The organism is Caldanaerovirga acetigignens (assembly GCF_900142995.1).
In the GTDB taxonomy this organism is placed as follows: Bacteria; Bacillota; Thermosediminibacteria; order Thermosediminibacterales; family Thermosediminibacteraceae; genus Fervidicola; species Fervidicola acetigignens.
Genome location: NZ_FRCR01000012.1, coordinates 1 through 57,159 on the forward strand (window position 1 = coordinate 1; position 57,159 = coordinate 57,159).

The following is a 57,159-nucleotide window of genomic DNA, read 5'->3' on the forward strand; positions in this document are numbered from 1 at the left end:
CACAGCATCCTGACTATAGTTTACCATATTCTCAAGCGAAAGCAACCTTATATTGAACTGGGCCCCAATTATTACGAAGAGAAAAGGCGCAACATGGTTATACGGCAGTCTTTGAAAAAGCTTGAATCTTTAGGTTTGAAGGTCACGGTCGAAACGGTAGCATCTTAGATTTTTAGGTTTTTGTCATTACGTCGATATAGATTTTTTTATCCCATATTTTTCCAGTTGGATATGGGCTTAGTTTTTTATTGCCTTTTTTCGGAACATTATTTTCAGGATAGGTAGGCTAAAAACTTTAACATCGTGGCCGGCTCTAACATGGCGATAGGGTTTCAATCCCTTATAGGTAGGCTAAAAACGGGTAGTCGGCTCGCTTCCAACGCATCGAAAAACATAGTTTCAATCCCTTATAGGTAGGCTAAAAACCCGTAATATGGCTAAAAAATAAAAGATTTAAAGAGAAAATAGATTGGTTTAATTTTCAATAAATAATTCGACAAAAATACATAAAATCCTTCTCCCCCACATAAATTCTATCACTATTAGCATTTTTGCCAAGTCGTCGATCCCTGGGGGTTTTTGCATTACTGGAGATCGACGACATTTTTAATATTGCCTGAACCTTATAAATTCTTTAATGTCACTTATATAATCTCTAACCTCGTCCATTTCGTGAGGTATATTAGACCACTCCTCCTGGAGTTCTTCCGGCAGTCTAATAAAACATCTCACCCCATATAATTCTTTCGCTTGCTTTTCCTGGATCTCATCAATTTCGTGGGAAATTAACAAAAACATTTTTCTGCCTTCCCGACATTCTTTGTTCCTCATAATTACTCATATTACTCCTTCACAAACTTTTGCTTTCTATTACCTCAAAACAGCCAAAACCCTGGGAATTCTTGCTTCCCAATCCAGTATCATACGCAACCTTTAATAACGGAAAATCTGCAAAAACTTTATAAATTCCCATCCAACCTTTAACAACCGTTCCTTTATATTTTATTATTTTGCAGTACTTTTGATCCATCTTAAATGCAGGTTCTATTTTAAAATTCAAACTATCCACATCACAAATATTCAGCAGTTTAGCTTTTTTAAGTAGATTTTCTCTGACCAGCACAGCAAATTCATTTTCTTTAGGATTGAAATAATATGTTTTCTTACTCTCCCTATCATCAATATACGTTTTATAGACAACTACAGGTGAAAGCATTTTAATAAATAATCCATCTTTACATTTTTCTTCATCTAACTCTGACAAAACGGAAATCCCATTTATTTCTATGCCCTGTCCTATCAAATCAAGACCATTACTTTTTAAAAGCGAACTTGCAAAATCTTTTATAAACCTATCAACTGGCGAAGAAACTATTAGCTCGAATGGAGAATATATTTTGATCTTGTTACCCTGCAAAACCTCAAATCGTCCAAGCAATCTCGAAAAAGTAAAGAGTTTAAAACTCCTGCCGCCCAATTTAAATCCCAGATTATGCAAAAACTCCGAAAAATCTCTGCTTAGGTTTTTATAAATAAATGCTTGGACTATGTAATTGTAATTAATTGGCAGTATCAAAGGTTCTCTTGAAGAAAAAGAAATCCTCACCCTCATTATTACTCCTTCTTTCTAAACTTTTATTATCATGTGAGCGATTCTTTAAAGGAACATCTCTTCTCCACCTTTTTTTACTCCCATAGTTTCCCTCTCAGAATATTTAGTCGTTCTCAATATATAAAATATAATCGAATCTTCATCTTCTTTTATTACCCTTTTTAGCTCCATTTTCAATCTATTATAAGCTGCTTCCGTTATCTCTCCCTCCAAAACAGAATTTTGTACCCAGGTAAGGTACTTGCGGCATATTTTTAGCACTTTTCCGACCCGCTTTTCTCCTACGTCATATACCAAAATGAGAAACATACTCAATAAAATCCTCCAAATTACCACTTTGCCACAAATGGAACGTATTTTTTCTCTCCCATAAGGTGCTTTTCTAACTTATAAAACTCTAATCTGATAAGCCTTCTATAAGAAATATTTTTCCCTAATTCTCTATGATTGAATGTAGCGGAAAGCTTTGCTTCTAATTCCTTTATAAATTCTTTTTTTGCCTTTTCCTTCAGTATAAGACCTTCAAAATCCTTTTCAAAATCATTCCTATTAATAATTTTTCTTCCAATAAGTGTAAAAATAACCCTATCAACTATAATGGGTTTGAAAATTTCGGCAATATCGAGATTTAAAGTAAAACGCCTGAAATTAGTTGAATGTAAAAAACCTATCCTTGGATCTAGGTGTGTCTTATAAATCTCGCTTAAAATTATAGTATAAACAAGGGAGTTACCGAAGCTAATAAGAGTATTCAAGTTGTTTTCCGGAGGTCTTTTGCTTCTTTTAAAAAACTCAAAATCAGGATCTTCTAGTATTCTATCAAACGAAGAGTAATAATTTTCTCTTATATTCCCTTCTATCGCCATAATTTCGTCAATTTGTGTTAAATCATCTATCTTTGTTTCTAATTCCTTTATTTTACTGATTATATCTTCTAAATCCTTGCCCCTATTTTTGTAATAATTAACAACCTGAAGTATATTTTTAATTGCCCCTTTTACAAATTCCTTCGGTTTCCATTTACCATGATTTCACCTCTAAACTTTTAAAAACACCAAGCAGATATTTCCTCTGGAAGCCATTTAAAACCCCATTCAATGTCGTAGAAAGACTCTCGATCGCGAATGGGAACCCATCTTATACTTCCTGATTCGTTAAGAGAAATAGGGAGATTATTCTCTGCCCTATTAAGCAAAGGCCTTATAGTAATATCATGAAATTTCTTTTTGTACTTTATTGCCGCAAGCCGCCTTTCCATAAAAGGCTTTTTTTCATTTAGGACTTCTTTTGTGTATACTTCTAAAAGCCATTCTTCATCTTCAGCAGTAAGGGGAACGCAAACAGGAATTTGGTTTAGACGTTCCAATAGGTCAAATTCACTCAAGGCTTCTTGTTCTAATGAGTCGTATATAAGTTTTGTATAAGCATTCCAGAATTTCCACGACTGCTCTTTGGAGCTACTTTTTTTAACTATATTAAAATATTTTTCAACAATTTCCATATAATCTTTTTCTTCTATTCTCCCTGAATATTTTTCTTGAATCTCCTTCAGAATATTTCTCGCGGCTGTAATGTGCACCCCTCCGTATACATGGCTAGCTCTTCCATTTTCCAAAAATCCAACATAAACAAGCCCCGCGTTTATTTTCCCTTCCCTGTTGCAACGGCCTGCAACCTGCACAATTGAATCAAAGGGACCTATTTCTCTTATTACCGATGGAAAGTCGATATCCACCCCTGCCTCTACCACCTGAGTCGATATTAAAATGGCACGTCCGCAATCGTCCCTAAGGTGGTTTTTCAAATCTTTTAGCCTTTTTCGCCTCTGATTCGGCGTAATGTTGGTCGAAAGATATACCAGCCATTCATCAGCTTGGGGAGCAGTAAATCCATAAGGTTCTATTCCTAAAATTTTAACTTTGTCCTTTATCTTTTTATATAAGTCTATACTTGATCTAATGGTATTTACAACTACCATCACTGAACCATATTTCTCGTAAAGTTCCAATACCCATTCCGTCCATTGATCCTGCGATTTTTCCTCTAAGTCTACACTGAGAACCGTCCTATTCTGGTACTTAAAAAATTTCTTGTAGTTGGCACATAGCTCGCTAATACAGTTCTTATTAAATATCATGGGTTGTGTTGCTGTAATTTGTAGTATAGTTATTCCTATTTCGCTGCATAAAATTTGGAAAACCTTATTCGTTATATCCCAATACTCCAGGGGTATACTTTGAACCTCATCAAGGATTAGCACAGATCCGATAAAATTATGAAGTTTTTTCAAAAATCTGTTTCTGTACCCCATTACTGTTTGAAATACTTGAACGAAGGTAGTTACAATAATTTCGCTTTCCCAAGATTCTGTCAATAGCAGTGCTTCTTCTACAGACTTTTTTTCATCGTCTACAGAATAAGATACTTCGGCAAGGTAGTGGTGCCTTAGAAGGTATCGCTCGGATGAAGATTCGTATTCTCTCCCAAGCTGTGACGATAAAACCTTATGGTATTCCTCGTAATTTTGCTCGATAATGTTTATAAACGGAAGCGCATATATTATACGTGGCGCATATTCCTTGCCCCATTTTTCTTCCAGCGCATTTCTTATCCTCAGCGCTGCATCCAATGACGCAAAAGTTTTTCCCATTCCCGTAGGGGCCGTTATGGAAAGCAAACGCCGTTCAATACCCTCACTTAATAATTGTCTTACCTTTTCCTTTACCTCTTTATGAAATTCACTTCGCAACTTATCTAGTTCATGGCGCGGTTTTGGAAAGTTTTGAGATAAGTATTTTTCTACTATATTTTCCTGTATATGGATTCTTGGAAACCTTTCCATGCCAGCCGCACTAAATTTGTCAGCATCAACCAAAGCAGAGAACAAAAGTTGTCCCCATAAACAAATTCGTGCAGCCATCCCCTCATCTTTTTTGGACAATTCCTCTAGTTTAAAATACATGTTTTCTAATTCAGTAAAAACTTCGACTACCGGTTGATTTTTTAAAAATTCTCCCACCTCAACGGCGATTCCCAATTCTTTTAGATCACAATAAATACAATCCCAATTAATGTAAAGGTCTTTGAGTTGATCCTTCATTACTTTAAAAGAACTATAAAATTCATTATCGAGTTTTTTTATGTCATCAGGCCATTTTTTGAGACTTTTTCTAGTGCGCGGCAAAAGCTCGCGCGGGTATTTTAAATTTCCATGATGTCTGTGAATAACAAGAAAACACAAAAGAGGGATAAACTCCTTCCCCAGAATGTCAGGAAAATCAGCAAACCTCTTAATCGTTATATAAGCACCCAAAGTAGCTGAAATAAAGGCATGGTTGCTCGTATTATTTCCTACCTTTTCTCCCATTAAGTGCTTTTGAAAATAAGTAGTAAATTTCCCTAGGTCATGCGAAAGCCCTGTAAAATGCGCTGCTTTACTCAAAAGGGATCTTGCGGGAAGAGCTGGATGATCAAGCATCCTCCCCGCTTCTTCCCCCACGTATTTAAGGTGCTCTTTTAACAAACGGCCAGGGTGAGAATAATACTCCTTAATCATTCCAGGAAAACCCCGCACTCCTCTGGTGTTTTAAAAATTTCCCCTCTCACTTTGAGTTTCAGCGGTTTCCCAACAGCTTCCCATATTACTGAATCAGCTCTTTTTAACTGCCTTTCAGATGTAAAATCTATAGGAATTCTATCCTTGTGAATTCTCAATCCCGATTCTATGTTCGAAAATTCCTCAATATAATTTATAGGTAATACAGTAAAAATTTTTGCCTCTTTTCCATTATTGTGTCTAATCTCAAAATCTTCTTTTTCGTAAAGATAAACTTTTTGAATCCATGCAGTAAATTCAGTCAAACCAAAGTATAAAGGAAACCTCGTGCGTTGTTCATTTGCCATTGAATAAATTTCTTTAATAATGCCATGATCCTCATGCATGAAAAAAATTCTATAAATCAAAACACTATCTAGATCCATTGGAAATATTATTTCTAGAGGTACTTGAGTGCGCATTCTGTTACCATCCAAAAATTTACTAATACCTTCTTTATCTGTATCGAGATAGTTTACCGTCTGCATTATCGTTCGCCCAGGCTTCATTATTCTAATCCCTATTTTTGCTTTTTCCAATGAGAATAGACTATAATATCCGTCCCTTTCTTTTCCTAAAATGGCAGCCAACATACCGGCAATTGTAGTCCTAGGCGGAAAAGGGTACGACAAAGAAGAAGAATTCGCATAGAATTTCCTAAAATGTGCCATCTTGCCTGCCAGGTCCACAGAAAGCAGACTTTTCATCTCTTTCACCTCATTTAACATACAGACAACTCCGAGACCAAGTCACCGCCGAGCTTGCTTCGAAAAACCTCCCCTTCCTTAAATTCAGAATTTACCCATATATAAACTTTATTTATTCTATCTTGACTTTTATTAATCAATTCATAGAGCGGGTCGAAAACTAGCTCTGCCTGCTTGATGTTTTCTATCCCTTCTGTATTTTTTATGCCGACCCAATTCCTCAAATCCCCCAATATAGTTGTATCGTCCTTGTATTCTATCCTCATTAAAAATTGTGGACTTTGGCCTATTTTGCTCCTGGTTGTAGAAAGTAACATAAGGGATTTTATAAGCGAATGGTCGAGTACCTTTTGGTCGAGTTCAGAAAACCCCGTCTTTCTAGCCCTCCACGCGCTTTCAATGCCGTAAAAGGCAATTAGCGAATATTTTACCCGCCAGTCTTTGCCAAAAGTGCCGTACTGCCCTTTCTCACCCACATCCCTGCCAGCAAAATGGGAACTAATTGTAGACGAAGGTAAAAGTTCAACTTTATTCAACGAATATCCCCACGAAAATTGTACAGCACCAGTAAAGGTAGCCGAGCTCCCAGCTCCTCCTTCCTCTCCTCCGATTGGCATAGTTGCTCCAAAACAGCGCACATCAATAAGTTTCTCTAGCAATTTTTCCCTAAATTCCTTGTTTTTAGAAGCTTCCTTAGCCTTATATCCCAAATCCTTTGCTAAATTTTCAATGCGCTCTTTTGCAGTAGTCACCCGTTCCTCGACTTCGTCCCCTATTTTCCTGACCCACACGTCTTGAGGCATTGCATATCCTAAATTGAGCCACCACTCATCAATTTGGTTTATCCAAAAATCCCGCACGTATCTTTTTAGCCTCACATCGCTTACGAGATTTCTTCCAGTCTCATAATCCATCCTGGGTTTATTTTCATCATCTGGATCCCCATTGGGGTTGCACATCCTAGCATCGTATAAATATAAAATTTCGCTGTTAACCTTTATCAAATCCATGGCTTACGCATCCTCCTCTTCCTCCAATTTTTCTTCATCTTTGCCCTTTAGGGCCTGAGCTGTAGAAAAAGCATAACCGGATAATATCCAAAAAACATTATCTTCCGGAGATGCAAATTTCCCCAAAGATTTATCTAGTAGTTCTTTCATAGCAGCATACATGCCTTCTTTATACTTCCATATCTTATACTGATAAAGTTTTTCTAAAACTTCAGAGGCTAGCACTTTTATTTTAGCTTCCGTCATGCCCTGGAAATTTATTTTATTTATTATCGGCTTGGTTCCACCTTCATCAAACTGTTTTTTCCCTATTTCGCCTACAAGATATCCCAGAAGAAATAAAGCCCTTTGGTGGTCTGCCAGTCCCACTTTTCCCCAGTAATCCTTTATCTCGGGCGAGACTAAATCTTCCCATATCAACTTCGAGCCACCTCCTTGCAATTCTTTGAGCATCCCTAATTTCTTGAGATAATAAACGAAAAACTGAGCGCTTATCAAAAATTTTCCCAGGTCGTCCGCCAATCTCTTATCGCTTGTTGACTTTCTTTGGACATAAGCCTCGTATTTATTGAAAACATGTACCCTTGCTGTCTCCATTAAAAGCTTTGTTAAGTACATAAGCTTTACGGAACTTCCTTTCAATAGCGCCCCGAGCATATCAAGGTAAATACCTATCTGAGGTTCATTCCTAACTTTCCTTATTGGAAGTAAATAATATATCTTGATGTAATCTATAGCAAGATAATTTAGCTTCCCTTCCCCGAAAAGATCCCTGACTTCTTTCAACGCTTCTGCTAATTCTGTTAACCTATGCGGCGGTACATCCTGGACAAATCTCTGAACCTTAACTTCTGCCGAACCACGCGGGTGCCTTGCAAAAAGAAAATTCAACAGGTAAGAGTCATCGCCAACCTGCCTGTACCGGTCATCAGCGATTTTCTCCTGAAATTCCTCCAATGCTTCTAACTTATTCAGCCTTTCCACCTTTTCTTTCAGTCGGTCAGCCCATTCCCACGGTGTAAGCTGTTGCGGGTTAATATTTTGATAAAATTGTGGAATCAAATACACATCCGCTTCCCCAAATTTCATTTTTAAATGTTTCTCTACGAACCTCTCCCCTACAAGTAAATATTTGTAGCATTCCTCGCACACTGCATAATTTTTAAAAAAGCCCGCTTCTATTAAATTGCTGGCAAAACCTATTTTATCGTTGATGTAGAATTTTAATAGCCTAAAACGAGTAAAATTTTTAGTTATATTCACTGCTGACCTTTGGCACAGATGGCATTGACCTTTAATCTTATCTTCGAAAACATCGTCGACCATCTGTTTTTCCAGATATTCATGGTATTCAGGGTCTTCCGCTATAAGATGCCCGTTTATTTTTAGCGTAAAAAGCACGTCATCCTTTGTTGAAATCCCCCAATATTTATCAAGCCAATTCCTTACGACTTCCGCTACCAAAGCCATGAGCTTTTTGACGTTTTCTTTTTGTCCCTCTTCCCCATCTTTTTTTGCGTACTCTTCGTAAAATGAAGGAGTGCAAAAACCGCAGAGCTCTATCAACGTATTTATTTCGTCTCGTTTTTTCTTCTGAATTAGAGCAGTATCATTCATATTCATCTTTTCTAAATTCCATAGGTAGGCATATCTTTTTTCGCCACCCCTTAAACCCGGGATTTCACAGTAATATTTTGCGATAATTTGCTGAAGGTTGCTTTTTAATGTGCTTTTAGCGGGCAGTTGTCTTGCAAGATTGGGAATGGACTGAATAAGATATTGAAGGTTATCGGTGGTAATTCTATCCTGTGGCTTATTGCCCTTTACATTGCCAAGCCACTTTATCCTGTCTAACTTCTCAGAATCGATACCCCACGTTTCTACTTTGGGCTGCGCTACTTTTGTTGTGTCAAAATCTAAAACTACAATATTTTTTGCCCTATTCGCCGCATCCACCATGCTGCTTAAAAAAGATTCGCCGCCTGTTGTCATCAATATACTTTCTCCCAGAGTCTTTATAGCTTCTATCACCTTTTCACCCCCTTATCTCTTTCTATGTTACAAAATAAAGTTTATTTCTTTACAAACCTGAACATCCCGAACCCCTGGCTGTTTCTTTCGCCAATCCCTGCCTCATACGCCAATTGAATTAAATTTTTATCACCTTCAATCACAAAACCGCCCTTCATAACCCTTCACGTTGGTCCCCTGAACGGTAAAAAGCCTTGAACGCCATTTTCCAACAGGCTCAATGTTAATATTAATCGTATGGTCGAAAGTAATCCCAAGGGCCTTCGCTTTCCTTAAAAGATTAACTTCGATAACCCGCCGGAAATCTTCATCATCGGGCGAGAGAAATCGCTTTACAAGCTTGCCTTCCTTTTTAGCACCCGTTGAAGCTACCACCGGTGAAATAGTTTCGCATAACATTTTTCCGGAAATATCGGGAATGCCTTCAATCTCCACCTTCTCCACATAAAGGCGGATATTCCCGAGGCAAACCTCGCCTTCCAAAACCAGGGTCTTAACAAGGGCTTCTATAGGTGCATCGAGCGGCGACGAAAACCACCAGGTGAGAGGAGGGGTTACTTTTAACCCACCGGGTAAAGCTTTTGACTCTTTGGAAAATATCTTAGAAAAAACTAATAATTTATACCTGTGATCAGCAGTAAATCCCTCTTCATGCAGGAAAGTTCCAAACTCGGGGTTGGCCCTGGCTATCGCCCCGTACAAATAACCGTGCAGGAGGTGCGGATAATTCCACGGCAAGACTACCGGTTCTTCTCCTTGAAAAACGGCGCGTACGCGCATAAATCATCCCTCAATCCAAAAATTGCTCCATCCGCATTCCCCTGCTATATAGCCACAATTTTCGATGACATATAGCAACATAATTCACTTTTATGCCGCTGGTATACAATTCCTCATAATTCTGTTCTTTCACATAAGACACCTTTTATCATTTATTAATAAAAAATTTGTTCGCACTTACTTATTTCTATAAATTTTCTAAAAATCCTTTTAATGACAATAAAAATATTTCGACAAAATTTGATTTTTTATTTCACCTTTGTAACTTCGTAACTGACCTTTCGCACCCTTAACCTTTAAAAAAAATTTTTTAAGTGCCAAAAACTAGCAGGTACTCTGGCCATCTCTGTCGTATATATGATAAAAAAGCTTAAATTGGACAGGGGTAGCTGCAGTGGACTTTTTCGAAATGAAAGAATTAGGTGCCGGACCAGTAATAAGTGCCATATTCCGTCAGATAGGGTGCCATAACACAATAAACCAAATGCTAACATGGAACGAAAAACAGTGCCTCCACTCTCCGGCAACACACATACTCGCCATAATAATAAATATCCTCTCGGGAAAGAGAGTTGCATTATACAAAGTCTTTTCCACCCTTGCACTTAAAGCTGTAATACATGAGAATATTGACACAAAAGTGCTTCACGGTGATACGGACTGCAAAACTTCTTTATGGATAATACGATGAATAACCTTTCACACCTTCCAAGCACATTTAACCTAGTATCAGAACTAATTAGAAAAAGCTTTTTCTTCAGAGGACTGGGAAGAGTATTCCTCATAATAAAGTTCCTTACAGACTGAAAGAATTTGAAGCTGAAATTTTTGACCGCCGGTATAGGTTGGTAGTAGTATTGTCCATTAATCCCCGACAAACCTTAGGGTATTATTTCCATTTTTGGGGATGTAAAAATATATCGGTTTTATAGGAAAGGGTGCGAAATGTAAGTTAAAAAAAACCACCATGAAAAATTCAGTTTCTCGTGATATAATAATCGCTAGAATATTTTGGGTATTTTTTCGTATCTAGAAGAAAGGAGTTCAAATAATTACATGGAAGACAACAAAAATCTATACTTTATTTTATTTGCTTTAAGTTTAGGGTGGACCGTGCTTTACGCCGACAGGACTTCGCTGTATCCGCTTCTCTCGGTAATAGGAAGGGATTTTAATTTAAATAATACCCAGCTCGGCACGATAACCAGCAGTTATTTTCTGGTTTACGTAGCCATGCAAATTCCTGGGGGAATCGTCGCGGATAAAGTGGGAAAAAAACGTCTTATAGTACTGGGGATTTTAACTGCAGGAGTCTCGCTTTTTTGTTTCGGACTTTTCGGAAAAAGCTACGGCCTTCTGGTTTTGTTCGCAGCTCTTCATGGTCTTGGAGCCGGAACCTATTACCCTTGCGCCTACGGAATAATGCTCGAGTTGGTAGATTCAAAACACTGGGGGACATCGGCCGCCATAATAAATCTCGGAATGTCGTTTGGGTTAATCCTCGGCCTTGCGATAAGCGGACCATTGTATATGCATTTTAAGAGTTACTCTGCAATATTCATAGGACTTGCCCTTTTTACCATGGCGCTTTCCCTTCTTTTTATAAAAATTCTGCCGGAGGCTGAAAGCAGGTGCAACGCAAAAGCAAACTTTTTTGCCGTAAAAGAAGTGTTAAAAAACAAAAACCTCCTGCTACTTTATATCGCCCAATTTTGCGCTCTTTACGGATACTGGACCGCAGTCACGTGGGGAGCCACGTTTTTTAAGGAAGAGCGCGGCATCGGCATGGAACTTGCCGGGCTATTCGTAGCCATCGCGGGCATGAGCTCCATAATTCCCAGCCTCGTTATGGGAAGGATATCGGACATATTCGGCCGCAAGAAAATAGCCTTAATACTTTTTCCCTTAGGAGCCCTTACATTATATTTGATGGCCCACGTCCGAACCGCATCTGCCATAATCCTATCGCTTATTGCATACGGAATTATCGGAAAATCGTCCTGGGACCCCATAGCGGTAGCCTGGAGCGGCAGCCACGCATCGACCTTGGGAAATGAAGCCGCGAGCACCGCCATGGGAGTGTTCAACTTTTTCGGCATGATGTCCGCTGTAGTAGCTCCGGTCATCACCGGATTTATAAGGGATATCACGGGCTCTTTAGTTGCGGCTTATTATGTTGCCGCAGTTCTATCATTGTTGGGCGGAAGTTTGGTTATATTAGTTGACGAGAAACTTCCGCAACCGGATAATAAGCTTGGATAATATAAATTCAATCGGGAGGAATGATGTATTGAACGTGGTTAAAATTATAAAGTAACGAAAGGATAATATACAAAGTCGACTGCAACCTTATATGTAAACTCAAGCGGGTCCGCATCCGGCTGTTCGATTAATCTCATTAGGCCCCGGGATTGCCGGTAGTGGTTTCCCGGGGCCTTAATGCTTAGCGCAAGAACATTCATATCAATTCACAGCCAAGGGTGTTTTTCATCTCCTGAAGGGCAAATTCGTGAACGCTTTTGTCAAAAGAAGCCACGCCATCCCTGTATATTTTTACCGAGTATCCCCTTTCCCTGGCATCCTTGGCGGTATAGAGCACGCATATATTGGTGCACACGCCCACCAGATAAAGCTCGTTTATCCCCCGCTCTCTCAGGTAAAGGTCGAGATCAGTTCCGTAAAAAGCGCTGTACCTGCGCTTTTTTATTACTTTATCTTCTTTTGCAGGTTCCAGCTCCTTTATGACCATACTACCCCAGGTCCCAGAAATACAGTGGGGCGGAAACATCTCAAATTCCCTGTCATCCTTTTCATGGCTGTCGCAGATGAATATCACGGGACATTTTTCTTTTTTGAATTCCTCAATCTTTTGTTTTATAAAAGGGATTATGTTTCTTGACGCTTCCCCAACGTACAGGCTTCCCCCTTCTTCCACAAAATCATTGAGCATATCAATAACCAATAGTGCTCTGCCCATTTATATTTCCCCCTTTTAATATTTCGCCAATTTAATTTCTTTTGGGTATTATATACTATATTTTTTGCTCTTATCCTTCAGAAAAATTAATTAAAATTCCCTCTTGGAATATATCTTTGCCGACACGGAATACGAAAGGGCATAGATAAAAAAGGCTATAATTAGGACAAAATAACCGGAAAACAAGCTGCCTTTATTGAAAAAATTTGCAATAAACTTTCCCGCTGATTCCAAAAATAAAAATGCGTTGAAGATTCCTATGAATAAAATGACATTTACAATCCTCGCTTTTGAATAACCGAAGGTATAAAATACCGGAAGTCCTATGCTGTTCATTAAAAGAGCAGCAGCTAGCACTGCGGCAACACCTTCCGCAGGAAATGAAAAATGTATAAAATCAGAAAAAATCAATTCAGAAATCCAACCAAGGGCTGCGCAAAACCCAAGCGAGATTGTAAAAAATACAAATAGTGAAAGATAACGGGAAAGGACGATTTTCTTCCTGGATAAGGGGAGGGAATTCAACAATAAATGGGCGTTGTTTTTGTCGTCGCAATAGCATGCGTGCTGCATAAAAACGTAAGTTAAAATAAATGTCACGGGCAAAAATATATCGCCCCTTTTTAAACCGGAAAAGGAAATTATCGCAATTAAAGCCACGAAAATCAAATAGAATAAGTAACTTTTTTGAATCAACAAATCTTTTTTTACATTTTCTAAGCCAAAGATCTTCACTATCCCTCTATCTTTCTTTAGGAGGTTCATTATGAGCTTTATAGTGGTAGTCTTGCCCGCCCCATTTGGGCCGATAAATCCCATTATATAGCCTCTTTCAAGGGTAAAACTTACTTCTCTAAGTTCAAATCCGGAAAATCTCTTTCTTAAACCTACTACCTCCAGGATGGGTTCCATTTATCTAAACCTCCCCATACAGAATCTCGAGCATTTTCATCATTTCCTCCAAAGAAAGCCCTAAAGATTTCCCTGCAAAAACGGCTTCCTCAAGCTTTTCCTCCACCACTTTAAGGCGCATCTCCCTCAACAGCTCCCGGTTTCTTACTGCCACAAAAGTGCCTTTCCCCTGGGTTGTGACGATATATCCTTCCCTTTCGAGCTCTTCATAAGCTTTCTTCACTGTAATCACGCTTATTCCAAGTTCTTTTGCCATATTTCGTATGGAAAAAAGAAGTTCTCCTTCCTTAAGTACTCCTCGTATTATCATGTCCTTTATCTGCCTTGCTATCTGCTTGTATATTGGTTCTTCAGAAGTATTGGATATTAAAATGTTCATTTTTAAAACAGACCACCTCCCATAAACTGTATATATTGTTTATGTACAGTATATACTAATAAAATGACATTGTCAACGGAAATAATTTAAAATCGAGTAGGAGTGGGTGACTAACCCCCGTCCCCTCTCACCACCGGACATGCGGGTCCGCATCCGGCGGTTCACCAAGCTTTACGAAGCCTCTGATAACGTTCGGTTAAGCTCGTTAGACCCTGAGATTGCCAGTAGGCGTTGCCCAGGGCTCTATTCATTGGCCCGTGTGCCATCCGCCACGGACCTTTCCGCGCATTGGCAAATTCGTGTACCACTTGCTCGGGTAGTCCTAGAGCCCTAAGTTCTCGATATCTTGTCCGTACTCGTTTCCACTGTTTCCATAAACATAGGCGTAATCTACGGCGTATCCAGCCATCCAATTCTTCAAATATGCTGGGTGTTTCGGCCAGGGCAAAGTATCCCATCCACCCTCCAATGTAGGTGTTGAGGCGTTCTGCGCGTTCGGCTATGCTTACTGGTTTGTTCCGGGCCGTTATATCCCGTATTTTCGTCTTTACTCGTTCAATGGTTTGGGGTGCTAGGCGGATGAGTATTTGCCCTCCTCATTTCCAATTCTTTGTCCAGCTCATCTAGTAGTATGTTGGCTAGAAGTGGGCTTAGCGGTCCTCCCTGGGGTGTTCCTTTTGTTGTTTCCATTACTACTCCGTTTATCATAACGCCTGCCTGTAGGTATCGGCGAATAAGGGTCAATACCCTCTTATCTTTCACTCTCCGGGCTACTTTTGCCATGAGTATGTCGTGGTTTACTCGGTCGAAGAATTTCTCTATGTCCAGGTCGACTGCCCATTCGTATCCTTCTTCTACGTATTGTCTCGCTTTCCTTACTGCGTCGTGGGCTCTCTTCCCGGGCCGGAATCCGTAGCTGAATTCCGAAAATCCCGGGTCAAAGATGGGTGTTAATACTTGCAGGCGGGTACCCACCGCAGGTGGGTGTTGTTGGATGAGGCGGTCCATTACGGTGGGGATTCCTAATAGCCTCTTGCCTCCCCCGGGTTTCGGGATTTCGACCCGGCGCACGGGCTTAGGCTTGTAGGTCCCCGCAAGTAGTTCTCCCCGGATGCGCGGCCATTCGGCACGGATTTGGTCCCGAAGCCGTTCGGTCGGGATGCCGTCTATGCCGGGCGCGCCTCCGTTTTGTTCTACTCGCTTTAGGGCTGCTAGCATGTTGTTTCTTTCTACCACCCGCTCCATCAGGCCGCTATCGTTGTCCCCGCGAGGTGACTCTCCGCTTCGTGCCGGAGAAGAACTCGGCCCTCCCGCGGGCCCCTGTGGCTTCACCACTCCTTCCCGTAGGCAGGCCCCTTCCGGGGACATCTAGCGTCTTCGCTCTTCTCTCGAACTCATCGGACTCACCTCTTACTTGATGTTCGGGCCTTCCCTCAAAGTCCATGACCTCCAAGGTACTATGCCCAAAGCTTCCCCTGACGGTTCAGCCATGCCTTCCAGCATGGGTTACCAGTTTACCTGGCGTTACCATCAGGCCTCCCCGGGTAAGAGCGAAAGCCTCCCCGCGCCCGCCCCATATACCCTACCACCCCTTGGCAGCCTTGGATTTCGCTGTGATTCGCCAGCTCATCCGAACGGTCTGGCCTCATAACGGGTTCTTGTTCATCGGGCCGTGGCTTTCCCTCCGGCTTCCTTCGGCACCCACCTGCGGTGGGTACCCGACCTCACGATGGACACCCTTGCCTTTGGGGAGAGACTTTGCCTTTCCTGCAGTGGACTTTCACCAGAGTTTTCCCCATGCCGGGCGCACAAAATTATTAAGCGGGCTCTCGCCCGCTTTAAAAACTTCTTCAATTTCTCAATCTCTTTATTATGCTATTGCAAAATTTTCCGGTAGTTGCATTTCCTCCCAAATCGGGAGTCAGGTTTTCGCCGTTTCGAAAAACGTCGTAAAGTGCTTTTTCTATCCTGTCTGCCTTTTCTACTTCCCCAATATATCTTAGCATCATTGCTGCCGAAAGAATCATCGCCGTAGGGTTTGCTATATTTTTACCCGCTATATCCGGAGCGCTGCCGTGAACGGCCTCGAATACCGCAACACCATCGCCGATATTCGCTCCGGGGACAACCCCAAGCCCCCCGACCAGGCCCGCGCACAGATCGGAAATTATATCGCCGTAAAGGTTGGGACACAAAAGCACGTCGTATTTTTCGGGATTCTTCACAAGCTGCATGCACATATTGTCGACTATCAATTCTTCATAAGTTATATCGGGATAATCCTTTGCAACCTTCCTTGCGCATTCTAGAAAAAGCCCGTCGCTTAGCTTCATTATGTTGGCCTTATGAACAGCCGTTACTTTTTTTCTGTTTTCCTTTCTCGCGAATTCGAAGGCAAATTTTGCAATTCTCGTGGAGGCCTCGGCGGTTATCAGCTTTATGCTCTCGGCGGCCACATTCCCTATTTTGTGCTCGATCCCGGCGTACAGGTCCTCGGTGTTTTCCCTGACCACTACCAGGTCTATCCCCTCATACCTCGTCTTAATCCCATCTATGGACTTAGCGGGCCGAAGGTTTGCAAAAAGGCCCAGCTCCTGCCTCAGAGCCACATTTACGCTCCTGTGTCCGGATATCACCGGCGTTTCCGTAGGTCCTTTGAGGCAAACACCGTTTTCCTTTATTGAAGCCAGTACTTCATCGGGGAGCACCGGCTTCCCTTTTTTTGCTGCCGAAATCCCTGCATCCATAATTTCCCATTCAATTTGAGCGCCGCTTGCTTCCACAACTTTAACAGCAGCTTTTGCAATCTCTGGGCCTATCCCATCTCCTGGAATTAAAGTTGCTTTCCTCATTGTTGATCTTCTCCCAAGTTTTTCTTTATATAGTTGAGCAATCCCCCTTCAAGAAGGAGATTGATTTGCCTTTTTGTCAGATCAAAGCTTATGGGAATTTCTAATCGCTTAGTAACATTTTTCAGAACGCCCTTGCCTCTTTTTATCCCTTCTTTAACATCCTCTAGCAGGAGGTGGTCGCCTTCTTCTATTTTTTCATAGTCCATGCCGTTTTCGAATAATGCAGGCAATATCCCGTAATTCACCAAGTTATCCTTATGAATTCTTGCGAAAGATTTTGCAACGACCACCTTTATGCCAAGATAAAGCGGGACTAAAGCTGCGTGCTCCCTGCTGGAGCCTTGGCCGTAGTTTTCGCCCCCTACAATGATTCCACCATCTACTGATTTTGCTCTTTTAGCGAACTCTTTGTCTATGATGCTGAAGCAGTATTCAGAGAGGGCAGGTATGTTAGACCTCAGAGGAAGTAGCTTTGCAGTGCCGGGTATTATGTGGTCCGTCGTAATATTGTCTTCAACTTTTATGAGCACCTGGCCTTCAATAACATCGCCGACTTTGCTAGCCACCGGAATCGGTTTTATGTTAGGGCCGTAGAAAACCTCCACTTTTTCTTTTTCCCCGGCCGGCGGGATAATCATATTGTCGTTAATATAATACTGCTTTGGCTCTGATACTTCCGGCATTTCTCCTGACTCTCTAGGATCCGACAGCACCCCATTAATTGCCGTTACCGCTGCCACCGCAGGGCTAGCAAGGATCACCTGGGCATCCGCAGTGCCAGACCTTCCTTTGAAATTGCGGTTGAAGGTCCTGACAGACACGGCTCCTGAGCCCGGTGCCTGCCCCATGCCAATGCACGGTCCGCAGGTACATTCCAAAATCCTCGCGCCTGCCGAAATTATATCTGAAAGGATTCCACTTTCTGTCATCATCGTAAGTACCTGCCTCGATCCCGGTGAAATGACAAGACTTACGTCCGGGTGAACTGTTCTACCTCTTAGAATTTTTGCGACTAGCATCATGTCCTTGAAAGACGAATTGGTACAGCTTCCTATCGCAACCTGATCCACCTTCATACCTTTTACTTCACTTATGGGATGAACATTGTCCGGGCTGTGAGGCATTGCTACCAGAGGCTCCAGTTTTGAAAGGTCTATCACTATTTTTTCGTCGTACTTTGCATCTTCATCGGGCTTTAATTCCCTGAAGTCACTCTCTCTTCCCTGAGCCTTTAAAAACTCGTACGTCACCTCGTCGCTGGGGAAGATGGAGGTAGTCGCACCGAGCTCTGCCCCCATATTGGCTATTGTCGCCCTTTCGTGGACTGACAACGTCTTTACGCCTTCTCCCGTATATTCGAATATCTTCCCGACCCCGCCTTTTACCGTAAGCCTTCTTAAAAGCTCGAGGATGACATCCTTTGCAGTTACCCAGGGCTTTAGCTTCCCTTTCAGCTCCACATTTACTATATACGGCATTTTAAGGTAATAAGGGTAGCCCGCCATCGCAGCAGCTACGTCCAGCCCGCCAGCACCTATGGCAAGGCATCCTATCCCTCCAGCCGTTGGGGTATGGCTGTCCGAACCCAACAAAGTGTCACCAGGTACGGCAAATCTCTCTAAATTCACCTGGTGACAGATGCCGTTTCCGGCTTTTGAATAATAGATGCCGTACTTCTTGGCCACAGTAGCGATGAATTTATGGTCGTCGGCGTTTTCAAACCCGGTTTGCAGGGTATTGTGGTCTATATACGCCACAGACCTTTTGGTTTTCACTCTATCTATCCCCATAGCCTCCAACTGGAGGTATGCCATGGTCCCCGTAGCATCCTGAGTTAGTGTCTGGTCTATTTTTATCGCGATTTCTTCGCCGGGTTTCAAACTTCCTTCGACCAGGTGTTCAAGCAATATCTTCTGCGCAATATTGTATCCCAATTATACCACCTTCTTTTCCTTTTTTCTTTCTGCATCCCAGGCGTAGTACAAAAACAGGAATTCCTTTTCCGTGAGGCTTCTTTTCATCGAAACTGCAGTGTCCCGGACCCTGTCGAGAAGTTCTTTCGCCTCCTCCTTTTCCATCTTGATCCCGTACTTTTCAAGGACGCTGACCAATGCAGCCGTCCCGGAATGCTTGCCGATAAAAATTTTGCGCTCTAGTCCCACTTCTGCAGGGTTGAATACCTCGTAAGTCTCGGGGTGCTTTAAAGCTCCGTCTACGTGAATACCTGATTCGTGGGCGAAGATATTTTCTCCCACTACCGGCTTCCAGGAGGGCAGGAACCTGCCGCTCGCCTTTGATACGTATTCGGAAACTTCCCTGAACATTTCCTGCTTTAGCCCGTGGTCGATTTTTAAAGCGTGTTTCAATGCCATAGCAACTTCCTCAAGCGCAGCGTTGCCAGCTCTTTCTCCCAGGCCGTTTACCGTTACCCCCGCATGGGTCGCCCCGGCTTTTATGGCCGCTACGGTATTTGCTGTCGCCATGCCGAAATCGTTATGTGCGTGGATCTCTATGTCCATCGAAGTTCTTTCCTTTAGCCTTTTAATAATTTCGTAAGTCGTGAGCGGCTCTAAAAATCCAACGGTATCGCAGAACCTGAAGCGGTCGGCACCGGCTTCTTTTGCAGCAAGAACGAAACTCACCAGGTACTCGAAATCGGCCCTTGAAGCGTCTTCCCCGTTTACGGAAACGTACACGCCTTCCTTTTTTGCAAATTCCACCGCTTTCCTCATTTGCTCTATAACTTGTTCCCTCGAAGAGCGGAGCTTGTATTTTATGTGCAAATCCGACACAGCGATTGAAATTGCCACCGCATCCACGCCACACCTTATCGACCGCGCTATATCATCTATGACCGCCCTGTTCCATGCCATTATGCTGGCCTTCAGTCCAAGCTTTACTATCTGGCGCATCGTTTCTTCCTCTTCAGCCCCCATCGCGGGAATACCCGCTTCGATCTGGTCCACTCCCATCATATCAAGAAGCCTTGCTATCATTATCTTTTCTTCTCGCGCAAAAACCACTCCTGCGGTCTGTTCCCCGTCCCTTAACGTAGTATCCACCCAAATTACCTTCTTATTGCCGTTTTCACCCATTGTAACACCTCCACCGGTATTCACGATTTATTGTATACAATTATACTTATATTCACGGATTCTGTCAATAAAAAAATACATGCCAAAACGCATGTATTTCAAGTCTTTTGTTTTTCTCTTTCGAATTCTGTTAGAACTTCCTCGAATATGCTTACCGCCTTTTTGGCATCATCTATGGTTATATTGAGGGGCGGAAGCATTCTCACAACTCCGTTTCCTGCAGCAACCAAAAGAAGCCCTTTTTCTAAAGCCTTCGATATTATCGGGCCCACATCCTGAGCTGCCATCTGGATGCCTAACATCAACCCTTTGCCCCTTACATCCGCTACAGAAGGGTGGGATTTATTCAATTCAAGTAGTCTGGACTTCAGGTAATTCCCAACCTTTTCTGCGTTTTCCACAACGCCATTGAGAAGCTCCTTCATCACCGCTATGCCCGCAGCGCAGGACACTGGATTCCCCCCAAAAGTCGAGGCATGGTCTCCCGGCTCGAAACCCGATGACGCATTGCCCGTCGCTACTACCGCACCCAGAGGAAGTCCCCCGGCAATGCCCTTGGCAAGGGTCATTATGTCGGGCTCTACATCATAATGCTGGTAGGCAAAGAGTTTGCCGGTCCTACCCATCCCTGTCTGTATCTCGTCAAATATTAGGAGCAGTCCCTTTTCATCGCAAAGTTCCCTTACTTTCTTGAGGTAATCCTGGTCTGCCTCATACACCCCGCCCTCTCCCTGGACGGGTTCCAGCATTATTGCGCATGTATTTTCATCGACGGCACTTTTTAGCGCTTCAAAATTGTTGAAAGGCACATGCTTGAATCCCTCTACTAAAGGCCCAAAGCCTGAATGGTATTTGGGCTGCCCCGTGGCGCTCAATGCACCCATAGTCCTTCCATGGAAGGATTGGCTTGCCGCAATGATACCGTATTTATGTTCACCGTACTTTTTCTTCGAATATTTCCTCGCAAGTTTTATAGCCGCTTCGTTGGCCTCTGCCCCGCTGTTGCAGAAAAACACCTTGTCGCCGAAAGAATTTTCTACGAGGAGTTTTGCCAGTTCAATCTGTGGGGCATACCAGTACAGGTTGGAACAGTGAAGCAACTTCTCGCACTGGTTTTTTATCGCCTCCACTACCGCTGGATGGCAGTGTCCCAGGTTGTTTACTGCTATTCCCGACGTAAAATCGAGGTATTCCCTACCTTGGGTGTCATAAACTAAAACTCCGCTTCCCCTTTCCAGCACAACTGGGTATCTTTTATAGGTGTTCATCACGTACATCATACCCTTTTTGATGTAGTCCATTTTACCTTATCCCTCCTTATTTTTCAATCGTCGTGCCGACCCCATCTTCGTCAAACAGCGCAAGGAGGACGGCATGGGGCACGCGTCCGTCTACTATTTGAGCCTTTTTTACACCTCTTTTCACTGCCTCGACACAGCACATAATTTTAGGTATCATGCCACCATCTATCACGCCTCTCTTTATTAATTCCAGGGCTCTTTCCGTCTTTAGGCTTCTTATTAATGAAGTCTTTCCAGACCGGTCTTCATAAACACCTTCTACATCTGTCAAAAGTATCAGTTTTTCGGCACCAAGGCCCGCGGCTATTTCGCCAGCCGCCGTATCGGCGTTTATGTTATATGTCCTTCCGTCTTCTCCAGAGGTAACGGGCGAAACAACGCATATATATCCCTCTCTTGAAAGGATATCCAATATCTTTGCATTTACCGATTTTATCCTGCCCACAAAGCCGATATCTCCGTTACTTAGGTCTTTTTCCGCAGTAAAAAGCCCTCCATCCTTTCCGCTTAACCCTACCGCCTTTCCACCGCATCGATTTATTTGCGAAACTATTTTTTTATTTATTTGCCCCGACAGAACCATTTCCACCACTTCGACGGTTTGTTCATCGGTAACTCTGAGACCGTTGACAAATTTCGGGGTTATACCTAATTTTTGCGAAACTTCGCTTATTTTCTTGCCTCCTCCGTGCACGAGCACGATATTTATCCCCGAATTTTTTAAGAGGACGATATCCTCTATTAGAGTATCTTCCTGACCTTCGCTCCCCATAGCGCTTCCGCCGTACTTTATTACGATGGTTTTCTCGCGGTAGTCTCTTACTGAAAAAAGAGCTCTTTTAAAAACTTCGACCCTTTCAAAAGCCTGCATCCTGATTCTCTCCTTTTTGCAGCTTAAGTCCTGTAACTTGCGTTTATTTTTACATAGTCATAAGAAAGGTCGCACCCCCAAGCAGTTGCATTAAATTCCCCTTGTTTTAGGTCAACCGTCAAGTTCACATCCTTTTCCGAAAGGATCTCTTTTGCCTTTTCTTCCGAAAAGTCAAGGCCAACGCCATTTTCAACTAACTTTACCTCTCCTTTTTTGCTGGAGATAAATATATCCACCTCTTCCGGGTCAAAATCTATTCCCGAATAGCCTACTGCACACATAATCCTTCCCCAGTTGGCATCTTCTCCAAATATGGCCGCTTTTACAAGGTAGGATTTGGAAATCGTCCTCGCAGCCTTTACAGCACTCTCCTTATCCCTTGCGTTTTTTACCGTAATCTCTATTAACTTCGTCGCACCTTCCCCATCCCTTGCAATCATCTTTGCAAATTCTACGCATAATTTCTCAAGGGCTAGATAGAAAATCTCGTACTCATCGGTGCCCTCTGTTATAGTGTTGTTTCCAGCCAGTCCATTCGACATTATCAATACCATGTCGTTAGTGCTCGTATCGCCATCTACGCTTATCATGTTGAAGGATTTATCTGCAGCATCCTTCAACGCCTTTCGCAGTGCTTTTTCTTCTATGTTCGCATCGGTTGTCAAAAAGCAAAGCATCGTAGCCATATCCGGATGAATCATTCCCGAGCCTTTCGCCATCCCGCCAATGGTAATTTCCCTACCATGAATTTTTATTTTCACTGCCGCTTCTTTTTTAAAAGTATCCGTCGTCATTATCGCCAAAGCTGCATCAGAGGCGCCCTCTACACTTAAAATTTTTGCACAGCTTTCTATACCTTCCCTTACCTTATCCATCGGGAGGTACACTCCGATAACCCCAGTAGAAGCCACTGCCACATCGCAGGGAGCTATATTTAATCGTTTTGCAGTAATTTCTGTCATTTCTTTCGCATCTTTCAAGCCCTTTTCCCCCGTGCATGCATTGGCATTGCCGCTGTTTGCTACAATTGCCTGGATTTTGCCATCTTTTATGTTTTCCATCGTCACAAGCACCGGGGCGGCCTTTACCTTGTTGGTCGTAAAGACCCCCGCTGCTACGGCAGGCACTTTGGAAAATACAATGGCCAGGTCCTTCTTGCATTTTTTAATGCCGCAGTGCACTCCCGCTGCCAAAAAACCTTTTGGAGCGGTGACTCCACCTTCAACAAATACGATGTCCATATCGAGTCTCCTTTCGCAGATTGAATTTTAATAAAGAATTTTACGGATATATTGCAGGGAAATCAAGTCCCATATACTCCGGAAAATCAAAAAGAATATTCATGTTTTGAACTGCCTGCCCCGACGCACCCTTCATCAGATTATCGATGGCTGAAATAATTATGAGCTTCCCGGTATGCTCATCGTAGGCCAGCCCGATGTGACAATGGTTAGATCCATAAGTGTCCTTTGTGCGTGGGAACCGGCCCTCTTCCAATAATTTTACGAAAAATTCCCCTTTATAAAAATCAACGTAAGCTTCCCTCACTTCTTTCACGGAAATATCTTCCTTGAGGTTACAATATATGGTGCTCAGGATACCCCTGGTCATAGGCACCAGGTGAGGGGTAAACGTCACTTTAATTTCTTTTCCGCAGATCTTGCCGAGTTCCTGCTCTATTTCCGGAGTATGTCTGTGGTTTGCAACACCATAAGCTTTTGTGCTCTCGTTGCATTCCGCATATAGGTTTCCTAAAGTAAGGCTGTGCCCCGCTCCCGATACGCCCGACTTTGAGTCTATTATTATATCTTCCGTTAGGATAAGCCCATATTTCAAACATGGTGCTAGTGCAAGTATGGCACTCGTCGGATAGCAGCCCGGATTCCCTATGACATTTGCATTTTTGATTTTTTTCCTGTAGATTTCCGGAAGCCCGTAGACTCGCCTCACGCCTTCATGCAATTTAAAGGGCTTTCCGTACCATTTTTCGTACACCAAAGGGTCGTCAAATCTAAAATCTGCGCCAAGGTCTATGAGCTTTTTCCCTGATGAAATTATTTCACCCGCAAACTCCAGCGCATGTCCGCTGGGTAATGCGGTGAAGATCACGTCGGACTTTTTTATGAGTTCCTTTACATTTAGCTCGTCACACTTCATGGAAAAATAACCCTTCAAACTGGGATACAGATCATCGTATTCCCGTCCTGCATAATTGTTAGAAGTTATGCCGACTATGACTACCTCAGGGTGACGGGACAACAGCCTTACAAGCTCCACTCCGGTATAGCCAGTTGCCCCTACAACGCAGGCCTTAATCATTCGCTTCCCCTCCAATTCTACATTTATATTATGCATAAACAATCTTTTTTCTGCATAAGTTTACATTTGCATTCCATTATAAACGTTAAGGGGAAAAAATGCAATATTTTTTTAAAAGTGATTTTTATCACGGAAAATTCCATTATTTTAAGGTATATTCCAATTTAAAGAACAACTAAATGGAGGGATTTTGGATGGAAATCATAAACCTAGAGCAAAGCGCAATATCTTCCGGTGAAAAAATTATCCCAAGCCGAATAATAGAAAAGGAAGAAGTCCAGGTGGTGCTGCTTGCCTTTGAACCTGGACAGGGCGTGCCGGAGCATAAGACTCCTGTGGATGTATTTTTTTACGTAGTAAAGGGGACGGTGGAAATAACAATAGGAGAAGATAACGAAGAGATACGAGAGGGCAACATAGTGCTGAGTCCCGCCAACATCCCCCACGCTATTAAAAATAACTCCAGTGGAAGGGCCATGGTCCTAGTTATAAAAACCCCAAACCCCCAGTATATTAAAAAATAAAAAAGCCCCGTTTTTTTCGGGGCTTTTTCACTTACATAAAGGCTTTTCTCATCTCTTCTGCTTGCCTGCGGTCAAGCTGCATTATCATCCTCATGAGTTCCGCCACGTGGTGCTTTTCATCATTGGCAATCTCAAGGAAAAGCTGTCTTGCCTGGGTGACATTCGTCATACGAGCGTGCCTTTCGTATTGATTTATGGCCTGAAGCTCGCCTATCAAGTCTTCCCTAAGCATTTCAAGCAGCGTCGCCCGTCCATCGTCGTAATGCATTACTCCTTCGCCTTCCATCATGAAATTCACTCCTTTTTAAATCTATCACTAATAAAATATGAAGGCGAAAGGCTTTGTGTTATTAAAACCTGATGTCTTCCTTTGCCACTGCCGCGACGCCTATACAGGTATCCGCCGCACCGTAGTATACGTAAATCACCTCATCCTTCTCGCAGGCGCCGCAACTGAAAACTACATTCGGCACAAGGCCTTGTTTTTCCCATTCCAATTCGGGCTCTAAAATTGGTTCCGCCTGCCTTGCCAGGACTTTGGAAGGGTCTTCTAGATCCAGCAGAGCAGCTCCAAGCCTGTAGACGTGGTTTTCATCTACCCCGTGGTAAATGAGAAACCATCCTTCCTCTAGCTTCAAAGGAGGCCCGGCTATGCCTATCTTTTTGGAATCCCAAAAGCCCGGCCTGGGGGTCATGATTATTCTGTGGTCATACCATGTCCTCAAATCGTCGGAATATGCTATCCATATATTAGGGTGTCTCCTGTGAAAGAGCACGTATTTGCCTTTTACCCTTTCCGGCAGAAGTGCCGCGTCTTTGTTGGGCTCGTCAAGGAGTATTCTTTTGCCGGACCAATTCTCTAGGTCCTCCGATTCCACCAGGGTTATCCTTATATCTTCCCAGCTCCTGCCGCCGAAGGCGGTATAGAGCATGTAGTACTTGCCGTCGAGTTTTGTTATCCTGGGGTCTTCAATTCCCCAGGCTTCCTGCTCGGTAGTCCCAACAAGCAAAGGCTTGTCAAACCTTTGAAAATCTATTCCGTCGACACTTTTCGCATAACCTATTGAAGATACGAATTTGTACTTTTCTTCGGGTTTAGGAGTATCGAGTTTAAAAGAGTTATTGGAGGCTCTATAAAAGAGGTGAAAGTATCCACCCTCGTATAAAGCCGCTGCGTTGAACACCGCAAACTTTTCCCATTCGTGCCCGGGATTGGGAAGGAGTACTGGCTTTTCGGAAAGTCTCCTGAGTCTTATCATCCCATCCCCCCTCATTAAAGTATAACAGCCGCCTTTTCCATTTCAAGAGCCACCTGAAGAGCACCAAATGCGTCGTAAAGCGTGACATCGCAGTCCTCTTTTAGCCCCCTTGCAGCCATGGAAAGGTCCTTCAGCCCCTCCGCCACGCACGCGCGGTACACTTCCCACCTGTCCTGACGAATTAAAAAGACGTATCTGTTCCTCCCCATGGCTCTGAAAGTCTTCCCCCTCCCCGTAAAGGTCCTTTCATCTTCGTATTCTTCCACCTCTTCGACTTTGAGATCCAAATCTATTCCTGGGAGGAAATTCCTGGCTTTTTCTGCAATTTCTCCCCGCAGATAATCATCAGTTCTTTTTGTCACCAGTGCATCTATTTGGAGTCTTACCGGAATCCACCCATAAACTTTCGCGTATGCCCTTTCAAAGGCAAAGGAAAAAGTGGTTTTCTCGAAAGGCTCGGGCTTAGTAAAGCCGTGATAATAATCAACAACTGTTCCTCCCTCGTGAAGGCAAAAGCCCATAACCCTCTCGACTAGCTCAAACCCTTCCCTTTTCACATTCCATGCCACAACCTTTTCTGGCCGTCCGACGATCCAATTCATTATGTCAAAAAAGTGTACTCCATGCTCAACCCAGATTCCCCCACTTTTTTTATAGTCCCAGAACCAGTGGGATGGGCTTAGATGGTCGTCGTGGGCATAATTCTCGAGCCCCGCCCTCTCCAGCATCCCGAAGATTTTACTTTCATTTACCATTTTCAGCACAAAATAGAGAGGATTTCTCCTCATGACAAAATCAATCGTGGCCTTGAGATTTTTCTTTCTGCAAACTTTTATCAATTCCTCCATTTCATTTTGGCGAATGGCTCCCGGTTTTTCTAAAAATACGTTTTTGTCTGCCTTAAAAGCCATCATAGCAAGTTCAAAGTGAAGGTGAGGCGGTGTGGCTATCGCCACTATGTCTATTTCAGGGTCCTCCACAAGTTCTTCCGGTTTTCTGTAAACCCTGTCGATACCGAATCTTTTTCCAAACTCTCTTCCCCTTTCCGGTTCGATGTCGCACACTGCCCAAAGTCTGCAGTGTTCACCGCCTTTTTCTGCCAAAGCCCGGGCGATGATACCGGCGAACCACCCAAGTCCTATGAGGCCCACATTGAATTGCATTTAATTGTCCTCCTCCTTTCCTAGCATTTTAATTTAATATTCCATAATACACCTTTCCCCCGAAAACCTTACTCCTTCTAGCTTTAAAAGAAATTTCTTGAATTCAAGCCCTCCGCCATAGCCCACTAGAGAGCCATCGCTGCCCACCACCCTGTGACACGGCACCAAGATGGGCACAGGATTTCTGTTATTGGCCAAACCAACGGCCCTTGCGGCTCCGGGCTTGCCCAACTCCCTTGCAATTTGACCGTAACTTTTAACTTTCCCATAGGGTATTTTAAGCAATTCGTCCCAAACCCTCTTTTGAAATGTAGTCCCTTTTAAGTCAAGGGGTACGGTAAAATTTTTCCGCCTTCCACCGAGATACTCCAAAAGCTCTTCTTTTAGCCTTTTATTTATGGGACTGTATAAATCGTCCTCATCTAAAATGTATAATTTCCCGTATAATCTTTCTAATTCTCCCAAAAAGTCGGTTTCTCTTTCGCCCGGCAGGCTCAGTTTTATAATTCCTTTTTCGTTCGATGCTATTATAAATATGCCAAGCGGAGTTTTTACTCTTCCTATGTATACCATTTTCTTCACCTCAATCTTTGTTTTAAATGTTGTTAAATTTTATTAAATATGATATATTACTATTACTAATTAATAGCCAGGAAAGGAGGATAAAGGTGACGGAAATCTTCGAAGCTGTCAGGAAAGATATAGCCGACGAGCATGCCGCTATAATTCAGTACCTGTACCATGCTTACTCCACCCCCGACGAGGAGATCAGAGGAAAATTAGAGTCTATAGCAAGGGATGAAATGCGTCATTTTAAGTGGCTCAACGAATGGCTGGTCAAACACGGGCAAAAACCCGCTATAGAGAGGTCTTCACTGGTCAGCACCGGCACACTTAAGTCCCTGATTGAAGCAGATATAAAGGCAGAAATCGATGCCATAAGCCAATACATAGATCACAAAGCCATGACCGACGATAAAGAGCTTATAGCCCTCATAGACAGGATAATTGCCGACGAAAGGTCCCATCGCACTGAATTCGAGAAGCTCCTCGAAGAACTGGAGTCAAAAGCTAGCGCAGAATCTGACAACCCCAGCGGCCCGAGCGAGGGTCCTGCATTGGGCGCCCACGAAGCTGCTCTGCTTCAGCAAGCTCTTGAGCACGAATATACTTCTCTACTTCAATATCTGTACCATTATTTTACCACTGGCGGCAGCGATGAGTACGAAGATTTTTCCATCGACGAGATGAAACATTTCGGCTGGTTTGCAGAAGCTTTAGCCGAAAGAGGCTACCAGCCGTTGCTCGAACACAAGGTTGGCGAAGTAAAAACAGCTCCTGAAGATGCAGCAAAAAGCAACCTTTCTCTAGAAGAGGAAGCTATAAGGAAATTTTCGGAGGCAAGGGAAAAGATCAGAGATGGAGAAGTAAAAGAGATTTTTGAACTAGCCCTCGAACATGAAAATTATCATGCCTTTTCTCTCAAAAAAATGCTGGAGAAACTCGAGAAGGCTTCCGGTAAAAAGTTTACCGTAGGAAGTCTAAAAGAATTGAAAGATAAAGAAAAGTGAAGGGAGGAAGCGCGGAAATTCCGCGAAAAATTATGGCTGATTATTTAAATCGCTCTCAATCACCCCTTACCGAAGAGCAATGGGAAAGCATGGAGAAAGTCGTTGTAGAGACGGCAAAGAAGCATTTGATAGGCAGGAGGTTCCTAAGCCTCTACGGGCCCCTGGGAGCGGGAGTTCAATACCTCGACTTTAAGGCTTATGCGGGAGACTTTAAAGCGGTGGTAGACTTTGTGGGCGACGGGGACGAAGGTACATTATATTCTCCCTCAAGGCAAATAAAGCAGATTCCGATGATATATAAGGACTTTAAAATCGAATGGCGTGACCTGGAAACTTATGCTGCACAAGGACTCCCTATGGACACGACTGCAGCCGCAATGAGCGCCGCTTTCGTCGCAGAAATGGAAGACGACCTCATATTCAATGGTAGTCCTCAATTCGGCATAGAAGGACTCCTCACGGCACAGGGGAGGTCTTTCATCAAAATCGGAAATTGGGATGAAGAAGTCTCTGCTTATGAGGACATACTCAAAGCGGCAGAAACCCTTTCGGCCAAGGGCTTCCGCGAGCCTTACGCCTTAGTGTTAAGCCCGAAGCTGTATTCGAAATTACTTAAGCCCTACAAAAACACCCAATATTTAGAGATAGACCTGGTAAGAAAGGCTGTTACTGAATGCATATATAAATCTCCTGTTATTAAGGGTGATAAGGCGGTACTCATCTCAATCGATGCTGAGTACGTGGATTTAGCAGTGGCGCAAGATATCACCTTAGCATTCCTAGAGACATCGAAAATGAATCATTACTTTAGGGTATTTGAACTCGTCATGCCGAGGATTAAAGTCCCGGCTGCAATATGCACGATAGAGTGAGAAGTTTAGAGCAGTTTAACTTTTTTAAAGGAGGTCATTTGCTTATGGAAAAATGGGTTTGCACTGTATGCGGTTACATATATGACCCGGAAAAAGGAGACCCGGAAAACGGCATAGAAGCGGGTACCCCTTTCGAAAACCTGCCTGAAGACTGGACATGCCCGGTCTGCGGTGTGGGAAAGGATATGTTCGAGGAAGAATAATTTTAAGGCCCCAAATAGGGGCCTTAATTTGCAGACATTGGAGGGAAAGCGATGAAAGAAATTCTGGAAAAAGCCCTAAAATTCGAACAAGAAGGCTACGAATATTATATGAAAATTTCCAAACAGATCATAAATCCCCTGGCAAAAAGGCTTTTCGAATCATTAGCTCAACAGGAAAAAGTCCATGAGGAAATTATCAAGAGCCTTTTTGCTTCTAATAATTTTGATTCGGTAAAAGAGTTCAAATCAAACACAGCACTCTTAGAAGAAGAACTGAAGGCTCTATTTTCACAGCTTGAAGACTGCCAAAGAAAGATACCCTTAGACCACATAGAAGGATACAAGCTGGCTATGGAAATGGAAAAAAGAGGATACGAAATGTACAAGAAATTTCACATAGAAGCTAAATCGGAGGAGGAAAAGAAGTTTTTCGAAGCCCTCATGAAAGAGGAACTGGAACATCTAAATTCTCTAGACAATGTGTACCGGTTCCTAACAGGCACTGAAGTCTGGTATTCCGAAGAGGAAAGCAAGGTGTGGAACTGGATGAATACTTAAAAGGAGGCCTTAAAAGCCTCCTTTTTTCACAAAGATTCCTCATAAATTCTCACTATGTCTTCAAAAGTAAGCTCCCCCGGTGTTGCCGATAGGTTGTGTGCCATGTAATTTTTGACGTTCGAAGTCAACTTTTGTATATCTTCCTTCTTCACCCCGAAGCTCGAAATGCTGTTTGGAAGACCTAAATCATTTATCATTTCGACTATGGCATTTATCGCCTCTTTTGCCTTTTGCTCTTCAGTAAAACCGGCCGTATTTATTTTCATGACATCCGCTACCTTTGAAAGCTTTTCGATAGCATGGGGTTTTACGAAGTTCAAAAAAGCTCTTGCAAGGGGCGCCAACCCTTCACCGTGGTGTACATCGAAAAAGCTGCTAAGGGGGTGTTCCATAGCATGGAGCGCGCAAACTCCCGCCTGGCCCAAGGATATGCCGGCTAATGTGCTTGCAACGGCCATTTTGTCCCGGCTTTCTTTATCGGGTTCGTAAACCGCTTTTTTAATATTCTCGCAGATCAGCTCCATGGCTTTCAAAGATATGCTCTCAGTCAGAGGATTGCTTCTCAAACTTATATAGGACTCTAGCGCGTGGAAAAACGCGTCTATTCCCGTTGACGCTGCGATTTTAGGGGGCAGTGAATCCATAAGCTCCGGGTCCACTATGGAGACCTTAGCAAAAATCGCAGGACTTCTGAAACCTTTCTTTGCCATTGTATTAGGATTTGTCATAACTGCTATGTTGTTAGCCTCGCTTCCGGTACCTGCAGTGGTGGGTATAAGGATTATGGGCAAAGCCTTTTCTCCGGATTTGCCTTCCATGTAATCTGCCATAGGTCCACTGTTGAGTGCGGCAAAGGCAATACCTTTTGCAGTATCCATAGCTGTACCGCCGCCCAATCCAATAACAAGGTCTACCTTGTTTTCCCGCGCAAAAACTCCCCCTTCATCTATATCGGTGGTAAGGGGGTTGTATTTAACTTTGTCGAACAAAATCCATTCGATACCATGATCTTCAAGGCTTTTTGTAAGTTTTTCGAAGCTACCAGTTTTCTTGGCGCTCGATTTACCTGTAACTATTAAAGCTCTCTTGCCCAATTCTTTTGCATAAAAGCCTGCTTCACTTATTTTACCTCTGCCAAACAATATTTTTGTAGGTAGAAAGAAGCCAAAATCCATACTAAAACGTGGTCATCTAAACCGAACTAACCGCTCGGTTTAGGCGGCTGGGGTATTTTTTACCGCCTTTTATGGCTTCCCTGCCCCAGCAGGCGGTATTTGGGAAGCCTTCTGCCCCTGCCAAAAAAGCAGGTACTTATGCCTTAACCGGTCTGCCTACTCCCCTGAATAATTAACCCGGCATTCTCACTAAAAGCCAAATTGAACCACAATAAAGCCCAATATGATTATATCATAACTTACATTGATTCGGAATTTTTCGCGGAAAAAATAACTTATGGGAACTATATATTAGCCTTACATTTTGTTATAATCTTTTTTGAACCTTTTAATTTTACCAGAGCATGAGAAATAAAATATTAGTAAAAGTGCCTTGCTTGGCTTATCGAAAATAAAAGGGGAGTGTTTTTATGGAAAAATTAAAAGTAGGCGTTGTTTTCGGCGGGCAGTCAGGGGAGCACGAAGTATCGCTGATGTCAGCATTTTCGATAATAAATGTAATGGACAAATCAAAATATGACATTATTCCCATCGGAATAACAAAGGACGGCCGCTGGCATGTGTATTTCGGAAATATATCAAAGATTAGGGATGGAAGTTGGATACATGAAGCAATACCTGTCTTTCTTCCCCCAGACACTGGATTCAAGTGTGCAATTGCCCTAAATAACGGCGTCGAAACGAGATATTATTTTGACGTAATATTCCCCGTCCTCCACGGCCCACGGGGCGAAGATGGAACCGTCCAGGGCCTTTTCGAGCTCATGAACATACCTTACGTGAGTTGCGGTGTCGGTTCTTCAGCAGTATGTATGGATAAAGTTTTCACGAAAAAAATCTTGAAACAGGAAGGCCTACCGGTGGTGGATTTCAAGGTCTTTTACAAAAAGGACCTCCCCCATGGACTTTCGGACATAGTAATGGAAGTTGAACAATCCTTCGGGTACCCATGCTTTGTAAAGCCAGCAAACTTAGGCTCCAGCGTGGGAGTAAGCAAAGCCCATGACCGCGAAGAACTCAAAAAGGCAATTATGTTGGCCGCAGAATTCGACAGAAAGCTGCTCGTCGAAAGATTTATCCACGCAAGGGAAATCGAATGCTCGGTCTTGGGAAATGATGACCCAAAAGCATCCTTACCAGGTGAAATCATACCCAGCGAGGAGTTCTACAGTTACACCGCCAAATACTTTGACGGCGGAAAATCAAAACTCTTAATACCTGCCCCCTTGTCTACCGAAGAAACAGAAAAAATTCAAGACCTCGCCGTAAAGGCCTTTAAGGCTCTGGACTGTTCGGGCATGGCAAGGGTGGACTTTTTACTGAGCAAGATCACAGGTGTAGCCTATATAAACGAGGTAAATACGATTCCGGGATTTACAAAAATAAGCATGTACCCCAAGATGTGGGAGGCCTCGGGCCTACCGTACAAAGAGCTCATTGATAGGCTGATAGAGCTTGCTATAGAAAGACATCAAAAAAAGCAGGAACTAAAGCTTACGTTATGATTTAACGTTTCACATGTATCTATAAAAAATGGGTTTTTCCGTCGAAAACAAAAAATTGCCCGGGAAATATAAAAAATTTTATCGAATCGATGGCCTCATTGCGCCACCAGACACATGCGCCCAATTTCTAATGTTCACAAAATCTAGATGTCACTTTTTGATATCATACGGCAAAAAACCAGGCCATAAAGGCCTGGTTCTGTTTTTGAACCTAAATTATCAATAAATAAATCAATAACACCATGCTTTTAAAATTTTTTTATTTACTCTTCTTTTATAGCTTCGCTAGGGCAGTTCTCTAGCGCTTCCCTTGCTTCGTTTTCGGCATCAGCCGGAACTTCCGAATCAATGGCTTGAGCTTTTCCATCATCGTTCCAACTAAACACATCGGGGCAGGTGTCGATGCAAAGCCCGCAGCTTATGCACAGGTCCTGATCAACGTAAACTTTCAAGGAAAATACCTCCTCCATTAGATTTCTCTGTATATTTTACCACACCGACCTGGTGTTATGCAAAGGTTTTTTTAAATTTTTTGTCCCTGAAGTTGTTGCCCTGCCGTTTCCTGCTTTGTTTTTAAAAGGAAATATCCTAAAGCCAAAACTGCAGCAGCGACTCCCACGGGATAGGAGATTGTAGTGGAAAGCCTCAAGCCTTCAGGAGCCTGAAGTATATACGTCACACTAACCGCTGTCATAAAGGCTGCCGGTAAACTGGCTATCCAGTGGAAGCTGCCTTCTTTAGCTAGATAAACTGCTCCGACCCACAGCATTATCATTGCAAGTGTCTGGTTGGACCAAGCAAAGTACCTCCATACAATCTGGAAGTCAATCTGAGAAAGTACGGCTCCTACCACAAACAGCGGAACAGCTATCTTATATCGATTAGCAATACTTTTTTGACTCAAATTTATCATTTCTGCTATGGTGAGTCTTGCTGCCCTGAAGGCAGTATCTCCAGAAGTAATGGGCAGAACTACTACTCCAAGGATTGCAAGGACACCGCCTACTGCTCCCATCATCGCAAAGGCTGTTTCTTTCACAACCGCCGAAGGCCCAGCAGGTGATGAAAGCACCTGCCCTAGCTTTGCGGTGCCGCCGTAAAAGCTCATGGCTGCTGCAGCCCAGATAAGAGCTATTATTGACTCGCAAATCATCATTCCGTAAAAAATTAACCTGCCCTCTTTTTCATTTTTAACACATCGAGCTACTATAGGCGACTGTGTGCAGTGGAACCCGCTTATTGCTCCGCAAGCTATGGTTATGAAAAGCAGCGGCCATATCGGCGCTCCTTTTGGATGAAGATTTTGAAGCGTAAGCTCCGGGATTTCATACCCTTGAAATACTAAGGAACCTCCGATGCCCAAAGCCATTATTATGAGGATTGCACCGAAAATCGGATATATCCTCCCTATGATTTTATCCACCGGCAATACAGTGGCTAAGAAATAATAGGCAAAAATTATCCACACCCAGACGCTCTTTGTTAAAACTTCCGGAGTTAGAATTGCTAATAGTCCTGCAGGGCCGTTTACAAAAACCACTCCTACCAATACCAAAAGCACAACAGCAAAAGCATTTACAAACAATTTTGCTTTACTTCCCAAATACTTGCCTACTAGTTCGGGAACACTTGCTCCGTTGTTCCTTATAGAGAGCATACCAGAAAGATAATCGTGAACCGCACCGGCGAAAATGCCGCCAAATACTATCCAAAGGAATGCTACAGGACCCCATAGAGCACCGGAAATAGCACCGTAGATGGGACCCAAACCTGCAATATTCAAAAGCTGGATGAGGCTGTTTCTGTATTTGTCCATCGGTACATAGTCCACACCGTCGGCTTTGGTATAACACGGGGTCTTTCTCTTTTCGTCAGCTCCAAATACCTTTTCTACAATAGTACCGTAGACAACGTAGCCAAGAATCAAAATTACAATGGATGCAAAAAAAGTTATCAAACTCCTTCCCTCCTCACCATTTTGATAAAATGTCTGTTCACCTAAAATTTTAGAGCAAAAATTCGACTTACGGGGGATTTTTCGACTAAAAAGCAAAAATTAATCCCCCTCTGGCAATTCCGAGGGGGTTAACGGTTTTAATGCTTAAATATCGAACATTTTTCGCAGTTCTTTAGCCTGACGTCGGCTTACGGGAACCTCATCCTTTTCATACCCCTGAATTGAAAGGATAAAAGTTCCGTTAAACCAGGGTATTATCTCCTTGACTTTATCAAGATTTACAAGATAACTCTTGTGAACCCTGAAAAAATTAGGGCTGTTTATTTTCTCTTCCAACTCGGTAAGAGTATAGGTCGTGTTAAATTCCCCGAGTCTAGTCTTTACCACGCTTCCCTTTTCATCGGCAACACAATAGCAAATATCTTCCGGACAAACAAGGTAGATCCTATCTTTTTTCCAGAAGGGAAGCTTATTGCACAAAGGCCTTTCGTTTGCTTTTATATACTCGGCTATTTTTAGCACTTCTTCTTTTTTCTTTTCATTCTTAAATAGTGTTAGAACTCTCTCTATAGCTTTTTCCAGCCTCTCCTGCGAGAATGGCTTTAAAATGTAATCGACCGCGTTAATCTCAAAAGCCTTCACAGCATATTCGTCATAAGCAGTAGCAAAAATAATCAAGGGCGACCTGCCTTCTTCGAAAATTCGCCTGGCAACTTCAAATCCGTCCATATCCCAGAGTTTAATATCTAGGAAAACCACGTCAGGGTTAAGTTCAACTGTTTTTTCGACTGCATCCTGCCCTGATGATGCTTCACCCACTACTTTTATTTCTGGATATGCTTCAAGGAGGTATCGAAGCTCATCCCTCGCCGGGCCTTCATCATCTACTAGCAGTGCTGTAAGCTCCATCGGCCTCACCCCACTTGCCTTCGGCCATCGGTATAAAAAACTTAACTATAGTTCCCAGCATAGGTTTGGACGTTATATACAATCGGCTTTGCGGTCCGTAGAGGTTTTCCAGGCGCCGGTTTACGTTAAAAAGTCCTATTCTGTCTGTAGGCCCTTCTTTATCCAAGATTTCCTTAATCGTCGCTTCATCGAAGCCCACTCCATCGTCGGCCACAGTTAGTTCTACTCCACCGTTCACGCTTTTTGCCTGTATAACCACCGTGCCGCCTTCCCTTTTAGGGAAAATCCCATGTTTTACCGCGTTTTCTACTAGAGGTTGTAGGATTAGCGGAGGCACCATGATATCGCTAAATGGCTCTAAATCAAAAACTACTTTGAGCCTGTCACCAAATCTTGCTTGTTCAATGGCAAGATATGCCTTTACGTGTTCTATTTCCTGTTTTAGGGTCACCGTTTCTCTTCCCGTGCTCAAGTTTTTTCTAAAAAATTCACCCAGGTGCACAAGAAGTCTCCTTGCCTTCTCCGGATCTCTGCGGCATACAGATATTATAGTGTTTAAGGCGTTAAAAAGGAAGTGAGGGTTTATCTGGGATTGCAAAGCCCTGAGTTCGGCCTTTGCCAATAACCTCGCCTGGTGTTCCATCCTGGAAAGCTCAAGCTGAGTGGAAAATAACTGGGCAAGCCCTTCAGCCAGCCTAATGTCTACACTAGTTATACTGTTTTCCCTGGTCCTATAAAGTTTAAGACAACCTATGACACGGTCCTTCTCTATAAGAGGCACTATTACTGCAGATTTCAAGTTACATTCTCCATGATAACACTCAATATCTTCTTTGCAGGATGCCACCTGAAATTCTCCGGTGGCCAATACTTTCCTTGTAGCCTGGGTCTGGATACTAAGTCCTGCTTTATGATGGTCTTCGCCTGCACCGATGTGAGCTAGAATTTTTTTGTCGTCGGTAATGGCTACAGCATCGTAATTTGCCTTTTCGTAAATGATCTTCGCAGTTTTATACGCTGAAAACTCACTTAAACCCTGTCTCAGATATGGAAGAGTTTCAGACGCTATATCTAGTGCCAGTTGAGCCTGGTAAGCCCCCGCTTTTTCCTGCTCACTAAAAATATTTTCTACCAGCGCTATGAATATAGCGATGCCGATGGCGTTGACCGTAGTCATCGGAAACCATATAACCCTTACAAGTTCTAGTGCAGCCCAAAAGGGTTTTGCTACCAGAAGTATTATTGCCATCTGCAGAAGTTCAAGTGCCATACCGACTACTAAGGCAACCTTCCAGTTAATTTTGCCTCTTTTCAGCTTTACGTGCAACATCCCTGCTATGGTTCCTTCGGTAAAAGTGGAAAGGCCACAGGCGAAAGCGGTAAAACCACCTATATCTATAACCCAACGGTGAAAGCCCGCTATTAACCCCGACAAAAAACCCACAAAAGGACCACCTAAAAGCCCCCCTATTATCACTCCTACAGCTCTTGAGTTTGCAATAGCCCCGTACACAGGGATGCCCATATAAGTTCCTAAGATGCCAAAAGCCCCGAATATTACCGCAAGGAGAATCTTGTCGAGCACCGACACTTCCTGCTTCAATATCAGATTTTTGAAAACCTTATTCTTCGAAAGTAAGTATGCTATAACAATAAAGAGCCCCAACCTGTTAGCAAGTCCAATAAGAATAGAATATATCACGGGTTTCAACTCCCAAGCCTTTTCTACGTAGTATAAACGTTATATTTGTCTCCTATTTTAATGATAACATTAATGCCTTCTTTTTTAAAGTTGGAGCTTTAGCAGCTTTTCCAAGTTCCTCCCTTTTTTGCTCAAAATCACATTGCCATTTTTTAAATCCACCGCAGCAAGATTTATCCGGCACCATCCCCTCAACGAAAATAGATAGCTTTTCTCGTAAGAGTAAGAGCGGACATATTTTTCGATTTCGTCCGATATGCCATTTGTTGCTATTATAACGCCATTTATTGTGCTGCATTTGTGGCCGTCCTTAGCTCGAACATAATCTTTCATAACCTTTTGTTTTAATAATGAATCAAAAAATACAATTTCCTCTAGGCTCAACTGTTCAAAAACCTTCACCACAAAATATTCATTGATCTCGTAAGAATCTATCACATCGTAAGGAGTTAAAAAAGTCCAAAGGTGCTTTATATGGCACTTGGCAAATATGTCCATAGCATATCCAGAAACTACTTTTTCCCTTTCTATATCAAAGTGAGCTCTCAATCTGTCCCATAGCAATTCCAGATATCCTTGTGCTTCCATTAAATCGCTCCCCTTTTCCAAAAGTCGAAAGAGGTGGAATAAATCCACCTCTTAACCTTTTAATTAATCCTATTTTACAAAAGTAGTTTTTCCGCTTTTCCCTGCCGTTTTTAGCGTATTGTAAGTTACATAGATGAGTACTAACGCCAGCATGAACAATGCAATCGATAGCAAAACCAGGATGTAATTTCCAGTCTTGTAAAAGTTCTTCATCAAGAGCAAAGTAGCAGAGAGCGTCACAGCAAACATCCAAATCATAGGAAGTAAGGTCATTAGCGGATTTTTCCCTGTTCTCACAAACCATGCTGTCAGTGCAAGCAGCGCCAACGCTGAAAGAAGCTGATTAGCAGAACCAAAGATCGGCCATATTTTCTGATATCCATAAGCCAAAAGAATGTACGCGCCGAAAATCGTCACAATAGTAGCAATGTACTTATTTGACAGCGGATTTTCTTCTTCACCTTTTGTCTCAAAGTACTCCTGAAATATATATCTTCCCAATCTCGTAGCTGTATCAAGGCTGGTGAGAGCAAACGCAGTAAAGGCCAATGTAACAAATACTTTCCCAAAATCTTCGGGAATGCCAAAAGTAGTCATAAATTTTGCAATACCGCTAGCAAAAACGGTGGCAGGGCTTCCTTCAGCCTTTGATACGTAAGCCACCGAAATCAATGCTATTATAGCCAAAAACCCTTCTATTAGCATTGCGCCATAACCTACAAAACGGGCATCACTCTCGGAATAAATTTGTTTGGCGGTCGTTCCAGAACCCACAAGCGAATGGAATCCTGAACACGCTCCACATGCAACAGTGACGAAAACCATTGGGAATAGGTATTGGACTCCTGAGCTGGTCGCCACACTAAAACCTTTAAATGCTTCAAGTTTTAAAGGTGGATGCATTAGGATTATTCCGAGTGTACCTCCTATAAGCATCGCATACAGGAGAAAAGAATTTAGGTAATCCCTCGGTTGTAATAAAAACCACACCGGAAGCACAGATGCAAAAAAGATGTAAACGAGTAATATATATTGCCATGTAGTCTTATCAAACTTCATGAACGGATATCTGTATCCTAACCATACGGATAAAAATATTAGTGCTACACCTGCCATTGTAGAAACAGCAAGGTTTACATTCCTACGATAGACCAATTCTCCAAAAAGTATCGCTATAATTATAAAAAACAAAGATGCAGTCCCTGCTGCAGGAGTGGCAGTGAAAGCATCTGCAGTAATGCTTGTGAATGCTGCCACAACTAAAACGAGTGTTAGCCAAGCAAATATATTGAAAAGTTTTTTCCCCGTCGTTCCAATATTAGCTTCAATTATTTCTCCTATAGATTTTCCCCTATGCCTTATCGATGCCAAGAGTGAACCAAAGTCATGAACTCCTCCGACAAATATAGTACCGAGAAGTATCCAAAGTAAAACTGGGAGCCAACCGAATATAGCGGCCTGTATTGGTCCCGCTATCGGCCCTGCCCCAGCAATCGACGCAAAGTGGTGTCCTAAAAGGACATATCGGTTAGTCGGGACGTAATCTACCCCGTCGTACATCTCATGGGCAGGTGTCTTTCTCGTAGGGTCAATCCCCCACTTTCTTGCTAAGTAAGCCCCGTAACTCGCGTAAGCAAAAAGAAATAAAACAGCCCCTACTATTAGGAGAACCAGGGAATTCATAAGTCCGCCTCCTTATGGAAACTTGAATTAATTATTAAATCTGCCGTTTTGTACTATATTAAGTCACTCACCTCCTCGCAAGCCATTGCTATTTCTTTTCTTTTTTAAATATTATTATAGTTTAAAATATCTTTTTTATGTCATAATTTCCGTTATGTGGCTAAAATTTAGCCCTATTCGGTCATATTTGAACTTCAAACGGTAAAACCTCATTTCTTTATATAATCAACTCAATTCTATGCTATAATTTTTCTGTGAGTTTAATTGAACGGAGGGAAAAGCCTTGGCTTTACAAACCGGGTCCATCACTTTAGATACTCTAAAGCGCGGGCTGAAATCTGGAATAGACGTTACGTTCCAGCTTGCAAAGGTGATGATTCCCATTTATTTCATCGTCACTTTCTTGAAGCATACTCCCGTCCTCGGCATAATAGCAAAAGTCTTCGCACCGTTTATGGGGTTCTTTGGCCTACCGGGAGAAGCTGCACTGGTGCTGGTACTCGGCAATCTGGTAAACCTTTACGCGGCGATAGGAGCAATAGTATCCTTATCTCTTTCCTTGAAAGAAATAGCTATATTGGCCATAATGCTTTCATTCTGCCACAGCCTGCCGGTTGAAACCGCACTTGCAAAAAAAATAGGCCTTTCAGCCGTAAGCGTAATATCCGTAAGGGTAGTCCTTTCTGTCATATCAGGACTGGCATTTAGCATTTTACTATGAAATAAAAGGGGTGTCTTATTTGATTGATGCTTTAAAAGAGGCCACAATCGGTTCTATACAATCAATAAAGCAGATTTCCATCATTGTAATACCGATAATGTTAGCAATGGAAATCCTAAAAGACATGGGGCTTCTTGACCGTATCGCCGACTGGTTTTCACCGGTAGTCCGGATATTTGGAATGAAAAAAGAGTCTGCATTTCCACTGGTAATAGGAATAATTATAGGGCTCTCTTACGGGGCGGGGATAATATTCAAAGCCGCCAGGGAAAACAAATTGCCAAAAAAAGACCTTTATCTTATAACTTACTTTCTCGTGGCGGCTCACGCGGTCTTCGAAGACACGGCAATTTTTGCTGCTCTCGGAGTAAGCGCAGTACTTTTGCTCTCTACCCGCCTTGCCGTTGCAGCATTGTTTACTTTTCTGGCCTCGAAATTCCTAAAAGCCCTGGAAAGAGGTGAAACTAATGAACTCACAACAAAAGAACGAATTTAAGGTAATAAGCCTTCCGAAACTAAACGGCCTTACCCCTACCCTCGAATCGACGGCGCTGAAACTTATGGAAGAAGCCGGCGAACTTGCACAGGCCATAGGCAAGTTCAGGGCAAAGAGCGGAGAAAATATAAAGATGGACGAAAAAGAAGTGGTCGATAGGATGGCAAGGGAACTTTTGGATGTGGCTCAAGTAGCAGTGTCAATGATGTTTGTCCTGGAAGAAAATTACAATATAGACCTGGAGGAAAAATTAAAGCAACACATAGAAAAGCTAAAGGCTAAAGGATACCTCAAGTGACTTTTAAGTCAAATGCAATTCGTTAATCATTAAGGCTAGATTTTCTAAAAATTCTCTGTTGGTGCGAGTTTTTTTCAATCTGTTTATAAGGGTGCTGGCTGCTTCAACGGTATCCATTGAGGCAAGAGCTTTCCTGAGCACCCAAACGGCTTCCAGCTCTTCTTTAGAAAGAAGCAATTCCTCGCGGCGGGTGCCGGACCTCTTTATGTCTATAGCTGGATAAATTCTACGCTCCGCTAATTTTCTGTCTAGATGAATTTCCATGTTGCCGGTTCCCTTGAATTCTTCGTAAATGACGTCATCCATGCGGCTTCCTGTTTCTACCAGGGCTGTAGCGATTATGGTGAGGCTCCCGCCTTCTTCTATATTGCGAGCAGCTCCGAAAAACCGCTTGGGCTTATGGAGTGCACTGGGGTCCAATCCACCGGACAACGTCCTCCCCGTCGGCGGCACCACCAGGTTGTTGGCTCTCGCAAGGCGCGTTATGCTATCCAGCAGAATAACTACATCTTTTTTACTTTCCACGAGCCTCTGAGCGCGTTCTAGCACCATATCGGCAACCCGCAGGTGATTTTCCGGCGGTTCATCGAAAGTCGAACTCACCACATCGCCATCGACAGAACGCCTCATATCGGTTACTTCTTCTGGCCTTTCGTCTATCAAAAGTACTATAAGTTCCAGGTCCGGGTGATTTTTCGAAAGGGCCTTGGCAATATTTTTTAACATCATGGTTTTACCCGCCTTAGGCGGGGAAACTATGAGAGCTCTCTGTCCCTTTCCAATAGGAGAAATTATATCGATTATCCTGGTAGAAAGGTCTTCAGGGTCATGTTCTAGTGTTAGCCTAGGTTCTGGGAAAATGGGTGTCAACGAATCGAAGTGAAACCTTCCAACGGCGTGTTCCGGATCTAGGCCATTTACCTCGTGGACCTGCAGAAGGGCTCTGTATTTTTCGCCCTCTTTCGGAGGCCTAATTCTTCCCCTGACTAAATCCCCTGTGCGCAGGTGGAATCGTCGGATTTGTGAAGGCGAGACGTATATGTCTTCATCGGAAGGAAGGTAATTTTCTATCCTCAAAAAACCATATCCGTCCGGCATTACCTCGAGAACTCCTTCGGCTATGCTCTCTCCCGACTCGGCCGCCATAGCTTCTATTATCTTTACTATAAGCTCCTTCTTCCTGTATTTGTAGTATCCGGGAATCTTTTTTTCCTTTGCTATTTCTTGAAGCTGTGTTATGGTCTTCTTTTCTAGTTCCTGTGCAAGCAATCTCTCACCTTCTTATCGCCTTTAAATAAATAAAAAAATATTTCTCCGTTAATTGTGCGGCGGAGAACGCAAAATTATTCGGACAGGTTTACATTATATCAAAGATTTAATCGGTCATCAATGGTCTTTCCCAATAGGAAATTCAACGACAAAGGTGGTACCCTCCTCTTGGGCAGAATTGAAATAAATATTTCCTCCGTAGTTTTCTACAATTCTCTTGGAAATAAATAAGCCTAATCCTGTGCCGTTTTTCTTAGTAGTAAAAAAAGGACTGAAAATTTTATCTTTTACTTCGGGGCCTATTCCCCGCCCGTTATCTTTAACTTCAACTTTGACTTTTTCGTTTAATTTCGAAACTATTATATCGATACTTCCGCCTTCTTCTACAGCTTCAAAAGCATTTTGAATCAAGTTTATAAAGACTTGCTCCAGTTGGTCCCTATCGGCCCATAAAAATATAGATTCATCATTCATATACAATCTAAATCGGATTTTCTTCTTTTCAAAGCTGCTTTTGTAGAGTTCTATGACTTCCTTTATCAATTCGCAAACCCACACCAATTCCTTAGAATCGCTTTTTATTTTGGCAAGCATCAGAAAATCCTTTGTCAGGCTTTCGAGCCTGTCCACTTCAGAAATCATTATCTTTACATATTCCTTGCGCTTATCGCTTTCTGAAAGCGTGTTGTCTAATATTTGTAAAAAACCGCGAATAGAAAAAAGGGGATTTTTTATTTCATGAACGGCGCTGGCTGCTAACTCACCTATGACCGACAGACTCTCAGAAGTAGCTTTATCGTCTTCGGACTTGCCTTCACCTTCACAATATACAATGACCCCCAAAACCCCTTGTTCGTTTCGTACTATTGCCGTATTCACGTTAAAAGTACGGCATCCCGTTTTCTCATTCTGGAAATTGTTTTCCAAAACTACGGTGTGACTGCCTTCTTTTATATATATCGCAGGGTCTTCAGAGAGTTTATAACTTTTGTCTGTAAACAAGTCCTCGAAGACATATGAATGGCGCAAGCTCATTAGTATTCTCCTCTCGATGCGAGTCTCAAGATGTCAATGCTTTCTTTATCAGGTTTTCAAGACTCGAAATGTCAAAGGGTTTGACCAGATATGCAAAAGCTCCTCCTTCTAAAGCCTTCTTAACAGATTTTTTTTCGCCGTCTCCTGAGATCATGATTCCCCGCAAATTTAAATTTATTTCTCTTAACATTGATAAAAGAGTAACTCCATCCATGCCGGGTATTGCCATGTCTATAATCGCTAAATCCGGCTTTTTTTCGGCAGCAAGCTTGAGTGCTTCAAAACCGGAGGACGCCCCGAAGACCTCATACCCTTGAAATTGAAGGGCTTCAAGGAGCATCCTTCTTACCCATAGCTGGTCATCTACAACTAGGATTCTGCTTTTTTGCTCCATTATGATGCACCCCAATTGCTACATTGTCCATCTAAGACGTCACAAGATCTATTACCACATCTGCATAAAAAATTCCCCGTTCGTACCTTCCTGCTGCAATAACCTCGTCTCCTTCTTCTATATAATCGGCAATTTTTTTGACGCTTATTTCCTTGTTGCCCTTTAAAAAGACGGTATCGTCTTTAAAATGAATTTCTAAGGTAATAACCTTGCCCTGCTCATTTTTGAACTCCACCACGATGACTCTGGCATCTATATGTACGTACCTCGCAGTCCCGCGCACCACATTTAGAAGCTGCCTTGCCGTCACTTCCATCTTTAATATTTCATCGCCTTCCGCTTCTAATTCTACATAAAAACCGGGCTTGACTTCGAAAATAGTTATTGTCTTTTTATCCTTTGTAATCCTTGAGTCCTGAGTCACCGTAAAGGTGTGATCCACTCCTTCATCATCGGTAACAGTAATTTTCAAAACATCAGAAATCGAGATTCCCTTGACCACTCCGCTGACACTCCGCTTGGTGCTTTTAGCCTCTATTTTCGTAACTTTCTGGTATTCAACGTATAGGACGACTTCGTCCTGGTTTTTTATGCTCTTTAATTCCACACTCTTGCCGTCTCTCTTGACTTGTGCATCTTCTCTTACTTCGAAATCTCCGACACTTCCATCACCAAGCTCTAGCGTTATTACAGGATTTTTCGAAAGAAAACTTATGCTTTTAACTGAACCACTCACCTTTTTCTGGGCACTTTCTGACTCAATGCTAAAGACTTTTTCGCCATAAAGCATTAAAGTCACCATATCACCCGGCGTAAGCTGCGAGATCGACGAATTTTTCCCATCTTTTACAACTCTTGCCGATGCATCCACCTGGTAAGTTTCGTTATTTTTCGTTTCTTCGTTTTCAACAACTACATACCCGGTGATTACAGATTTTAATATGCCAGATACAGTTTTGAAAGTCGTTGGTTGAACATCATCCATAAAAGCTTCTATGTAGTTCGCACTATTGCCATCCGCTATTATTCTCAATTTTGTTCCCGGCAAAATATCCTTCAGCGCTATTTTTTTCAACGCACCTTGTTGATCTTTGCTGTACACCTTGCAGTCGCTTCCGACAAGATAAGTCCTAAGAACGCCGTCTGCCAGCTTCACTTCTATGTAATTTAAAAAATCTGTCTTTATATTTTCAGCCCTAGCGGTTGTCATTTTTCCGGATATATCTATATATTCGGCTATTTGGTTCAAGACTTTGGCAGCTTGTGCGCGGTTTATGTTTTCTTTTGGTCGGAAGCTCCCATCTTCAAAACCTGATAGTATTTTCTTTTCCACCGCAAGCTGAACGTATTTTCTAGCCCCTAGCGGTATTTCATAAGTGTCTTTAAAGGCAAGGTTTATGTTTTTTATCGACTGAGCCTCATTTTCAAGGCCTAACGCCCTTATCGCAAAAACTGCCGCTTCATACCTTTTCGTGGCCTCTTCGGGTCTAAAATTGGCGTAATCATCGTCTGATATTATACCCTTTTCGAGGGCCACAGCTATATAACTCCGGGCCCACAGCGGAATCAAATTAACATTCGGAAAATCAGAAGGAAGAGTTTTGTTTTTTGCATAATCTTCCAATCCCATAAGTCTCACTATCATGGCAATAAATTCAACACGCTTTACCGGGTCATCCGGTGCAAAAACATTCGGGCTTCTTCCGGTGATTACACCCAATAGAGCCATTTTCTCCACGTAAGGCCTTGCCCATTCATATCTTTCTTGAAGTACGTCGGAAAAATTTGGCACAGATGCAAAAACTTGATTTATATTGAAAAGGTTCATTATTGTCAAGAAAATCAAAAGGAAGGCCGCATAAAGCTTTAGGGCCCGGTTAAATGGTTTCACTGATTCCATCTCCTTTCATTTTTTTCCTTTTGTCTATATATTCTACAAAAACCAAGTAATTCCTTCTTTTGAAGAAAAAAGGGCGATTTTATCGCCCTTTTTTCCGATTCCCCATTTTTTATGCCTTATTTTATCACTTTAATACTGATTACCTTGTCTTTTTGTGCCCCAAGTTCGACATACGATCCTTCTTTCAGGTCCGAAAGTTCTGCCTGTCTTTCTCCAATTTCGATATAAGTTTCGCCGGTAACTTCATAGGTTAAAGTATTATTATCGGTAACCACAAACCATTCATCTACCTCCAAAAGCGGACCTCTCATATATATGGAAGCACCCTCTTTTATTTCGCCTAAAATTACTACTTTTTCGCCGACATAGTTCTCGAGGCGGCTTGTATCTCCCACCAGCACAAACCTTTCATACTTGGTCTCCAGTTCCAAGTGCCACCCTTCTATATCGCTTTCTTTTAACATACCGACGTAACCTTTTTCTACTTTCTCGTATGTTAACAGACTTACGGTTTGTTTCCTTTCATCTACACCCACCAATATTCCTTTGGCCATGGAGGTAATCTTCTTGCTTATAACCTGGATGAACACCACTTTGCCTTCTTCATTAAACATGAGTTTCACTTCATCACCGGGGCCAATCTTTTCAATATCGCTGTATTTGCCGTTAATATAAACTGGTACGTCTTCTTTTAAATCATAAGTAGCTGTTTTCTCTTCTTTACTAACAGTAATTGTCATGTCATCCCGATCTACCAAAACGACCACGAAGACGGCTTCCTTCTTTTCATCTTCTTCCAGGAGTTCGTCCAAGCTGTTTATTATTACCGCCATTTCTGCCCTGCTTATAGGTTTATTTGGCTGGAAAACATGACCGGGATACCCTTTAATCAGCCCTAACTTTACCATTAAGTAAACATACCCAACAGCATTATCAGGTATAGCTTTAACATCTTTGAAAGGGAGCTTTTCGTTCATGTGCTGCTTTGCCTCGTCTTCTCTTCCAATAGCCCGGACGATATATTTAGCAATTTCGTATCTTTTTACGGGCTCATTGGGACGAAGGTTTTTAATTTCCTCCGGCTTTATTATCCCCTTTTTTACCGCCAGGTTCAGGTAATAGTAAGCATCTTTCCACGGCAATTTTAATCTGGCAATATATTCGGGCAATTTAGCTTTATTGTCTATTTCCCCTTCCCATCCCATAATCCTTAAAGCCATTATTATTGTTTCCAGATGGGTGACCGAATTTTTCGGTTTGAACCAACCGCCCGGGTACCCCTTTACTATTCCTTTTGCATACATCTTTTCGATAGAAAACCTGGCCCAGTCCCATTCTTTCCCCACATCTTTAAAACCGCTTTGTTTTGCTTGAGCCACCGGGGCCGACAACGATACCAGCAAAATCATTATTAGCAACCCCGCAATAAATCTTTTCATTATGTCAATGCCCCCTTCAAGTATTTTTACATTTATATAAATACGTCAGGAGGCATTTTCCTTTTCGGGTTAAATTCAATTTGTAATAATAATGTAACAATATTTTAAACCATGTGTAACATTTTAAATTTAAATCTTTCCCATGCCTGGATATACCTTTTAAGTTCATCCGTTGTAGGATTTTCTAATAACTCTTGGGGAGATCCTTCTTGCGCCACTTTTCCGCCCATGAGCACCATAACCCTGTTCGCAAACAGCATTACCTCTTCAAGGTCGTGGGTTATAAAAAATGTAGTTATCCCCGTCGTCTTTAATACTTCAAAAAAGTCAGCTTTAAGCGACTCCCTTATAAATACATCAAGATTTGAAAAAGGTTCATCTAAAAATAACACTTCCGGCTCAAATGCAAATGCTCTAGCAAGGCTAACCCTTTGAGCTTCGCCTCCTGAAAGGGCCCTTGCCCATCTATTGCTTAGCTTTTCGACCTTAAACCTTTCCAGCCAATATTTTGCCCTCTCCATAGCCTCTCGATGTTTTATGCCCCGTATTCTCAAGCCCAAAGCTATATTTTCAACAACCGTATCATTGAGAAACAGCGGCTCCTGAAAAACAACAGCCATTTTTCTCCTAATCCTTATCCGTTCTTTTCGATTTATTTTCTCCCCTTTGAAATAAATCTCTCCTTGCTGAGGCATTTGAAGTAGGGCCATTACCTTGAGGAGAGTACTTTTCCCAGCCCCGTTAGGACCAATAACCGCAAAAATTTCTCCTTTTTTCAATTCTACCTTTTTTACGTTCAACAACTCTTTTCCCCTAATTCTCACAATGATGTCCTTTCCTTCAATTATCGTATTCATCTTCATGCCTCCGCTGCTGTAAATGAGTTAATGCAACAGTGCCCAAGTATGCCATCAAAAGCAATACGAAACTGAGCGCAAGAGCACCTTCGAAATTGCCTCTGCTTGTCTCAAGAACTATAGCTGTTGTAAGAACCCTTGTGTACCCTGCGATGTTTCCTCCTACCATCATTGAAGCGCCTACCTCTGAAACAATAGCACCGAAACCCGCAATTACCGCCGCCAAAATAGAGTATCTTGCCTCCTTTGCCATCAAAAAAAGCATCTGCAGGGAAGTAGCTCCCAACGACATTATATGCAACCTCAATTTCTTGTCCACCTGTTGCAATGCAGCTGTAACCAATGCCAGTATCACAGGCGTAGCTATCACTGTCTGAGCAATGACAATTGCAGTAGGTGTATATATGAGGCGCAATTGTCCCAAGGGTCCGCTTCGCCAAAGCAAAAGACATACCCACAGCCCAACTACAGTAGGAGGAAGTCCCATCCCGAGATTGGCAAGGCTTATTAAAAAATTTTTCCCCGGAAACTCCTTAATTGCTATAAAAAAAGCGACTGGCAGCGATATGGCAAGACTTATTAAGGTCGCAAGACCTGATACCTTCAATGTAAATAAGGTTATCCTGTATATATCCGCATCCAACGTAATTAACATAACTACTGCTTTTTTAAAACCCTCAATTATTGTATCCATAAAAACCGCCTCGCTTTTTCGCGTTGTGCTTATTCTTACATAATGCTTTTCTATATATTTTCTATAAAAAAGTAGATTATCCTCTTTTAAAATAAAAAAACGGAAAAAACGCATAAATTTGAGGGTGTGCTACCATAAAAAAGGCATTTGCTTTTGTTTTCGGCTCAAAAGCGCAAAAGTTACGGGGTTTTTGTGCTGTCATTCACTTCCTTTTGAGTCTCCTAAAGTATATAATGTATCTTGGTGTTTTTTTAGAAAATAAATACGCGACAATAAAAAAGGGGGGGATAAAATGGGGCTCCCAGAAAAGATATACCTGTGCACTGTAGGGCTGTATGTCTTCTTCTTTCTTCTTTTCCTGCGCTATTTTCTCTGGGAAAACTACGCGCGAAAAAACTATTGGCGCAAAAGGCGGCCTATAACGCTATTTGAATTGAAAAAATTAGCAAGGGAAAAGAAAAAAAAGCTTCCGATGTTTTCCATCCTCGTACCCGCGCGGGAAGAGGCAGAAGTAATCGGCCAAACGATTGAACATTTATCCAAGTTAAATTACCCACCGAATTTACTTGAGATAATAATTATAACCGATGAAAAGGAACTGCAAAAGGGCGCTTCCGTAACGACCCAGCAGGTGGTGGAGGCAAAAATTCAGGAATTTAAAAAAAGAAAAAACGTCCCTTCCTTAAAACATGTAATCGTGCCGTACGATTTCGACGGCTATTACGGTGGAACTTTGACCGGAAAAGAAGTTCCTTCTACTAAGGGAAGAGCATTGAATTACGGCCTTTCCTTCATAGACAATAATTCCGACATCTGCGGATTTTACGACGCCGAAAGCCACCCTGAATTAGACGTACTGCTTTACATAGCTTACAGGTGGCTGATTTCAGACAAGAGAAACCTTGTATGGCAGGGACCGGTTTTCCAAGTCAGAAATTTCTTTTTCCTGAGCCCCATTACAAAAATCGCATCTCTTTACCAGGCTTTAGCCCATGAATGGTATTTGCCCGTGCTCATGAGACAACTTCCATTTGTAGGCGGAACGAACCTTTTCATTGAGTCGAAGTTGCTTCGCGAAATAGGCGGATTTGACTATAACGCCCTTACGGAAGACCTGGAAATAGGCGTAAGGGCCTTTTTAGAACGCGATGTTTGGCCGGAGTATTTTCCGTATGTAAGCACCGAACAGACACCCCAAACCTATAAAGCTTTTTTCCGACAGCGTTTAAGGTGGGCTTCCGGCCATATTCAGGTTGTAGATAAATTTAAAAATGCTTTTACTTATGATCCTTACAAAAAGAACCGCATTATTAAAACCCTCCTTTTAAAGGGAGAAATAGAGTGGGTTTTGTACCAATTAGCCGTTTTGATACCGCCGACAGTATTTTTTCTGAGCTTAAAAGGATGGATAAAACCCGTTGCAATCCCAGTATACATAAATTATCTTCTGAAATCCTTTTTGTTCATTTACGTGGGATTCACATATTACATCTATTTCCGCTACTTGAGGTACATGAAAGACAGGGGGCTTTTAAGAAAGCTCCTTGCAATATTGGAACTTCTCGCACTACCCTTTGCTGGCTTCTTGCTTCCCCTACCATACTCTTACGCTTTGATTTTGCGTGCACTAAACCGCCAGCCGAGGACATGGTGCAAAACTCCGCGCACCCGGGAAGTTCCGGATATCAGATTTACGATGTATAAATAGATCAAAAACACCTGCAGCAGTTGCAGGTGGTTTTGTTGCGACTTAATCAAATTAGAAGTCAACCTGTTTTCTATTTGGAATTTCATAGCCTTTTTATGTTTATTGCATAATAAAAGCGGTATTCTGTAACCCCGCTTGTGGCCATGAAAAGAGTATTGTGGAAAACAAAGTCGGATACCACCGGCGCAATTTACTGGTTCCGGTCCCCAGCTTTGATAAGTTAACATAAAAATTCCCCACCGGTGCCTGGGGAAAAATCTTTGCAAAAATGGGGAATTTCCTCTTGCAAAAAACATCAATTTTTCCGCCCAAAATTAAAATTTGGGCGGAAACTGGGCGGAAAGACACCTTTCCACGAACCGTACTTAACGATAGTTTTTTTTAAAAACTATTGATAAATACGAATTAAAAGAGGTATAATATAAGTGAGGTGCCGATGAGGCAAGTGTGGAGAATGGTAGATCGTGGTTTTAAGAGATTGTAGCTTTTTTTAAGCTACTTTCTTTTTTATGGCTATTCTTATTTCGATTTCAAATTCAAACTTTAGGAATAGGCCTTTTACCAGATATTGTCACCGGGTCATCGAGCTTCAGATTCAGATCTCCCGTGTCATCTATCAGGGCTGCATAAGCTCCCCATTAACTTCTTAATTAATTTTACAGCGTATTCATTTTTTACTTTTTGAACTTTTATAAAGTCGCTTGCCTTTATACGCTTTACTTCATCAAGCTCTTCTTTTAAAGTTATTTCTTTATAAACCTCTTGAGGAACAATGATTTCGCTAAAAATTGCTTTCATGATACTTAATTGATTTATTTTAGCCAATGCAATGATAGGCGTAGCATTGCTTATGGCGATCATTGGTTTATGCCTCCACCGGATTCCCTAATTTGCTCCAGTTCTTTTAAAACTTCTTCTACATCTTGGTCAAAATAAGGTATTCCTAATTTCCCAAGATCAGTTATAAAAGTGACTTTATCTATTCCTAGTAATTCCGCACCTTTGCCAAAAGATATTTTTTCTTCTTTCACCAGGTTATAAACCATAAGCTCTCTTATTTTCTTCTGAAAGTCCTTGTCTTTAGAGTTAATATATTTTAGCACTTCTTTAGGAACTTCTATCTCTATTCTGGCAAGGCCCATAATATTCACCTCCAATACCAATTTTCCTTTCTCCTTCAATAGATTTATCCGACCTGCACATACGTTACCAAAGGCAATTCGTCGCTTTTCGATTCCATACCATTTTTTTCTTCAAGGCATAGTTCTATAGCTTCTTTAATATTTTCCAAAGCTTCCTGCAAGGTATCCCCTTCCGATATACATCCATCTAAATCTGGGCAAATAGCTGTAAATCCTCCTTCCTTTTGAGGATAAAGTAATACTGTAAAAACTTTTTTCATAAAACTTTCCTCCTTAGTTCTCGTCTTTTAACATTTTAACAAGTTCTTCTTTAGTTATACCTAGAGATTTTAAGATAGCCTGCAAAGTCCCTGTTTTTAATTCTTTATTATGAAAGGGAATTGTAACCGCTTTATCTCCTTTCCTTACTTTGTAATGACTTCCCTTTATTCTAACAATTACGAAACCATTTCTACAAAGAGCATCTATTAGATCTTTCGGTTTAACGGCAAAACCCATTGTTATACTCCTTTCAATTTATTATATCACAATTGATAAAATTTTCTATTACGGCTGAAACTACCTTCACACACCTGACCTCCTTTCATTGCCCGGCACTCCCGACCCCCGTCCCTGCCGGGAGCCGCCTCACGGATTGGCTACCAAAGAAGGTCCCGGCCGGGCGGGAGGCAAGGGGTGCAGGGAGGGATAATTGGAGGGGACCCGGACCGCCAGGGACGGGGCGGAGGCCGTTTATGCTCACCGCGGCAAAGCGAACCCCTTGCCGCAAGCCCGCGCCGGGATGTTATAATCGCCGGGGCCGTGAGGCGAATTAATACCCGGCCAGAGGCCGGGGTTGTTGTTATTTTCTATACCGCTTTTGTATAAGGGCACTTCTGCAAGGGCGTAAGCCCCAAGCGGAGGTGCCCTAATTTTTAGCTCTGCATGGAGCCCGTTAGAGGCTCGATGCAGGGCCGGGGACTAAAATAACTTTCGGCGAATATCTCCAAAAATGGCTTGAAGATTACTGCAAGGTCAGACACTCTCCAAACACATACAGACGCTATTCCCAGATATTAAACCTAAGGGTTATTCCCAAATTGGGAGCCATCCCTTTAGAAAAATTGAAGCCGCTGCATTTGCAGACGTTCTATAAAGAACTCATAGAAGGCCCCAGGCTGGATGGAAAAAAAGGTCCTTTATCTCAGGCAAGCCTTGTATACCATCACAGAGTGATACATAAGGCTCTCGATACAGCAGTGAAACAGCAACTCATACCCTATAATATAGCTGATTCGGTCGAGCTTCCCAAAATTCAAAAGGAACTTATAACATACGACCCTGACGATGAAATCGACAACACCCAGGCAGTCAAAATCCTGGACGAACAGCAGGTAAATTATATGCTGGAAAAAGCAAGAGAAACTCCCTATTATGCCCTTCTTTTTCTTGCCGTCAGGACAGGAATGAGAAGGGGTGAGCTGCTTGCACTGCGGTGGAAGGATATAGACGAAAGGCAAAAAATAATCAAGGTAAGACAGACAATAGGATATACTCCGGAAAAAGGCATATTCTTTAAAGCCCCGAAAACAAAAAACAGTAGAAGGAATATAGATGTCTCCGAAGACGCTATAAAAGTACTGAAAAACCACAGAAAGCAGCAGCACGAAAAAAAGCTGCTTCTCGGGCCAAATTACAACGACTATGACCTGGTCTTCTGCCAGGACAACGGCCTTCCCATGCATCCGGACACGATAAGCAGCTGGTTTCCCGAATTCCTTGAAAGAATCGGCCTGCCCAGGCTTAACTTCCACTGCCTGCGGCATACTCACGCCAGTTTGCTTTTGAAAGCTGGCGTGGACGTTAAGATAATATCGGAAAGGCTCGGGCACAGCAGCGTTAGGATAACTTACGATATATACTCACACCTCATGCCCGGTATGCAGAGGACAGCCGTCGAGAAACTGGAACAGCTACTAAAATAATCCCGGATTGCCGGGTTTTTTATTTTGGGCGGAAACTGGGCGGAAACTAACCAAAAAGGCTTCTGGGATATTTCCCAGAAGCCTTATGTTCACTGGAGCTGATGGTGGGATTCGAACCCACGACCTGCGCATTACGAGTGCGCTGCTCTGCCACTGAGCTACATCAGCCCACGCAATATATTTTACATCCTTTACTACGTATAGTCAATAAGCATTTAATTTACAATAAGACTAATAAGACCCAGTATCTCTCGATTATAATTATAGTATAATAATTACTCAAAAATGACTCTAAAAAAATTTTTTTAACAATAAGAAGGAAGAAAGGACAATTTGTCGAAATTAATAATAAAAAGTGTTTGCTCATCTTTGATGAGGAGGTGGTTAACGTAAATAATTTTTTTAGGTGACAGATAAATAATTGTCCGCGAAATGAACAACTAATAAAGGAGGATTCGCATGACATTAGCTCATTGGATTTATGCTTTAGGGACATTAGCGGTAGTTATCACAATGATTTTTAGGCGAAATGTCTTAATCCCGTGTATAGTCTCTACATTTTTGATTGGACTGATTTTCACGGGCTCTCTAGTCCAAGCCGTTGTTGTGGTTTTTAAGGCAAACCTGACTGCCCTTTTCGAGCTTGGGAGCATATTCATCATTATCGGTTTAATGATGGCTATGCTAAAGTCTCTCAGCATTACAGGCGCAGATGAACTCTTAGTTTCACCTTTGAAAAAAATGATGGTATCACCTTTCGTAAGTTATGTTGTACTAATTTTATCAACTTACGTAATATCTCTTTTCTTCTGGCCTACGCCAGCAGTTCCATTGATAGGTACCCTCCTCGTCCCAGCAGCAATTGAAGCCGGGCTTCCTCCTATGGTTGCCGCAATGGCACTCGCACTTGCAGGGCAGGGAATGGCTTTATCGGGTGACTTTATCATTCAAGGCGCTCCAGGCCTCTCGGCAAAATCTGCCGGAATCCCTGTTTCTATGGTTACAAGCGACGTTGCAGTTCTCTCATTGATTACAGGTATTACGGCAATCATTATAGGATATGTAATGATGAGGCAAGATATTGAATCATTTGGAATAAAAGGGGCCAAACAATCTTCTTCATCCGAACCGAAACCGATTGTTCAGGTTCACACTGGTGAAAAGAAAGGTCAAAACTATGCCGCTCTTTTAGTCGCACTTTTAGTTTTGTCAATGGCTGCAGTAGTTTTTGCCATGTTCCGCTTCAACATAAGAGGGGGAGATGCTTCAGCGCTTCTAGGTGGAACAGCGGTAATGATAATGACCGTTGCTACACTACTTGTAGAAGGTATTGGAGGATTTGATAAGATAGCAGATCACCTGACCGATGGGCTTGTATTCGCCTTCAAAGTAATGGGACAAATACTTCCCATCGCAGGATTCTTCTTCCTCGGGAATCCGGAAGCAGTAGCAAAAATTTTAGGTGAAGGAGCACCGGGATATCTATTTGATATCGGAAAAATACTAGCAAGCTATATACCCGCCAAAGGATTCTTGGCAGCTTTTGGCATGCTTATTCTGGGGATAATTACCGGATTAGATGGATCCGGCTTTTCAGGCCTGCCAATGACCGGAACGCTGGCAGGAGCCATGGCTGCCGGCAATCAATCGGTGGCATCCGCACTGGCAGCCGTAGGCCAGATGGGTGCAATATGGTCTGGCGGCGGCACCATCATTGCATGGAGCTCGCTGGTAGCCGTAGCAGGAATAGTTGGAGTGCCTGTGCTTGATTTGGCTAGAAAGAACTTCATCCCCGTAATAATAGGTATGATCGTATCTACAATAGCAGCCGTCCTGTTTTTGATGTGACAATAAGCGGGGTATTAAAACCCCGCTTTTTACTTTACTAAAAAAGTTGTTAGTAAAACGACTATTTTGGAGGCAGGTAGAAAAATCAACTGGCTCAACAACGTGCCAAAAATTTTTCCCGTAATCAAAAGTACCACCATCGCATTTGCTTCCTGCCTTTCTCTTATACCCTGCAAAGTCTGGTCAGTAATCATTGCGGCTTGTGGGTCTACTAAAACTGCCAGCAGGATAGTAGCGGTTCCGTTTATAATCCCCGAAAGCTGGCTTGCTGTTATTCGGTAATCGGGCAGAAGTGCACCTGCATAAATTGCTGACAAAACTCCAATAGTAGATACAGATGTAATTATCAAATTTAGGATTAAGAAAGTAGGAGGTATCTTGTCAAAGCAATATCTTTTTAATAGGCTGATCCTCGGTTTTTTAAAGCTCTCCTTTATTTTCTTAAAAGATCCACGGTACACTGCATTAGATATTAAGACCGGAACAGACCCTGCTCTCTCAAAAGCTATTATACCCCTAGAAAAAATCTCCACAAAGCTTGGTATCATCGCCGCCCCGACAATACTGCCCACTGTAGCGGAGAATATTATCATCCTGAAGCCCTTGAGCAGCAAACTCACCTGGCCTTGAGCTATGGCCTTGTCCACCATGCTACCCAACAAGGGAGCCTGTATCATATTGGCCGTTCTTGATATCAATACTATTATGTTAAAAAGAGATAGAGCCATCGCTAGCCTTTTTGTTTTTATTCCGGCGATTCTCACGGAATAGGAAAGCGTATCTATCGCATGTATAGTTGCTGTAAAAATTATTACAGCAAATAACCTGCCCATGTTTTCTTCCATATTTTAAATTCTCCCGGCCTTTTTTTAATCAACCTCTATCTTTTACCAGCATATTATATAACTAGAAAAGAGTCAAATCAAAAAAGAATTCCTTGCAGCCCCTAATCCCAATCCAAAAGGGGCTTTATTAGTTTTATAGAAGGGGGTTTTATCGTGAACGACTTCAATTGCAATAAATTCCTTGAAAATAATTGGTATTATGTCTCAACAGCCCAGACTTTGAAAGCTTTGGAAATTTATGCTCGTGACATCGACTTTCTCATTCCCTTTTGGTATGGCATAACCGATAAAGGTACATTAGTTGACCAATCTCAATTCGAAGCTTTATTAATTGCTCGTAGGAACAAACTCCCAATCATCCCAATAGTGCACAATTTTTCAAACCCCAAGATGGCCGGTCTAATCCACGAAGTTTTGACCAGCCCTAATATCAGACAAA

The 57,159-nt window shown here is 42.4% G+C and carries 59 protein-coding genes, 1 tRNA gene and 3 pseudogenes (1 of these 63 only partly in view); 17 read left to right on the top strand and 46 right to left on the bottom strand.

Annotation, left to right across the window (positions count from 1 at the left end; genetic code table 11):
• Positions 1-168: pseudogene (locus BUB66_RS12745) on the top strand (IS110 family RNA-guided transposase); the annotation flags it as partial.
• A 438-nt stretch (positions 169-606) separates the two neighbouring features.
• Here the strand turns inward: BUB66_RS12745 and BUB66_RS09250 are convergent.
• The 11 genes and pseudogenes from BUB66_RS09250 to BUB66_RS12750 all read right to left on the bottom strand — a co-directional run bounded on the left by BUB66_RS09250 (position 607) and on the right by BUB66_RS12750 (position 9,877).
• On the bottom strand, positions 607-798 hold the full coding sequence (locus tag BUB66_RS09250) for a hypothetical protein (protein ID WP_143156260.1): 192 nt from the start codon (positions 796-798) through the stop codon (positions 607-609).
• Positions 799-850: 52 nt separating this feature from the next.
• A complete protein-coding gene (gene cas6 / locus BUB66_RS09255; RefSeq protein ID WP_073257834.1) occupies positions 851-1,612 on the bottom strand; it encodes a CRISPR-associated endoribonuclease Cas6 in 762 nt (253 codons plus the stop codon).
• A gap of 45 nt (positions 1,613-1,657) precedes the next feature.
• A complete protein-coding gene (gene cas2 / locus BUB66_RS09260; RefSeq protein ID WP_073257836.1) occupies positions 1,658-1,921 on the bottom strand; it encodes a CRISPR-associated endonuclease Cas2 in 264 nt (87 codons plus the stop codon).
• Positions 1,922-1,941: 20 nt separating this feature from the next.
• Positions 1,942-2,622 (bottom strand): annotated as a pseudogene (cas1b, locus tag BUB66_RS09265) (type I-B CRISPR-associated endonuclease Cas1b); the annotation flags it as partial.
• Positions 2,623-2,657: 35 nt separating this feature from the next.
• Positions 2,658-5,168 (bottom strand): CRISPR-associated helicase/endonuclease Cas3, encoded by a 2,511-nt coding sequence (locus BUB66_RS09270; protein WP_073257838.1) that lies wholly within the window; start codon positions 5,166-5,168, stop codon positions 2,658-2,660.
• Positions 5,165-5,914 (bottom strand): CRISPR-associated protein Cas5, encoded by a 750-nt coding sequence (cas5, locus tag BUB66_RS09275; protein WP_244269819.1) that lies wholly within the window; start codon positions 5,912-5,914, stop codon positions 5,165-5,167. Before cas5 ends, BUB66_RS09270 begins: the two co-directional genes overlap by 4 nt.
• A 14-nt stretch (positions 5,915-5,928) precedes the next feature.
• Entirely contained in the window at positions 5,929-6,924 is a 996-nt protein-coding gene (gene cas7b, locus BUB66_RS09280) for a type I-B CRISPR-associated protein Cas7/Csh2 (RefSeq protein ID WP_073257842.1), read from the bottom strand.
• 3 nt (positions 6,925-6,927) lie between these two features.
• Positions 6,928-8,955, bottom strand: coding sequence for a TIGR02556 family CRISPR-associated protein (locus BUB66_RS09285; RefSeq protein ID WP_073257844.1), 2,028 nt, complete (start codon positions 8,953-8,955; stop codon positions 6,928-6,930).
• A gap of 41 nt (positions 8,956-8,996) precedes the next feature.
• Positions 8,997-9,113, bottom strand: a complete 117-nt coding sequence (locus tag BUB66_RS12650; protein WP_198409427.1) for a CRISPR-associated endoribonuclease Cas6 — start codon at positions 9,111-9,113, stop codon at positions 8,997-8,999.
• A complete protein-coding gene (gene cas6, locus BUB66_RS09290; protein ID WP_198409428.1) occupies positions 9,091-9,735 on the bottom strand; it encodes a CRISPR-associated endoribonuclease Cas6 in 645 nt (214 codons plus the stop codon). The genes BUB66_RS12650 and cas6 (BUB66_RS09290) overlap by 23 nt, the downstream gene beginning before the upstream one ends.
• Positions 9,736-9,745: 10 nt before the next feature.
• Complete coding sequence (locus BUB66_RS12750) at positions 9,746-9,877, bottom strand: Dna2/Cas4 domain-containing protein (protein WP_084098965.1); 132 nt, start codon at positions 9,875-9,877, stop codon at positions 9,746-9,748.
• Between the two features lie 252 nt (positions 9,878-10,129).
• Here BUB66_RS12750 and BUB66_RS09300 point away from each other — a divergent pair, with 252 nt between their 5' ends.
• Positions 10,130-10,426, top strand: coding sequence for a DUF4277 domain-containing protein (locus BUB66_RS09300; protein WP_073257846.1), 297 nt, complete (start codon positions 10,130-10,132; stop codon positions 10,424-10,426).
• A gap of 365 nt (positions 10,427-10,791) precedes the next feature.
• The gene (locus BUB66_RS09305) at positions 10,792-11,997 is read left to right on the top strand and encodes an MFS transporter (protein WP_073257849.1); all 1,206 of its coding nucleotides are present in this window, start codon (positions 10,792-10,794) and stop codon (positions 11,995-11,997) included.
• 196 nt (positions 11,998-12,193) lie between these two features.
• On the opposite strand, the gene BUB66_RS09310 is transcribed toward BUB66_RS09305, so the two are convergent.
• From BUB66_RS09310 to argC, 11 genes and pseudogenes are all read right to left on the bottom strand, one after another.
• The gene (locus tag BUB66_RS09310) at positions 12,194-12,712 is read right to left on the bottom strand and encodes a cysteine hydrolase family protein (RefSeq protein WP_073257851.1); all 519 of its coding nucleotides are present in this window, start codon (positions 12,710-12,712) and stop codon (positions 12,194-12,196) included.
• Positions 12,713-12,802: 90 nt separating this feature from the next.
• Entirely contained in the window at positions 12,803-13,624 is an 822-nt protein-coding gene (locus BUB66_RS09315; RefSeq protein ID WP_073257853.1) for an ABC-2 transporter permease, read from the bottom strand.
• Between the two features lie 4 nt (positions 13,625-13,628).
• Positions 13,629-14,003 (bottom strand): GntR family transcriptional regulator, encoded by a 375-nt coding sequence (locus tag BUB66_RS09320; protein ID WP_073257855.1) that lies wholly within the window; start codon positions 14,001-14,003, stop codon positions 13,629-13,631.
• Positions 14,004-14,164: 161 nt separating this feature from the next.
• Positions 14,165-15,248 (bottom strand): annotated as a pseudogene (locus tag BUB66_RS12755) (group II intron reverse transcriptase/maturase).
• Positions 15,249-15,853: 605 nt separating this feature from the next.
• Complete coding sequence (locus BUB66_RS09335) at positions 15,854-16,855, bottom strand: isocitrate dehydrogenase (NAD(+)) (RefSeq protein ID WP_073257861.1); 1,002 nt, start codon at positions 16,853-16,855, stop codon at positions 15,854-15,856.
• Entirely contained in the window at positions 16,852-18,789 is a 1,938-nt protein-coding gene (locus BUB66_RS09340) for an aconitate hydratase (protein ID WP_073257863.1), read from the bottom strand. The genes BUB66_RS09335 and BUB66_RS09340 overlap by 4 nt, the downstream gene beginning before the upstream one ends.
• Positions 18,790-19,950 carry a homocitrate synthase gene (gene nifV, locus BUB66_RS09345; RefSeq protein ID WP_073257865.1) on the bottom strand — a complete coding sequence of 387 codons (1,161 nt, stop codon included), beginning with the start codon at positions 19,948-19,950 and terminating at the stop codon, positions 18,790-18,792.
• A gap of 98 nt (positions 19,951-20,048) precedes the next feature.
• Positions 20,049-21,251, bottom strand: coding sequence for an acetylornithine transaminase (locus BUB66_RS09350; protein ID WP_084098966.1), 1,203 nt, complete (start codon positions 21,249-21,251; stop codon positions 20,049-20,051).
• Positions 21,252-21,267: 16 nt separating this feature from the next.
• A complete protein-coding gene (gene argB / locus BUB66_RS09355; RefSeq protein ID WP_073257867.1) occupies positions 21,268-22,122 on the bottom strand; it encodes an acetylglutamate kinase in 855 nt (284 codons plus the stop codon).
• A 23-nt stretch (positions 22,123-22,145) separates the two neighbouring features.
• Complete coding sequence (gene argJ / locus BUB66_RS09360) at positions 22,146-23,363, bottom strand: bifunctional ornithine acetyltransferase/N-acetylglutamate synthase (protein WP_073257869.1); 1,218 nt, start codon at positions 23,361-23,363, stop codon at positions 22,146-22,148.
• A gap of 40 nt (positions 23,364-23,403) precedes the next feature.
• Positions 23,404-24,441 carry an N-acetyl-gamma-glutamyl-phosphate reductase gene (argC, locus tag BUB66_RS09365; protein ID WP_073257871.1) on the bottom strand — a complete coding sequence of 346 codons (1,038 nt, stop codon included), beginning with the start codon at positions 24,439-24,441 and terminating at the stop codon, positions 23,404-23,406.
• A gap of 194 nt (positions 24,442-24,635) precedes the next feature.
• On the opposite strand from argC, the gene BUB66_RS09370 reads away from it, so the two are divergent.
• Complete coding sequence (locus BUB66_RS09370) at positions 24,636-24,965, top strand: cupin domain-containing protein (RefSeq protein ID WP_073257873.1); 330 nt, start codon at positions 24,636-24,638, stop codon at positions 24,963-24,965.
• Positions 24,966-24,996: 31 nt separating this feature from the next.
• Here the strand turns inward: BUB66_RS09370 and BUB66_RS09375 are convergent, their stop codons facing one another.
• The 4 genes from BUB66_RS09375 to BUB66_RS12655 form a co-directional block, all read right to left on the bottom strand.
• Entirely contained in the window at positions 24,997-25,254 is a 258-nt protein-coding gene (locus BUB66_RS09375) for a ferritin family protein (protein ID WP_073257876.1), read from the bottom strand.
• Between the two features lie 61 nt (positions 25,255-25,315).
• The gene (locus BUB66_RS09380; protein ID WP_073257878.1) at positions 25,316-26,224 is read right to left on the bottom strand and encodes a beta-1,2-mannobiose phosphorylase; all 909 of its coding nucleotides are present in this window, start codon (positions 26,222-26,224) and stop codon (positions 25,316-25,318) included.
• Between the two features lie 14 nt (positions 26,225-26,238).
• The gene (locus BUB66_RS09385; RefSeq protein ID WP_073257880.1) at positions 26,239-27,387 is read right to left on the bottom strand and encodes a Gfo/Idh/MocA family protein; all 1,149 of its coding nucleotides are present in this window, start codon (positions 27,385-27,387) and stop codon (positions 26,239-26,241) included.
• Positions 27,388-27,420: 33 nt separating this feature from the next.
• Positions 27,421-27,960 (bottom strand): methylated-DNA--[protein]-cysteine S-methyltransferase, encoded by a 540-nt coding sequence (locus tag BUB66_RS12655; protein WP_073257883.1) that lies wholly within the window; start codon positions 27,958-27,960, stop codon positions 27,421-27,423.
• Positions 27,961-28,055: 95 nt separating this feature from the next.
• Here BUB66_RS12655 and BUB66_RS09395 point away from each other — a divergent pair, with 95 nt between their 5' ends.
• From BUB66_RS09395 to BUB66_RS09410, 4 genes are read left to right on the top strand one after another with little or no spacing between them, the layout of a single operon-like run.
• Positions 28,056-28,958: a ferritin-like domain-containing protein gene (locus tag BUB66_RS09395; protein ID WP_073257885.1), complete on the top strand. Its 903-nt coding sequence runs from the start codon at positions 28,056-28,058 to the stop codon at positions 28,956-28,958.
• The gene (locus BUB66_RS09400; RefSeq protein WP_084098969.1) at positions 28,955-29,830 is read left to right on the top strand and encodes a family 1 encapsulin nanocompartment shell protein; all 876 of its coding nucleotides are present in this window, start codon (positions 28,955-28,957) and stop codon (positions 29,828-29,830) included. The genes BUB66_RS09395 and BUB66_RS09400 overlap by 4 nt, the downstream gene beginning before the upstream one ends.
• 44 nt (positions 29,831-29,874) lie before the next feature.
• Positions 29,875-30,033 carry a rubredoxin gene (gene rd / locus BUB66_RS09405; protein ID WP_073257887.1) on the top strand — a complete coding sequence of 53 codons (159 nt, stop codon included), beginning with the start codon at positions 29,875-29,877 and terminating at the stop codon, positions 30,031-30,033.
• 51 nt (positions 30,034-30,084) lie between these two features.
• A complete protein-coding gene (locus tag BUB66_RS09410) occupies positions 30,085-30,591 on the top strand; it encodes a ferritin family protein (protein ID WP_073257889.1) in 507 nt (168 codons plus the stop codon).
• A gap of 26 nt (positions 30,592-30,617) precedes the next feature.
• Here the strand turns inward: BUB66_RS09410 and BUB66_RS09415 are convergent, their stop codons facing one another.
• Positions 30,618-31,766, bottom strand: a complete 1,149-nt coding sequence (locus BUB66_RS09415; protein ID WP_073257891.1) for an iron-containing alcohol dehydrogenase — start codon at positions 31,764-31,766, stop codon at positions 30,618-30,620.
• 410 nt (positions 31,767-32,176) lie between these two features.
• On the opposite strand from BUB66_RS09415, the gene BUB66_RS09420 reads away from it, so the two are divergent.
• Positions 32,177-33,271, top strand: coding sequence for a D-alanine--D-alanine ligase family protein (locus tag BUB66_RS09420; RefSeq protein ID WP_073257893.1), 1,095 nt, complete (start codon positions 32,177-32,179; stop codon positions 33,269-33,271).
• Positions 33,272-33,534: 263 nt separating this feature from the next.
• On the opposite strand, the gene BUB66_RS09425 is transcribed toward BUB66_RS09420, so the two are convergent.
• From BUB66_RS09425 to BUB66_RS09450, 6 genes are all read right to left on the bottom strand, one after another.
• Positions 33,535-33,723: a ferredoxin gene (locus tag BUB66_RS09425; protein WP_073257895.1), complete on the bottom strand. Its 189-nt coding sequence runs from the start codon at positions 33,721-33,723 to the stop codon at positions 33,535-33,537.
• A 71-nt stretch (positions 33,724-33,794) separates the two neighbouring features.
• Entirely contained in the window at positions 33,795-35,228 is a 1,434-nt protein-coding gene (locus BUB66_RS09430) for a carbon starvation CstA family protein (protein WP_073257897.1), read from the bottom strand.
• Between the two features lie 144 nt (positions 35,229-35,372).
• Entirely contained in the window at positions 35,373-36,137 is a 765-nt protein-coding gene (locus BUB66_RS09435) for a LytR/AlgR family response regulator transcription factor (RefSeq protein ID WP_073257901.1), read from the bottom strand.
• Positions 36,109-37,839, bottom strand: a complete 1,731-nt coding sequence (locus BUB66_RS09440; protein ID WP_073257904.1) for a sensor histidine kinase — start codon at positions 37,837-37,839, stop codon at positions 36,109-36,111. Before BUB66_RS09440 ends, BUB66_RS09435 begins: the two co-directional genes overlap by 29 nt.
• An 84-nt stretch (positions 37,840-37,923) precedes the next feature.
• Entirely contained in the window at positions 37,924-38,427 is a 504-nt protein-coding gene (locus tag BUB66_RS09445; protein ID WP_143156263.1) for a DUF8052 family protein, read from the bottom strand.
• A gap of 69 nt (positions 38,428-38,496) precedes the next feature.
• A complete protein-coding gene (locus tag BUB66_RS09450) occupies positions 38,497-40,110 on the bottom strand; it encodes a carbon starvation CstA family protein (RefSeq protein ID WP_073257907.1) in 1,614 nt (537 codons plus the stop codon).
• A 283-nt stretch (positions 40,111-40,393) separates the two neighbouring features.
• Here BUB66_RS09450 and BUB66_RS09455 point away from each other — a divergent pair, with 283 nt between their 5' ends.
• The 3 genes from BUB66_RS09455 to BUB66_RS09465 are packed head-to-tail and all read left to right on the top strand — an operon-like array spanning position 40,394 to position 41,625.
• Positions 40,394-40,831, top strand: coding sequence for a nucleoside recognition domain-containing protein (locus BUB66_RS09455; protein ID WP_084098970.1), 438 nt, complete (start codon positions 40,394-40,396; stop codon positions 40,829-40,831).
• Positions 40,832-40,841: 10 nt separating this feature from the next.
• A complete protein-coding gene (locus BUB66_RS09460; protein WP_244269817.1) occupies positions 40,842-41,327 on the top strand; it encodes a nucleoside recognition domain-containing protein in 486 nt (161 codons plus the stop codon).
• Positions 41,299-41,625, top strand: coding sequence for a MazG-like family protein (locus BUB66_RS09465; protein ID WP_073257911.1), 327 nt, complete (start codon positions 41,299-41,301; stop codon positions 41,623-41,625). Before BUB66_RS09460 ends, BUB66_RS09465 begins: the two co-directional genes overlap by 29 nt.
• 3 nt (positions 41,626-41,628) lie before the next feature.
• Here BUB66_RS09465 and rho read toward each other — a convergent pair whose 3' ends face one another.
• The 7 genes from rho to BUB66_RS09500 all read right to left on the bottom strand — a co-directional run bounded on the left by rho (position 41,629) and on the right by BUB66_RS09500 (position 49,213).
• Positions 41,629-42,894: a transcription termination factor Rho gene (gene rho, locus BUB66_RS09470; RefSeq protein ID WP_073257913.1), complete on the bottom strand. Its 1,266-nt coding sequence runs from the start codon at positions 42,892-42,894 to the stop codon at positions 41,629-41,631.
• Between the two features lie 117 nt (positions 42,895-43,011).
• Positions 43,012-43,929 carry a sensor histidine kinase gene (locus BUB66_RS09475; RefSeq protein ID WP_073257915.1) on the bottom strand — a complete coding sequence of 306 codons (918 nt, stop codon included), beginning with the start codon at positions 43,927-43,929 and terminating at the stop codon, positions 43,012-43,014.
• 25 nt (positions 43,930-43,954) lie between these two features.
• Positions 43,955-44,323, bottom strand: a complete 369-nt coding sequence (locus BUB66_RS09480) for a response regulator (RefSeq protein WP_073257917.1) — start codon at positions 44,321-44,323, stop codon at positions 43,955-43,957.
• Positions 44,324-44,354: 31 nt separating this feature from the next.
• Complete coding sequence (locus tag BUB66_RS09485) at positions 44,355-46,214, bottom strand: S-layer homology domain-containing protein (protein ID WP_073257919.1); 1,860 nt, start codon at positions 46,212-46,214, stop codon at positions 44,355-44,357.
• Positions 46,215-46,339: 125 nt separating this feature from the next.
• Positions 46,340-47,662: an S-layer homology domain-containing protein gene (locus tag BUB66_RS09490; protein ID WP_073257921.1), complete on the bottom strand. Its 1,323-nt coding sequence runs from the start codon at positions 47,660-47,662 to the stop codon at positions 46,340-46,342.
• A gap of 104 nt (positions 47,663-47,766) precedes the next feature.
• The gene (locus BUB66_RS09495) at positions 47,767-48,519 is read right to left on the bottom strand and encodes an ABC transporter ATP-binding protein (protein WP_084098972.1); all 753 of its coding nucleotides are present in this window, start codon (positions 48,517-48,519) and stop codon (positions 47,767-47,769) included.
• Positions 48,503-49,213 (bottom strand): ABC transporter permease, encoded by a 711-nt coding sequence (locus BUB66_RS09500; RefSeq protein WP_073257923.1) that lies wholly within the window; start codon positions 49,211-49,213, stop codon positions 48,503-48,505. Before BUB66_RS09500 ends, BUB66_RS09495 begins: the two co-directional genes overlap by 17 nt.
• Before the next feature lie 292 nt (positions 49,214-49,505).
• On the opposite strand from BUB66_RS09500, the gene BUB66_RS09505 reads away from it, so the two are divergent.
• Positions 49,506-50,921, top strand: a complete 1,416-nt coding sequence (locus BUB66_RS09505) for a glycosyltransferase family 2 protein (protein WP_073257925.1) — start codon at positions 49,506-49,508, stop codon at positions 50,919-50,921.
• A 609-nt stretch (positions 50,922-51,530) separates the two neighbouring features.
• On the opposite strand, the gene BUB66_RS09510 is transcribed toward BUB66_RS09505, so the two are convergent.
• The 4 genes from BUB66_RS09510 to BUB66_RS09525 are packed head-to-tail and all read right to left on the bottom strand — an operon-like array spanning position 51,531 to position 52,561.
• Positions 51,531-51,782 (bottom strand): PIN domain-containing protein, encoded by a 252-nt coding sequence (locus BUB66_RS09510; protein WP_073257927.1) that lies wholly within the window; start codon positions 51,780-51,782, stop codon positions 51,531-51,533.
• The gene (locus BUB66_RS09515) at positions 51,779-52,063 is read right to left on the bottom strand and encodes a UPF0175 family protein (RefSeq protein ID WP_073257932.1); all 285 of its coding nucleotides are present in this window, start codon (positions 52,061-52,063) and stop codon (positions 51,779-51,781) included. Before BUB66_RS09515 ends, BUB66_RS09510 begins: the two co-directional genes overlap by 4 nt.
• A gap of 44 nt (positions 52,064-52,107) precedes the next feature.
• Positions 52,108-52,323 (bottom strand): type II toxin-antitoxin system HicB family antitoxin, encoded by a 216-nt coding sequence (locus BUB66_RS09520; RefSeq protein ID WP_073257934.1) that lies wholly within the window; start codon positions 52,321-52,323, stop codon positions 52,108-52,110.
• Positions 52,324-52,336: 13 nt separating this feature from the next.
• Complete coding sequence (locus BUB66_RS09525; RefSeq protein ID WP_084098973.1) at positions 52,337-52,561, bottom strand: type II toxin-antitoxin system HicA family toxin; 225 nt, start codon at positions 52,559-52,561, stop codon at positions 52,337-52,339.
• Between the two features lie 177 nt (positions 52,562-52,738).
• Here BUB66_RS09525 and BUB66_RS09530 point away from each other — a divergent pair, with 177 nt between their 5' ends.
• Positions 52,739-52,930 carry a hypothetical protein gene (locus BUB66_RS09530; protein WP_073257938.1) on the top strand — a complete coding sequence of 64 codons (192 nt, stop codon included), beginning with the start codon at positions 52,739-52,741 and terminating at the stop codon, positions 52,928-52,930.
• A gap of 98 nt (positions 52,931-53,028) precedes the next feature.
• Complete coding sequence (locus BUB66_RS09535; protein WP_244269821.1) at positions 53,029-54,027, top strand: tyrosine-type recombinase/integrase; 999 nt, start codon at positions 53,029-53,031, stop codon at positions 54,025-54,027.
• 93 nt (positions 54,028-54,120) lie between these two features.
• On the opposite strand, the gene BUB66_RS09540 is transcribed toward BUB66_RS09535, so the two are convergent.
• Positions 54,121-54,195: transfer RNA gene (locus BUB66_RS09540), tRNA-Thr, on the bottom strand.
• Positions 54,196-54,486: 291 nt separating this feature from the next.
• Between BUB66_RS09540 and BUB66_RS09545 the strand changes: the two genes are divergently transcribed.
• Positions 54,487-55,875 (top strand): hypothetical protein, encoded by a 1,389-nt coding sequence (locus BUB66_RS09545; RefSeq protein ID WP_084098974.1) that lies wholly within the window; start codon positions 54,487-54,489, stop codon positions 55,873-55,875.
• A 29-nt stretch (positions 55,876-55,904) separates the two neighbouring features.
• Here the strand turns inward: BUB66_RS09545 and BUB66_RS09550 are convergent, their stop codons facing one another.
• Positions 55,905-56,720 (bottom strand): lipid II flippase Amj family protein, encoded by an 816-nt coding sequence (locus BUB66_RS09550; RefSeq protein WP_073257944.1) that lies wholly within the window; start codon positions 56,718-56,720, stop codon positions 55,905-55,907.
• Positions 56,721-56,873: 153 nt separating this feature from the next.
• Here BUB66_RS09550 and BUB66_RS09555 point away from each other — a divergent pair, with 153 nt between their 5' ends.
• A protein-coding gene (locus BUB66_RS09555) for a glycosyl hydrolase family 18 protein (protein WP_073257946.1) crosses the window boundary here: on the top strand, positions 56,874-57,159 show its start. The gene runs 668 nt beyond the window's last position; only the first 286 of its 954 coding nucleotides appear in the window; the start codon lies at positions 56,874-56,876; the stop codon falls past the right edge of the window.

Coding starts and splice junctions, on each gene's coding strand:
- BUB66_RS09250 (WP_143156260.1), bottom strand. CDS start 798: ATGTTTTTGTTAATTTCCCACGAAATTGATGAGATCCAGGAAAAGCAA.
- cas6 (WP_073257834.1), bottom strand. CDS start 1,612: ATGAGGGTGAGGATTTCTTTTTCTTCAAGAGAACCTTTGATACTGCCA.
- cas2 (WP_073257836.1), bottom strand. CDS start 1,921: ATGTTTCTCATTTTGGTATATGACGTAGGAGAAAAGCGGGTCGGAAAA.
- BUB66_RS09270 (WP_073257838.1), bottom strand. CDS start 5,168: ATGATTAAGGAGTATTATTCTCACCCTGGCCGTTTGTTAAAAGAGCAC.
- cas5 (WP_244269819.1), bottom strand. CDS start 5,914: ATGAAAAGTCTGCTTTCTGTGGACCTGGCAGGCAAGATGGCACATTTT.
- cas7b (WP_073257842.1), bottom strand. CDS start 6,924: ATGGATTTGATAAAGGTTAACAGCGAAATTTTATATTTATACGATGCT.
- BUB66_RS12650 (WP_198409427.1), bottom strand. CDS start 9,113: ATGAAGGGCGGTTTTGTGATTGAAGGTGATAAAAATTTAATTCAATTG.
- cas6 (WP_198409428.1), bottom strand. CDS start 9,735: ATGCGCGTACGCGCCGTTTTTCAAGGAGAAGAACCGGTAGTCTTGCCG.
- BUB66_RS09305 (WP_073257849.1), top strand. CDS start 10,792: ATGGAAGACAACAAAAATCTATACTTTATTTTATTTGCTTTAAGTTTA.
- BUB66_RS09310 (WP_073257851.1), bottom strand. CDS start 12,712: ATGGGCAGAGCACTATTGGTTATTGATATGCTCAATGATTTTGTGGAA.
- BUB66_RS09315 (WP_073257853.1), bottom strand. CDS start 13,624: ATGGAACCCATCCTGGAGGTAGTAGGTTTAAGAAAGAGATTTTCCGGA.
- BUB66_RS09320 (WP_073257855.1), bottom strand. CDS start 14,003: ATGAACATTTTAATATCCAATACTTCTGAAGAACCAATATACAAGCAG.
- BUB66_RS09335 (WP_073257861.1), bottom strand. CDS start 16,855: ATGAGGAAAGCAACTTTAATTCCAGGAGATGGGATAGGCCCAGAGATT.
- nifV (WP_073257865.1), bottom strand. CDS start 19,950: ATGGGTGAAAACGGCAATAAGAAGGTAATTTGGGTGGATACTACGTTA.
- BUB66_RS09350 (WP_084098966.1), bottom strand. CDS start 21,251: ATGGACTACATCAAAAAGGGTATGATGTACGTGATGAACACCTATAAA.
- argB (WP_073257867.1), bottom strand. CDS start 22,122: ATGCAGGCTTTTGAAAGGGTCGAAGTTTTTAAAAGAGCTCTTTTTTCA.
- argJ (WP_073257869.1), bottom strand. CDS start 23,363: ATGGACATCGTATTTGTTGAAGGTGGAGTCACCGCTCCAAAAGGTTTT.
- argC (WP_073257871.1), bottom strand. CDS start 24,441: ATGATTAAGGCCTGCGTTGTAGGGGCAACTGGCTATACCGGAGTGGAG.
- BUB66_RS09370 (WP_073257873.1), top strand. CDS start 24,636: ATGGAAATCATAAACCTAGAGCAAAGCGCAATATCTTCCGGTGAAAAA.
- BUB66_RS09375 (WP_073257876.1), bottom strand. CDS start 25,254: ATGATGGAAGGCGAAGGAGTAATGCATTACGACGATGGACGGGCGACG.
- BUB66_RS09380 (WP_073257878.1), bottom strand. CDS start 26,224: ATGATAAGACTCAGGAGACTTTCCGAAAAGCCAGTACTCCTTCCCAAT.
- BUB66_RS09385 (WP_073257880.1), bottom strand. CDS start 27,387: ATGCAATTCAATGTGGGCCTCATAGGACTTGGGTGGTTCGCCGGTATC.
- BUB66_RS12655 (WP_073257883.1), bottom strand. CDS start 27,960: ATGGTATACATAGGAAGAGTAAAAACTCCGCTTGGCATATTTATAATA.
- rd (WP_073257887.1), top strand. CDS start 29,875: ATGGAAAAATGGGTTTGCACTGTATGCGGTTACATATATGACCCGGAA.
- BUB66_RS09410 (WP_073257889.1), top strand. CDS start 30,085: ATGAAAGAAATTCTGGAAAAAGCCCTAAAATTCGAACAAGAAGGCTAC.
- BUB66_RS09415 (WP_073257891.1), bottom strand. CDS start 31,766: ATGGATTTTGGCTTCTTTCTACCTACAAAAATATTGTTTGGCAGAGGT.
- BUB66_RS09420 (WP_073257893.1), top strand. CDS start 32,177: ATGGAAAAATTAAAAGTAGGCGTTGTTTTCGGCGGGCAGTCAGGGGAG.
- BUB66_RS09435 (WP_073257901.1), bottom strand. CDS start 36,137: ATGGAGCTTACAGCACTGCTAGTAGATGATGAAGGCCCGGCGAGGGAT.
- BUB66_RS09445 (WP_143156263.1), bottom strand. CDS start 38,427: ATGGAAGCACAAGGATATCTGGAATTGCTATGGGACAGATTGAGAGCT.
- BUB66_RS09450 (WP_073257907.1), bottom strand. CDS start 40,110: ATGAATTCCCTGGTTCTCCTAATAGTAGGGGCTGTTTTATTTCTTTTT.
- BUB66_RS09465 (WP_073257911.1), top strand. CDS start 41,299: ATGAACTCACAACAAAAGAACGAATTTAAGGTAATAAGCCTTCCGAAA.
- BUB66_RS09475 (WP_073257915.1), bottom strand. CDS start 43,929: ATGAGCTTGCGCCATTCATATGTCTTCGAGGACTTGTTTACAGACAAA.
- BUB66_RS09480 (WP_073257917.1), bottom strand. CDS start 44,323: ATGGAGCAAAAAAGCAGAATCCTAGTTGTAGATGACCAGCTATGGGTA.
- BUB66_RS09490 (WP_073257921.1), bottom strand. CDS start 47,662: ATGAAAAGATTTATTGCGGGGTTGCTAATAATGATTTTGCTGGTATCG.
- BUB66_RS09495 (WP_084098972.1), bottom strand. CDS start 48,519: ATGAATACGATAATTGAAGGAAAGGACATCATTGTGAGAATTAGGGGA.
- BUB66_RS09500 (WP_073257923.1), bottom strand. CDS start 49,213: ATGGATACAATAATTGAGGGTTTTAAAAAAGCAGTAGTTATGTTAATT.
- BUB66_RS09505 (WP_073257925.1), top strand. CDS start 49,506: ATGGGGCTCCCAGAAAAGATATACCTGTGCACTGTAGGGCTGTATGTC.
- BUB66_RS09510 (WP_073257927.1), bottom strand. CDS start 51,782: ATGATCGCCATAAGCAATGCTACGCCTATCATTGCATTGGCTAAAATA.
- BUB66_RS09515 (WP_073257932.1), bottom strand. CDS start 52,063: ATGGGCCTTGCCAGAATAGAGATAGAAGTTCCTAAAGAAGTGCTAAAA.
- BUB66_RS09520 (WP_073257934.1), bottom strand. CDS start 52,323: ATGAAAAAAGTTTTTACAGTATTACTTTATCCTCAAAAGGAAGGAGGA.
- BUB66_RS09525 (WP_084098973.1), bottom strand. CDS start 52,561: ATGGGTTTTGCCGTTAAACCGAAAGATCTAATAGATGCTCTTTGTAGA.
- BUB66_RS09545 (WP_084098974.1), top strand. CDS start 54,487: ATGACATTAGCTCATTGGATTTATGCTTTAGGGACATTAGCGGTAGTT.
- BUB66_RS09550 (WP_073257944.1), bottom strand. CDS start 56,720: ATGGAAGAAAACATGGGCAGGTTATTTGCTGTAATAATTTTTACAGCA.